Source organism: Lysobacter sp. DMC104, from assembly GCF_056313665.1.
Genome location: NZ_JBQUZW010000001.1, coordinates 114,541 through 169,928 on the forward strand (window position 1 = coordinate 114,541; position 55,388 = coordinate 169,928).

General features: G+C 69.2%; 59 protein-coding genes and 1 tRNA gene (2 of these 60 only partly in view). 37 read left to right on the plus strand and 23 right to left on the minus strand.

The genetic code is table 11. The features are described 5' to 3' along the window. The 10 genes from ACT53R_RS00520 to ACT53R_RS00565 all read left to right on the plus strand — a co-directional run. On the plus strand, positions 1–883 hold the 3' portion of the coding sequence (locus ACT53R_RS00520) for a helicase HerA-like domain-containing protein (RefSeq protein ID WP_476169880.1). Its footprint begins 641 nt before the window's first position; the window shows 883 of its 1,524 coding nt (coding positions 642–1,524); its start codon lies off the left edge, out of view; the stop codon is at positions 881–883. A gap of 10 nt (positions 884–893) precedes the next feature. Then, positions 894–1,394, plus strand: a complete 501-nt coding sequence (gene greB, locus ACT53R_RS00525) for a transcription elongation factor GreB (protein WP_476169881.1) — start codon at positions 894–896, stop codon at positions 1,392–1,394. A gap of 372 nt (positions 1,395–1,766) precedes the next feature. Next, positions 1,767–2,519: an abortive infection system antitoxin AbiGi family protein gene (locus tag ACT53R_RS00530; RefSeq protein ID WP_476169882.1), complete on the plus strand. Its 753-nt coding sequence runs from the start codon at positions 1,767–1,769 to the stop codon at positions 2,517–2,519. Between the two features lie 427 nt (positions 2,520–2,946). After that, on the plus strand, positions 2,947–3,435 hold the full coding sequence (locus tag ACT53R_RS00535) for a hypothetical protein (protein WP_476169883.1): 489 nt from the start codon (positions 2,947–2,949) through the stop codon (positions 3,433–3,435). 6 nt (positions 3,436–3,441) lie between these two features. Further along, the gene (locus tag ACT53R_RS00540; RefSeq protein WP_476169884.1) at positions 3,442–4,095 is read left to right on the plus strand and encodes a HEAT repeat domain-containing protein; all 654 of its coding nucleotides are present in this window, start codon (positions 3,442–3,444) and stop codon (positions 4,093–4,095) included. Positions 4,096–4,102: 7 nt separating this feature from the next. Beyond that, the gene (locus ACT53R_RS00545) at positions 4,103–4,843 is read left to right on the plus strand and encodes a hypothetical protein (RefSeq protein WP_476169885.1); all 741 of its coding nucleotides are present in this window, start codon (positions 4,103–4,105) and stop codon (positions 4,841–4,843) included. 182 nt (positions 4,844–5,025) lie between these two features. Then, positions 5,026–5,325: a hypothetical protein gene (locus ACT53R_RS00550; protein ID WP_476169886.1), complete on the plus strand. Its 300-nt coding sequence runs from the start codon at positions 5,026–5,028 to the stop codon at positions 5,323–5,325. A 287-nt stretch (positions 5,326–5,612) separates the two neighbouring features. Beyond that, positions 5,613–6,767: an aromatic ring-hydroxylating oxygenase subunit alpha gene (locus ACT53R_RS00555; protein ID WP_476169887.1), complete on the plus strand. Its 1,155-nt coding sequence runs from the start codon at positions 5,613–5,615 to the stop codon at positions 6,765–6,767. A 39-nt stretch (positions 6,768–6,806) separates the two neighbouring features. After that, positions 6,807–7,652 (plus strand): class I SAM-dependent methyltransferase, encoded by an 846-nt coding sequence (locus ACT53R_RS00560; RefSeq protein WP_476169888.1) that lies wholly within the window; start codon positions 6,807–6,809, stop codon positions 7,650–7,652. Between the two features lie 26 nt (positions 7,653–7,678). Next, positions 7,679–8,101: a PaaI family thioesterase gene (locus ACT53R_RS00565; protein ID WP_476169889.1), complete on the plus strand. Its 423-nt coding sequence runs from the start codon at positions 7,679–7,681 to the stop codon at positions 8,099–8,101. A 106-nt stretch (positions 8,102–8,207) separates the two neighbouring features. Here ACT53R_RS00565 and ACT53R_RS00570 read toward each other — a convergent pair whose 3' ends face one another. The 4 genes from ACT53R_RS00570 to rimO all read right to left on the minus strand — a co-directional run bounded on the left by ACT53R_RS00570 (position 8,208) and on the right by rimO (position 11,708). Further along, positions 8,208–8,618: a hypothetical protein gene (locus tag ACT53R_RS00570; RefSeq protein WP_476169890.1), complete on the minus strand. Its 411-nt coding sequence runs from the start codon at positions 8,616–8,618 to the stop codon at positions 8,208–8,210. Then, positions 8,615–9,259, minus strand: coding sequence for a hypothetical protein (locus tag ACT53R_RS00575; RefSeq protein ID WP_476169891.1), 645 nt, complete (start codon positions 9,257–9,259; stop codon positions 8,615–8,617). Before ACT53R_RS00575 ends, ACT53R_RS00570 begins: the two co-directional genes overlap by 4 nt. Before the next feature lie 88 nt (positions 9,260–9,347). Continuing rightward, on the minus strand, positions 9,348–10,160 hold the full coding sequence (locus tag ACT53R_RS00580; RefSeq protein WP_476169892.1) for a DUF3025 domain-containing protein: 813 nt from the start codon (positions 10,158–10,160) through the stop codon (positions 9,348–9,350). Between the two features lie 186 nt (positions 10,161–10,346). Then, positions 10,347–11,708, minus strand: a complete 1,362-nt coding sequence (gene rimO / locus ACT53R_RS00585) for a 30S ribosomal protein S12 methylthiotransferase RimO (RefSeq protein ID WP_476169893.1) — start codon at positions 11,706–11,708, stop codon at positions 10,347–10,349. Positions 11,709–11,839: 131 nt separating this feature from the next. On the opposite strand from rimO, the gene ACT53R_RS00590 reads away from it, so the two are divergent. From ACT53R_RS00590 to ACT53R_RS00635, 10 genes are all read left to right on the plus strand, one after another. Next, positions 11,840–12,502, plus strand: a complete 663-nt coding sequence (locus tag ACT53R_RS00590) for a dienelactone hydrolase family protein (protein WP_476169894.1) — start codon at positions 11,840–11,842, stop codon at positions 12,500–12,502. Further along, the gene (locus tag ACT53R_RS00595; protein WP_476169895.1) at positions 12,499–12,930 is read left to right on the plus strand and encodes an HIT domain-containing protein; all 432 of its coding nucleotides are present in this window, start codon (positions 12,499–12,501) and stop codon (positions 12,928–12,930) included. The genes ACT53R_RS00590 and ACT53R_RS00595 overlap by 4 nt, the downstream gene beginning before the upstream one ends. After that, positions 12,927–13,622 (plus strand): 5-oxoprolinase subunit PxpB, encoded by a 696-nt coding sequence (gene pxpB / locus ACT53R_RS00600; protein WP_476169896.1) that lies wholly within the window; start codon positions 12,927–12,929, stop codon positions 13,620–13,622. Before ACT53R_RS00595 ends, pxpB begins: the two co-directional genes overlap by 4 nt. After that, positions 13,619–14,596, plus strand: coding sequence for a 5-oxoprolinase subunit C family protein (locus ACT53R_RS00605; RefSeq protein ID WP_476169897.1), 978 nt, complete (start codon positions 13,619–13,621; stop codon positions 14,594–14,596). The genes pxpB and ACT53R_RS00605 overlap by 4 nt, the downstream gene beginning before the upstream one ends. After that, complete coding sequence (locus ACT53R_RS00610; RefSeq protein ID WP_476169898.1) at positions 14,593–15,084, plus strand: HEAT repeat domain-containing protein; 492 nt, start codon at positions 14,593–14,595, stop codon at positions 15,082–15,084. Before ACT53R_RS00605 ends, ACT53R_RS00610 begins: the two co-directional genes overlap by 4 nt. Continuing rightward, positions 15,081–15,845 carry a 5-oxoprolinase subunit PxpA gene (locus ACT53R_RS00615; protein ID WP_476169899.1) on the plus strand — a complete coding sequence of 255 codons (765 nt, stop codon included), beginning with the start codon at positions 15,081–15,083 and terminating at the stop codon, positions 15,843–15,845. Before ACT53R_RS00610 ends, ACT53R_RS00615 begins: the two co-directional genes overlap by 4 nt. Beyond that, positions 15,842–16,561 carry a DUF969 domain-containing protein gene (locus tag ACT53R_RS00620; protein ID WP_476169900.1) on the plus strand — a complete coding sequence of 240 codons (720 nt, stop codon included), beginning with the start codon at positions 15,842–15,844 and terminating at the stop codon, positions 16,559–16,561. The genes ACT53R_RS00615 and ACT53R_RS00620 overlap by 4 nt, the downstream gene beginning before the upstream one ends. A 5-nt stretch (positions 16,562–16,566) precedes the next feature. Continuing rightward, a complete protein-coding gene (locus tag ACT53R_RS00625) occupies positions 16,567–17,514 on the plus strand; it encodes a DUF979 domain-containing protein (protein ID WP_476170299.1) in 948 nt (315 codons plus the stop codon). Between the two features lie 9 nt (positions 17,515–17,523). Further along, positions 17,524–18,180: a pyroglutamyl-peptidase I gene (pcp, locus tag ACT53R_RS00630; RefSeq protein WP_476169901.1), complete on the plus strand. Its 657-nt coding sequence runs from the start codon at positions 17,524–17,526 to the stop codon at positions 18,178–18,180. Between the two features lie 451 nt (positions 18,181–18,631). Beyond that, on the plus strand, positions 18,632–18,934 hold the full coding sequence (locus tag ACT53R_RS00635; protein ID WP_476169902.1) for a hypothetical protein: 303 nt from the start codon (positions 18,632–18,634) through the stop codon (positions 18,932–18,934). Here the strand turns inward: ACT53R_RS00635 and ACT53R_RS00640 are convergent. From ACT53R_RS00640 to apbC, 3 genes are all read right to left on the minus strand, one after another. Continuing rightward, complete coding sequence (locus ACT53R_RS00640) at positions 18,915–20,678, minus strand: tetratricopeptide repeat-containing sulfotransferase family protein (RefSeq protein ID WP_476169903.1); 1,764 nt, start codon at positions 20,676–20,678, stop codon at positions 18,915–18,917. The genes ACT53R_RS00635 and ACT53R_RS00640 overlap by 20 nt on opposite strands. Positions 20,679–20,715: 37 nt before the next feature. After that, entirely contained in the window at positions 20,716–21,285 is a 570-nt protein-coding gene (gene dcd, locus ACT53R_RS00645) for a dCTP deaminase (protein WP_476169904.1), read from the minus strand. Positions 21,286–21,386: 101 nt separating this feature from the next. Further along, positions 21,387–22,253, minus strand: coding sequence for an iron-sulfur cluster carrier protein ApbC (apbC, locus tag ACT53R_RS00650; RefSeq protein ID WP_476169905.1), 867 nt, complete (start codon positions 22,251–22,253; stop codon positions 21,387–21,389). Between the two features lie 208 nt (positions 22,254–22,461). Between apbC and ACT53R_RS00655 the strand changes: the two genes are divergently transcribed. The 7 genes from ACT53R_RS00655 to ACT53R_RS00685 all read left to right on the plus strand — a co-directional run bounded on the left by ACT53R_RS00655 (position 22,462) and on the right by ACT53R_RS00685 (position 30,178). Further along, positions 22,462–25,347, plus strand: coding sequence for a TonB-dependent receptor plug domain-containing protein (locus ACT53R_RS00655; protein WP_476169906.1), 2,886 nt, complete (start codon positions 22,462–22,464; stop codon positions 25,345–25,347). Between the two features lie 215 nt (positions 25,348–25,562). After that, positions 25,563–26,000: a DUF2147 domain-containing protein gene (locus ACT53R_RS00660; protein ID WP_476169907.1), complete on the plus strand. Its 438-nt coding sequence runs from the start codon at positions 25,563–25,565 to the stop codon at positions 25,998–26,000. A gap of 96 nt (positions 26,001–26,096) precedes the next feature. Next, a complete protein-coding gene (locus ACT53R_RS00665; RefSeq protein ID WP_476170300.1) occupies positions 26,097–26,552 on the plus strand; it encodes a DUF2147 domain-containing protein in 456 nt (151 codons plus the stop codon). 75 nt (positions 26,553–26,627) lie between these two features. Further along, complete coding sequence (gene metG / locus ACT53R_RS00670; protein WP_476169908.1) at positions 26,628–28,739, plus strand: methionine--tRNA ligase; 2,112 nt, start codon at positions 26,628–26,630, stop codon at positions 28,737–28,739. Positions 28,740–28,755: 16 nt separating this feature from the next. Then, entirely contained in the window at positions 28,756–29,034 is a 279-nt protein-coding gene (locus ACT53R_RS00675) for a peptidase (RefSeq protein WP_476169909.1), read from the plus strand. Next, complete coding sequence (gene rnfB / locus ACT53R_RS00680; protein WP_476169910.1) at positions 29,031–29,468, plus strand: Rnf electron transport complex subunit RnfB; 438 nt, start codon at positions 29,031–29,033, stop codon at positions 29,466–29,468. The genes ACT53R_RS00675 and rnfB overlap by 4 nt, the downstream gene beginning before the upstream one ends. Further along, positions 29,465–30,178, plus strand: coding sequence for a hypothetical protein (locus tag ACT53R_RS00685; protein WP_476169911.1), 714 nt, complete (start codon positions 29,465–29,467; stop codon positions 30,176–30,178). The genes rnfB and ACT53R_RS00685 overlap by 4 nt, the downstream gene beginning before the upstream one ends. Positions 30,179–30,210: 32 nt before the next feature. On the opposite strand, the gene ACT53R_RS00690 is transcribed toward ACT53R_RS00685, so the two are convergent. The 7 genes from ACT53R_RS00690 to ACT53R_RS00720 form a co-directional block, all read right to left on the minus strand. Next, positions 30,211–31,209, minus strand: a complete 999-nt coding sequence (locus ACT53R_RS00690) for a TraB/GumN family protein (protein WP_476169912.1) — start codon at positions 31,207–31,209, stop codon at positions 30,211–30,213. Between the two features lie 56 nt (positions 31,210–31,265). After that, positions 31,266–32,195, minus strand: a complete 930-nt coding sequence (locus ACT53R_RS00695) for a DUF1684 domain-containing protein (protein WP_476170301.1) — start codon at positions 32,193–32,195, stop codon at positions 31,266–31,268. A 128-nt stretch (positions 32,196–32,323) separates the two neighbouring features. Then, complete coding sequence (locus tag ACT53R_RS00700; RefSeq protein WP_476169913.1) at positions 32,324–33,289, minus strand: DUF1684 domain-containing protein; 966 nt, start codon at positions 33,287–33,289, stop codon at positions 32,324–32,326. Beyond that, positions 33,289–35,136, minus strand: coding sequence for a DNA mismatch repair endonuclease MutL (mutL, locus tag ACT53R_RS00705; protein WP_476169914.1), 1,848 nt, complete (start codon positions 35,134–35,136; stop codon positions 33,289–33,291). The genes ACT53R_RS00700 and mutL overlap by 1 nt, the downstream gene beginning before the upstream one ends. Before the next feature lie 88 nt (positions 35,137–35,224). Continuing rightward, positions 35,225–36,772 (minus strand): N-acetylmuramoyl-L-alanine amidase, encoded by a 1,548-nt coding sequence (locus tag ACT53R_RS00710; protein WP_476169915.1) that lies wholly within the window; start codon positions 36,770–36,772, stop codon positions 35,225–35,227. 88 nt (positions 36,773–36,860) lie between these two features. Next, positions 36,861–37,337 carry a tRNA (adenosine(37)-N6)-threonylcarbamoyltransferase complex ATPase subunit type 1 TsaE gene (gene tsaE, locus ACT53R_RS00715; RefSeq protein WP_476170302.1) on the minus strand — a complete coding sequence of 159 codons (477 nt, stop codon included), beginning with the start codon at positions 37,335–37,337 and terminating at the stop codon, positions 36,861–36,863. A 5-nt stretch (positions 37,338–37,342) separates the two neighbouring features. Then, complete coding sequence (locus ACT53R_RS00720) at positions 37,343–38,854, minus strand: NAD(P)H-hydrate dehydratase (protein WP_476169916.1); 1,512 nt, start codon at positions 38,852–38,854, stop codon at positions 37,343–37,345. Positions 38,855–38,874: 20 nt separating this feature from the next. Between ACT53R_RS00720 and queG the strand changes: the two genes are divergently transcribed. After that, the gene (queG, locus tag ACT53R_RS00725) at positions 38,875–39,960 is read left to right on the plus strand and encodes a tRNA epoxyqueuosine(34) reductase QueG (RefSeq protein WP_476170303.1); all 1,086 of its coding nucleotides are present in this window, start codon (positions 38,875–38,877) and stop codon (positions 39,958–39,960) included. A gap of 121 nt (positions 39,961–40,081) precedes the next feature. Here queG and pgi read toward each other — a convergent pair whose 3' ends face one another. The 6 genes from pgi to pcnB form a co-directional block, all read right to left on the minus strand. After that, on the minus strand, positions 40,082–41,608 hold the full coding sequence (gene pgi, locus ACT53R_RS00730; RefSeq protein WP_476169917.1) for a glucose-6-phosphate isomerase: 1,527 nt from the start codon (positions 41,606–41,608) through the stop codon (positions 40,082–40,084). A 118-nt stretch (positions 41,609–41,726) separates the two neighbouring features. Beyond that, positions 41,727–42,575 (minus strand): pantoate--beta-alanine ligase, encoded by an 849-nt coding sequence (gene panC, locus ACT53R_RS00735; protein WP_476169918.1) that lies wholly within the window; start codon positions 42,573–42,575, stop codon positions 41,727–41,729. Between the two features lie 50 nt (positions 42,576–42,625). Further along, positions 42,626–43,042: a hypothetical protein gene (locus tag ACT53R_RS00740; RefSeq protein WP_476169919.1), complete on the minus strand. Its 417-nt coding sequence runs from the start codon at positions 43,040–43,042 to the stop codon at positions 42,626–42,628. Continuing rightward, entirely contained in the window at positions 43,039–43,854 is an 816-nt protein-coding gene (panB, locus tag ACT53R_RS00745; RefSeq protein ID WP_476169920.1) for a 3-methyl-2-oxobutanoate hydroxymethyltransferase, read from the minus strand. The genes ACT53R_RS00740 and panB overlap by 4 nt, the downstream gene beginning before the upstream one ends. 103 nt (positions 43,855–43,957) lie before the next feature. Next, positions 43,958–44,470, minus strand: a complete 513-nt coding sequence (gene folK / locus ACT53R_RS00750; protein ID WP_476169921.1) for a 2-amino-4-hydroxy-6-hydroxymethyldihydropteridine diphosphokinase — start codon at positions 44,468–44,470, stop codon at positions 43,958–43,960. 20 nt (positions 44,471–44,490) lie between these two features. Further along, positions 44,491–45,837 (minus strand): polynucleotide adenylyltransferase PcnB, encoded by a 1,347-nt coding sequence (pcnB, locus tag ACT53R_RS00755; protein WP_476169922.1) that lies wholly within the window; start codon positions 45,835–45,837, stop codon positions 44,491–44,493. 150 nt (positions 45,838–45,987) lie between these two features. Here pcnB and ACT53R_RS00760 point away from each other — a divergent pair. Continuing rightward, positions 45,988–46,063, plus strand: a tRNA-Glu gene (locus ACT53R_RS00760). Between the two features lie 194 nt (positions 46,064–46,257). Further along, complete coding sequence (fdxA, locus tag ACT53R_RS00765; protein ID WP_476169923.1) at positions 46,258–46,581, plus strand: ferredoxin FdxA; 324 nt, start codon at positions 46,258–46,260, stop codon at positions 46,579–46,581. Between the two features lie 96 nt (positions 46,582–46,677). On the opposite strand, the gene ACT53R_RS00770 is transcribed toward fdxA, so the two are convergent. Beyond that, positions 46,678–47,217 carry a hypothetical protein gene (locus ACT53R_RS00770; protein ID WP_476169924.1) on the minus strand — a complete coding sequence of 180 codons (540 nt, stop codon included), beginning with the start codon at positions 47,215–47,217 and terminating at the stop codon, positions 46,678–46,680. Positions 47,218–47,252: 35 nt separating this feature from the next. Continuing rightward, on the minus strand, positions 47,253–48,173 hold the full coding sequence (gene dapA, locus ACT53R_RS00775) for a 4-hydroxy-tetrahydrodipicolinate synthase (protein ID WP_476169925.1): 921 nt from the start codon (positions 48,171–48,173) through the stop codon (positions 47,253–47,255). Between the two features lie 331 nt (positions 48,174–48,504). On the opposite strand from dapA, the gene ACT53R_RS00780 reads away from it, so the two are divergent. The 3 genes from ACT53R_RS00780 (at position 48,505) to ACT53R_RS00790 (ending at position 51,168) form a co-directional block, all read left to right on the plus strand. Next, a complete protein-coding gene (locus ACT53R_RS00780; protein ID WP_476170304.1) occupies positions 48,505–49,116 on the plus strand; it encodes a glycine cleavage system transcriptional repressor in 612 nt (203 codons plus the stop codon). A 2-nt stretch (positions 49,117–49,118) separates the two neighbouring features. Beyond that, positions 49,119–49,616, plus strand: a complete 498-nt coding sequence (locus ACT53R_RS00785; RefSeq protein WP_476169926.1) for a peroxiredoxin — start codon at positions 49,119–49,121, stop codon at positions 49,614–49,616. Between the two features lie 151 nt (positions 49,617–49,767). After that, on the plus strand, positions 49,768–51,168 hold the full coding sequence (locus ACT53R_RS00790; RefSeq protein WP_476169927.1) for a PhoH family protein: 1,401 nt from the start codon (positions 49,768–49,770) through the stop codon (positions 51,166–51,168). Positions 51,169–51,276: 108 nt separating this feature from the next. Here the strand turns inward: ACT53R_RS00790 and ACT53R_RS00795 are convergent, their stop codons facing one another. Then, the gene (locus tag ACT53R_RS00795) at positions 51,277–52,305 is read right to left on the minus strand and encodes a hypothetical protein (RefSeq protein WP_476169928.1); all 1,029 of its coding nucleotides are present in this window, start codon (positions 52,303–52,305) and stop codon (positions 51,277–51,279) included. A 334-nt stretch (positions 52,306–52,639) separates the two neighbouring features. Here ACT53R_RS00795 and ACT53R_RS00800 point away from each other — a divergent pair, with 334 nt between their 5' ends. The 4 genes from ACT53R_RS00800 to ACT53R_RS00815 form a co-directional block, all read left to right on the plus strand. Further along, the gene (locus tag ACT53R_RS00800) at positions 52,640–53,002 is read left to right on the plus strand and encodes a helix-turn-helix domain-containing protein (RefSeq protein WP_476169929.1); all 363 of its coding nucleotides are present in this window, start codon (positions 52,640–52,642) and stop codon (positions 53,000–53,002) included. A 59-nt stretch (positions 53,003–53,061) separates the two neighbouring features. Continuing rightward, positions 53,062–53,634, plus strand: a complete 573-nt coding sequence (locus ACT53R_RS00805) for a GNAT family N-acetyltransferase (protein WP_476169930.1) — start codon at positions 53,062–53,064, stop codon at positions 53,632–53,634. An 83-nt stretch (positions 53,635–53,717) separates the two neighbouring features. Then, on the plus strand, positions 53,718–53,972 hold the full coding sequence (locus ACT53R_RS00810; RefSeq protein ID WP_476169931.1) for a helix-turn-helix domain-containing protein: 255 nt from the start codon (positions 53,718–53,720) through the stop codon (positions 53,970–53,972). Further along, a protein-coding gene (locus ACT53R_RS00815) for a SulP family inorganic anion transporter (RefSeq protein WP_476169932.1) crosses the window boundary here: on the plus strand, positions 53,969–55,388 show its 5' portion. 272 nt of this gene lie beyond the right edge of the window; only the first 1,420 of its 1,692 coding nucleotides appear in the window; its start codon is at positions 53,969–53,971; its stop codon lies beyond the right edge, outside the window. The genes ACT53R_RS00810 and ACT53R_RS00815 overlap by 4 nt, the downstream gene beginning before the upstream one ends.

The window sequence follows — 55,388 nt, forward strand, 5'->3', positions numbered from 1 at the left end:
CACGACCACCGACGGCCGCGGCGTGGTCAACATCCTCGCCGCCGACCAGCTGATCCTCAAACCGAAGCTGTATTCCAGCTTCCTGCTGTGGCTGCTGTCGGAACTGTTCGAGACCCTGCCGGAAGTCGGCGACCTCGACAAACCCAAGCTCGTGTTCGTGTTCGACGAAGCGCACCTGCTGTTCGACGACGCCCCGCTGGCATTGCAGCAGCGCATCGAGCAGGTCGTGCGCATCATCCGTTCCAAGGGCGTCGGCGTGTATTTCTGCTCGCAGTTCCCCGACGACGTGCCGGACGAGATCCTCGGCCAGCTCGGCAACCGCTTCCAGCACGCCCTGCGCGCGTTCACGCCGCGCGACCAGAAGGCGGTGAAGACGGCGGCCGAAACCTTCGTCGCCAACCCCGGGCTGGACGTGGCCGCCACCATCGGCCAGCTCGGCACCGGCGAAGCGCTGGTGTCGACGTTGCAGGACAAGGGCATCCCGATGCCGGTCGAGCGCACGCTGATCGCACCGCCGCGCTGCCGCATGGGCGCGATCACCGAAGCCGAACGCGCGCAGGTCCGCGCCGGCAGCCCGGTCGGCGGCAAGTACGACACCCGCATCGATCGCGAATCCGCCGCCGAGCTGCTGGCGAAGAAGGTCGAGGCCGCGCCCGAGCAGGCCAAGGCCCCGCCCGCCCGCACCCGCGCCGACGACGACAAGGACGCCGGCAACGGCTTCGGCCAGGCGGTGAAGGACGCCGTGTTCGGCACCAACCGTCGCCAGGGCATGATCGAGACGATGGCGAAGCAGACCGCGCGCACCGTCGGCAGCCAGGTCGGCCGGCAGATCCTGCGCGGCATCCTCGGCGGCCTGTTCGGCGGCAGCGGCAGCCGCCGCTGACGGTCGCCGCATGTCGCGCTGGCGCCCGCCGGGCGAGAAGAGCACGGCCCTCATCACCCGCGAGGGCCACGACCGGCTGAAGGCCGAACTCGACGACCTCTGGCGCGTGCGCCGCCCCGAAGTGGTGAAAGCCCTCGCCGCCGCCGCGGCCGAGGGCGACCGCTCCGAAAACGCGGAATACACCTACCGCAAGAAACAGCTCGGCGAGATCGATCGCCGCGTGCGCTACATCGGCAAGCGCCTGCAACACCTGCGCGTCGTCGAGGACGCCCCCAGCGACCCCAACGCCGTCTTCTTCGGCGCCACCATCGAAGTCGAACACGCCGTCACCGGCGAGACCCGCCGCTATCGCATCGTCGGCCCCGACGAGACAGACGCGAAACTCGGCTGGATCAGCATCGACTCCCCGCTTGCACGTGCGATGCTCAAGAAACGCGTCGACGATGAGTTCGAGGCGGAATTGCCGGGGGGGATGCAGCGGTTCTACATCATCGATGTGATGTATGGGTGATGGCGACGGGCATTGTCGTTCGCTATCGAATCACGACCGCATCACGTCATCCCCGCCCCCACTATTGTCATCCCGAGCGAAGCGAGGGATCTGCTTTTAGTGCGCTCAGTTGTTCCAACGCGTTAGAAATGATGCTACAGACTCTGGCTTGGCACAGCATTACATGCCAGACAGCAATGCAGCCGATTCGTTATTCGGTATTGATATCGGGCAACACCTCAATGACTCAAGTCGGCAGCACACCGCGCAAAGCGGCAGCTCGTTGATTTCCGATGAGAACTACGCGATTGACGCCCCACGAGCCACCGACACACAATTCGCATGCCCCCACCTCGGGGGCTAATCGTAGTTAGCGCTCAATTGGAGATTGGGATGACATTGAGTTCCAGCAGCTTGTTCCACTTCACTTCTGAGAAGTCAGCATTGTTCGGCATCCTCGAGTCGAACTTTGAGGTGCATTCCTGCAAGGAAAGCATAGTCTTTGGCAAGAAGAAAAATGAAATACGCATTCCGATGGTGTCTTTCTGTGATATTCCTTTGTCACAGATTAAAGACCATATTTCCAAATATGGAAGCTACGGAATCGGACTCACTAAAGAGTGGGGAATAAAGAACGGTCTAAACCCGGTCCTTTACCTCTCGGTCGGCTCCAATGTGTCGTTGAGTTACGTGAATGCAGTGAAGTATTTCGTCAAGGGGGACAAGAACAACATTTCTAATTTCTCTGCAGAGCAAAAACTCTTGCTAGACGTCATTCGCTACGTAAAGAACTACGAAGGAAATTTGGAACGTGGCGGACAAAAAACAATTGAGGGATATCGTTATTCAGATGAGCGTGAGTGGCGCTACGTGCCACCGATTGAAGCACCTTGCGATATGCTAGTTTTCGATAGCTGGTATAAACTTAAGGATGAGAACAAGCTTCATGTTCAAGCTCAACTAAAGGGTCTTCGCCTCCATTTCGAGCCGAATGACATTAAATACATAATAATCAAAGATGACTCTGAAATATCAGAAGTAGTCAATCATTTGAGAAGAGCGAGGGGGACCAGCTATTCATATGCCGACGTTGAGCGGCTTACCACCCGAATCTTGACGTGCGAGCAGATTATGCTCGACATTTGAATAATAACAATTCATTCAAGCCGAAGCCGTTCAAGCCGAAGCCGCTTCGTGGCACTTCTTGACTCAGGTGTTAGAACTTGAACAAGCCCATGCCCATATCCACCCAAAAAACCGCCGCCCGAGCCATATCGCCGCGCGATGTTCGTCCCGACGGACGACTCACTCTGCCTCGCAGCTTTGGCGTCTATGAGTTGCCTTCGTCAGCTTCCGGAACACGACGCTACCGGATCGGAAACCATCCTGTACAACTCCAAGAGTTGGAGAGGGAATTCGGCTCATGCAAACTGCTTTTTCTGTTCCTGCAGCGCACTGACGCAGCAGCCATGGCGTCAGCACTCAATGGGCGGCAGCCCTGATCATCATTCAAACCAGGCTGTTACGCGGCTCATCCCATTTCATCCGAATTGAACAGCCCAGGCATCGCCCCATGCAAACCACCCTCGCCACACTCCTCCTGCTCGCATCCACCACCGCCTCCGCCGCCATCGTCCCCACCGACGCCCCCGGCAGCGATTGCGTCGCGGCGACCATCACCACCGAACGCACGCCGCGGAATCGCCCGTACGACGCGCGCTACTGCGCGGTGAACGAGGACCCCGCCGCCCGCGCCACGTGCCTGCGCAACGTCGAGCACCAGCAGACGATCGCGTTCTTCACCGACCGCTGCGGCGCGCCGGAGGATGGCGCCTTCGTCAGCTTCAACGGCGAAACGCACCGAGTGCTGCGGCAGTCGCGGGCTGCGCATCCGGACGTCACCTACGCGGGCACGTACCGGGGCGACGGCGTCACCGTACGCGTGCTGCCGCGCAAGCGCATCGCGCGCGCCGAGGAAGGTGCCGTCTACCGCGTCGACGTCGTGATCGAATCCGGCGGCGAACGCGCGACGATCCGGGGCACGTACGACAGTCGCCCCTGACGCGCCATGAAATCCCAAGGGAATATCCTCCTGATCAAACGCGAAGAAGCTCGCTTCCGCAGATGGGCCTCCCGCTACCCTGAGGAAGATCGATCAGGCGAGTGGGAATGCGCCTACCCCGACTGGCCATCGATCTACACGACCGTGAAGGATGTGCTGTCCCGGGAAGACGCACTGGCATATCTCGGCGACAGCGGCATCGAGTCTATCCTCTACCTGCTCGCAAGGGACAACGAATGCGAAGTCATTGCAAAGGATCTCGCGAGTAAACCGGATATCCTGATCGCCTTCGCCCATGCCGCACTGCAAACAAATGAAAGCGACGCGAAATGGCAGATCGCGAGACGTTTGCGCAATATCCAAGTACCGCCCCACGATGCAGAAGCGCTGTTGCTCAAGTTCGTGGAAGACGATGACGAATACGTCCGGCGACATGCATTGCTCGCACTGGGCGACATGAAGTCGTCTCGCACGGAAGATCTCGCATACAAGGCATGGAAGAGCGGCGACGAATACCAGCGAATCGCTGCACTCCAGGCACTGAAAGCCTGCGGGTCTCCGCTGCTTCCCGCGTTCGTCACAGCTGCCATGGAAGACGGCCGCCAGTATCTCGTACTCAATGCACGAGAGATGATAGATCACGGAAACGATGCGACTTGATCCGCACATGCGCCTCGTCCATGCAGCTCTTATCTACTTCCTGCAGGTCTTCGGCACCGGCTTCGCCCTGGCGTTCATCCGCATTCCCATTCTCGTCCCGCGCTTCGGCGTGCGCGTGGCCGAGCTGATGGAGATGCCGGTGATGCTCGCCGTCATCGCCTGGGCCTCGCATCGCCTCGCGCAGCGGCATCCCGAATTCGACCGCGGAGCGCGATTGGCCGCAGGCGTGACGGCCTTCTGCCTGCTCGTCGGCGCGGAACTCGGCATCGCGTGGGCCCTCGGCGCCCGCTTGCCCGTCGACTACATCGCCTCGCGCGATCCGGTCTCGGGCAGCGTCTATCTCGCATCGCTCGTGTTCTTCGCCGTGGCACCGGCGCTGTGGCGGGTCACGTCGCCAACGCACGTCGCGCCGCTCGCCATCAGACTGCAAGCTGACGAAGCGCACATTCTCCAGAAGATCCGCGCGGCCCTCGCTTCCCGCCCGGATGCCGACATCGTCTATCGCTCGGAATGGCTGGGCTATCTTCCCTTCGGCCTGTACCACTGGGTCGAAGTGCCGCGCGGAAACGACATCTCCCGAGACTTTCCGACGGGATGGACGCTCGGGCATCTGGAAAGCCTCGAATCCTCGGGTCACTTGCGCAGGGTGACCTCCAGGCAGGCCCCGGAGGATGCCGACGACCTGGAAATCGTCTTTGCATTGAACGGCATGGATGAAACGAGGGGGACCGACTGCAATCCACCCTGATCCGTGGGAAGCAGGCCCCTCGCCTGCGGCTCGGGATGACGCGATTCGATCGTCGTCACTGCGCTGCGGATCGAAGATGACATCAGGGACTTCGGCTACGCTGATGGCCCGGTGCGACGCCTCCCATCCACTCCGCCGCGCCTGTGCACCAGACCTGCTCGACACGAACTCCGGACACCCCCATGGCCCTCAAGGATTCCCGCCTTTTCCGCGCCACGGCCTACACGCTCTTCGGGCTGTCGATCGCAAGCTTCGTGTTCGCCATCGTCACGCGGGTGATGGGCGGCCACGGCACGGAGATCTATCACGGCGGTCGCGGACTGCCGATCCCCAACGTCGCGGCGCTGGTGACGATCATCGGAGTCGCGCTGGTGCTGTTGTTCGGGCTGGGCTTCCACGCATGGCGCAGACTGCGCGATGCGATGACCCGGAGGCGGGAGGCGCGCAAGGCCGCAGACGACATCTCGACGCCGCAGGATTGATCCTGAACGACACACTGCGCGGCTTCGCTCAGTGGATACGACGGCGACTGACAACGCACGCCAGCGGACCGGGCGCTCCGTTGGCAGCGACATGCAGGCAACCGGATCCGCCGGCGCAAGCGGTCATTCCCGCCGACATCGTGCCGTCATCGCGTCGTCATTCGCCAGGAGCATCGGCGCTTCCGTCGACGGCAGATGCGTCCGGATCGCCGTCACCTTGAAGGCAACATACGCCCGGGTATAGACTCCGGAGACATCAGGAAGCCGCACTTTCGACAGGGACAGATATGAGGCACGAGACTCAGGTCGACCTTCTGCGCAAGCTGCTCGCGCTGCGCGAGCGCGGCACGTTCGAGATGGCGGATGCATACGGCCGCATCCCGGTATCCCGCTACTTCGATGCGGGCACTTACGACAAGGAAATGGCGACGGTATTCCGCCACTTCCCGCAGCTCGCCGGACATGTCTCGCATGTGCGCGAACCCGGCACCTTCATGACCAGCGACTGGGATCATTTCCCGTACGTGATCGTGCGCGGCCAGGACGGCGTGCTCCGCGGATTCCTGAACCAGTGCCGCCATCGCGGCGCCCGGCTCGTTTCCGAAGCCACGAAGAAAAAAGAGCTCAAGACCTTCGTGTGCCCGTTCCACGGCTGGGTCTACGAGCTCGACGGCACGCTGAAGTCGGTGACGCGCGACTTCAATTTCCCCGGCCTCGACCGCTGCGATCACGGTCTGGTCGAACTGCCCGTGGTCGAGCGTGCCGGTCTGGTCTGGATCCATCCGACCCCCGGCGCCACCATCGATCTGGACGACTACCTCGGCCCCATGGCGGACGACCTCGACCACTTCGATCTCGAAGGGCTCGTCCCGTTCCGCAAGAGCAAGCTCGTGCGGGCGGCGAACTGGAAGCTCCTGATCAAGACCTACCTCGAGGGCTACCACGTCCCCTTCCTGCACCGGACCACGCTCTCCGAAGTCTTCAAGAACGGCGTGATCGATCCGTTCCTCCACGGCAAGCACATCCGCCTGACAGCCGCGCGCACGAACATCCTGGATGCCGCCGATGTCGACGAGGACAAGTGGCGCATCCTCGACTACGCATCGGTCTATTACTCCCTGTTCCCGCAGGGTTTCTTCATCATGCATCCCGACTACGTGTCGATCAACATGTTCCATCCGCTCGCGCCGGAAAGCACGTTGTGGACGCACGAAATGCTGTACCGGCCGGAGCAGTTCGTCGGCGAGAAGGGCCAGGCCGCACTGGCCAAGCGCTTCGAGTACACCAATGACACGGTCTTCGACAAGGAAGACTTCCTCGTCGCCGAGGACGTGCAGCGCGGACTGCGCCGCGGCGCGAACGAATACCACCTGATCGGCACCGAGGAAGCCCTCATCTGCCGTTTCCAGGAGAACGTCGACCAGGTGACAGGCGACTGCTGATCTCCACTTCCATCAACGCGCAACATCCAAGGACATCCCATGACCGGCGCCACCAAGGAAGACATCCAGTTCCACTACGACATCGGCGATGATTTCTACAACCTCTGGCTCGACAAGCACCGCGTCTATTCGAGCGCCCGTCCCGACGCTCCCGGCGACTCGCTGGAAGACGCACAGATCAAGAAGCTCGACCACCACCTAGACAACCTCGGCCTGACCGGCAAGGGCCGCGTGCTCGACGTGGGATGCGGTTGGGGTGCGCTGCTCAAGCGCGGCCTCGAGCGGGGACTGTTCGAGAACCCGCATGGCCTGACGCTCTCGGAAACGCAGAAGAGCGCGTGCGAGTCGTCGCTCGGGAACCAGGCGACGGTCGCACTGCAAAGCTGGGAAGACCACGAAGCCCGGCCCTATGACGGCATCATCAGCATCGGCGCGTTCGAGCACTTCGTGCGAACCGACGACTCGCGCGAAACCAAGATCGCGCGCTATCGCCAGTTCTTCTCGTTCTGCTCGGCGCACCTCGTGCCGGGCGGCGCATTGTCCCTGCAGACCATCGGCTACGGTGTGATGCCGGGCGGGCGGGCCAATCGCTTCATCGCCGAGAAGATCTTCCCCGGCAGCGACCTGCCCTATCTGTCCGAGATCGCAGAGGCGGCGCACGGCATCCTGACCATCGAACAAGTCGAGAATCGCCCCGCCGACTATGCGTGGACCTGCCGGCTGTGGGCCCAGCGCCTGGCTGCACGCCGCGCGGAAGCGGAGGAAATCGTGGGCGCGGAGAAGACGGACGAGTTCCTGAAATTCCTGGCGATGAGTGCCGCGGGCTTCGAGCGCGGCGCGCTCATGCTGTACCGGCTGCGCCTGCGCACGGTTTCGCACGGCTGAGCCGCGCTCCCCACCAAGGAACCCTCATGGACCTCCAGGCGTTTGCACACAAGGTGTTTTCGTCGCAGCCTTTCACGACGTTCATCGGCGCGCAACTCGCGGACGTCGGCCCGGGCTCGGCCACGATCGCGATCGACGTGGTGCCGCACCTGTTGCAGCAGCATGGCTTCGTGCATGGCGGCGTGCTCAGCTACCTGGCCGACAACACCATCACCTTCGCCGGCGGTCTGGCACTCGGCAAGAACGCCCTCACCTCCGAGTTCAAGATCAACTACCTGCGCCCCGCGAAAGGCGAACGCGTGATCGCGCGCGCCACGGCGAAGGGGGTCGGCAAGCGCCAGGCGGTCTGCCAGTGCGAGGTGTACGTCGAGCGCGACGGCGAAGAGATCCTGTGCGCGCTGGCCCAAGGCACCGTGGTTGCCGCGAGCGATCCCGACACGCCGGAATGACCCGGCGGTTTCGCGGCGGTTCCATTGCACGGGCGGCAGGCATGTCGCCCGCGCATGACCGGCGCGTTGCCTGACGCAGACGCCGACAACGCCGGAGCCCGTCGGCTCAGGCCAGGGGCCAATGCGAGTCGGAAGGCGGTTTGAGCCAGACGAAACAGTGCGGGCACCACGCCTCCGCCTCGGGATGCGACGTCGTCCATCCATGGCCGCTCGCCGACAGCCTGATCGGTTCGCCGCACGACGGGCACGGGGGCTTGCCGACCAGGACGTTGTTCCAGATCAGCGCGACGATGGCAGTCGCGAATGCGAACCCTGCCCCGACGACGAGCGCGGTCGGGGTATCCGGCTTGAGCACGGCCGCGAGGAGACACAGGCCGATCGCAAGCAGGATCGCCAGCTGGAACACCCTCCGCAGCCGGCGCCTCGGCACCGCATCCCGCGCGCAGACCGCGCGCCATGCCGCGATCACCTGCGGATCGACGCGCGCCTGCTTCGCCGGGGCATGCACATCGCTCATCGCACCGTCTCCAGCGTCTGCCCCGGCGTCGGCGCATCTTCCATGTAGATCGGCTTCGACGAGACCTTCGACGTCTTCGGCGGCTGTCTGACGTCGCCGCTCGGTCCGGGCGTGGCGATCTGCACGCTGCGTTCGCCGGTGAGGCGGTTCGTGCTGACGGTGGCGCTCTCGTGCGCGCCGGTGCGGCTGTGCATGCGCACGTCGTCGCCGATCAGGCGCATGCGGCCATGACCGACGGCATCGGACTGGCGCTCGAAACGGAAACGCCAGGTCGCGTCGATCGAGGTCGCGGCGGCGTCGGTATCGGTCACGATCACCACGCCGCGCAGCAGGCGCAGCGTGGTCTTCGCCAACGGCGCGTAGGCCATGCGCATCTCGCCGACCGGATCGAAGCCGTTGTCGGTCTCGCTGGTGTAGGCGGCGAACGCCTTCAGCACGCGATCGGTGTCGTTGCGGGCGACCACGACCACGTCGGTCAGGCCGTCGCCGTTGAAATCGGCGTCAAGCCGCGCTTCGACGCGTGCGCCATCAGGCAGCGACAGCCGCAAGGTCTCGTCGGTCATCACCGGCGGCACGCGGTCGCCGGCATGGGCGGCCCCGGCGATCAGCAGCATGGGCACGAGGCAGCGGGCAAACGGCATGGCGAACTCCATGGCAAGGGAAGCCGATTCGTGTCTGCGTCAACGTCGGCCGGCAGGTCGCGAGGCCATGCGCGACCCGGCCGCACGCTCACGTGGCGGCGATCGGCGCAGGATAAACGCGATCCGGGCGCACGGGACGGAAGCACGGCGCGGTCGCGTAGAAGGCCGCGTCCTGCCCCGGATGCCAGCCCGGGATGCCCGCGAGCGGCAGCGGCCGCAGTTCGAGTGGATCGGCCAGCACGTCGCCGGCGGCGATGGCGTCGGCAACGCGCGCGACACAGGCATCGCCATCGGCATCGCCCGGCACGACCAGGCATTTCGCGACCGGGAACAACGCCGGTGCCAGCGACATTTCCAGCAGGGCATGGCCGACGATGGCGGCGACCGCGATGCCGCCGCAGCGCCAGGCATCGGCATGGTCGAAACACAACGCGCGCCAGTCGTGGCGATCCCACGCGGCGAGCAGCGCGGGATCGCGCACGCGCACGATCGCGCCGGCCTCGTCGAACTGCGTCAGCGCGTACTGCGCGCGGTTGCGCACGGACGGGCCCATCGTCGCGATGTGCGCGCACTGCCGTGCGTTGAGCGCGCGCTTGAGCGCGGGATGCCGGCACCACACCATCGCGTTGAACAGGTCGTGCCAGTTGTCCGGCCGCGTGGCGATGGCGCCGCGTTCGGCGATGCGGGTTTCGTAGTGCAGGCCGTCGTCGAGCAGCGCCGCGTCCTGCGCAACGAAGCGCGGGCCGTCGGGCGGCAGCGCGGCGTTGAGCATGTCGATCGACGGCCAGTCCGTCGACACGCACCAGTCGCGATGCACCGCGTAGCCGGCGTGGATCGGATGGTCGAAGCAGGCCCGATCGACGTCTTCACGCGGCGGCGCGACGAAACGGCGCTTGGTCATGACGATCGATGACCTTCCGCAGGCATGTCATCCCGAGCGCAGCGAGGGACCTGTTTTCCGAGGATCGAGTGGGAAAGCTGCATGACCGCCGTGAGCAAAGCAGGTCCCTCGCGATGCTCGGGATGACAACGCTGGGCGGGCACGGGCGCCGGCGCGGCCGAACGGGGCTTCCCGCGCATGCCGCGATCAATCGTCGAAGATCACTTCACCGTAGAGGTCGTGCTCGTCGCTGCCCATGATCTCGACGTCGACGAACTCGCCCGCACGCAGGCCGGCTTCGCGGCTGTTCTGGATCTGCACGAGGCCGTCGATTTCCGGTGCGTCGGCCATCGAGCGCGCCAGGCCGAGGTCGCCGTCGACCATGTCGACGAGGCACCGCTGCACGCTGCCGACCTTGGCTGCCAGCTTCGCCTCGGAAATCTCCGCCTGCCGCTCCATGAAGCGGGCGAGACGGTCGTGCTTCACGCCTTCGGGCAGCGCATCCGGCAAGGCGTTGGCGGCCGCGCCCTCGACCGGCGAGTAGGCGAACGCGCCGACGCGGTCGAGCTGCGCTTCGTCGAGGAAATCCAGCAGTTCCTCGAACTCCGCCTCGGTCTCGCCGGGGAAGCCGACGATGAACGTGCTGCGGAGGGTGATGTCGGGACAGGTTTCGCGCCAGCGGCGGATGCGCTCCAGCGTCTGGTCGACCGCGCCGGGACGCTTCATCAGCTTCAGGATGCGCGGACTGGCGTGCTGGAACGGGATGTCGAGGTACGGCAGCAGCTTGCCGTCGGCCATCAGCGGCACGATCTCGTCGACGTGCGGATACGGATAGACGTAATGCAGGCGCGTCCACACGCCGAGTTCCGACAGCCCTTCGCACAGCGCCTTCATCCGCGTCTGGTAGCTGCGGCCATGCCAGGTGCGCTCCGCGTACTTCACGTCGACGCCGTAGGCGCTGGTGTCCTGCGAGATCACCAGCAGCTCCTTCACGCCGCCCATCACCAGCTTCTCGGCCTCGCGCAGCACGTCGTCGACCGGCCGCGACACCAGGTCGCCGCGCATCGACGGGATGATGCAGAAGCTGCAGCGGTGGTTGCAGCCTTCGGAAATCTTGAGGTAGGCGTAGTGCTTCGGCGTGAGCTTCACGCCGATGTCGTTCTCGGCGAGGCGGCGCGGCACGAGGTCGGTGTACGGATCGTGCGTCGGCGGCAGCGCCGCGTGCACGGCGGTCATCACGCTCTGGTAATCCTGCGGGCCGGTGATCGCCAGCACGTCCGGATGCACCTCGCGGATCTGCTCCGGGCGCTTGCCGAGGCAGCCGGTGACGATGACCTTGCCGTTCTCGGCCATGGCCTCGCCGATGGCGTCCAGCGATTCAGCCACGGCCGAGTCGATGAAGCCGCAGGTGTTGACCACCACCACGTCGGCGTCGTCGTAGGTCTGGACGATGTCGTAACCCTCGACCCGCAGCTGGGTGAGGATGCGCTCGGAATCGACCAGCGCCTTGGGGCAGCCGAGGCTGACGAAACCGACGCGGCGGCCGGTGGAGGGATCGATGGCGGACATGGCGGTGGCCTGGCGTCGGGCGGGGTCCGCGCGGATGCCCGGACAAGCCGGCAATTATAGCCCCGGGCGCGCTTTTCCCGGCCCGCACGGCGGAGGGGTACGATGCGGGTCCCGACGCTGCGAGCACTGCCATGGGCGAATGGTTGACCTTGTCCACCCCGGAAGGCCCCGTGCAGGCCTGGCTGGCACGCCCCGAGACCGCGCCGCTGGGCGCGGTGGTGGTGATCCAGGAGATCTTCGGCGTGAACGCGCACATCCGGCACGTGGCCGACCGCTTCGCCGCGGCCGGGTTCACGGCGATGGCGCCGGCGCTGTTCGACCCGGTCCAGCCGGACGTCGAGCTGCGCTACGACCAGGACGGCGTGGCCCGCGGGCGCGACTACGCGGCGTCGCTGGGCTTCGAGCGCGGACTGAAGATCGTCGGCGCGGCCTCGCGCTGGCTGCATGAATCCGGCCACGCCGTGGCCGCGGTGGGCTTCTGCTGGGGCGGCACGCTGGCGATGCTGGCCAACACCCGCCTGCACATGACCTCGGTGACCTACTACGGCGGCCGCAGCGTGCCGTTCCTCGGCGAGCCTGCGCGCGCGCCGATGCTGTTCCACTTCGGCGAGCACGACCCGATCATCCCGCCCGAGGACGTGGAGAAACATCGCCTGCACCATCCCGAGGCGACCGTGCACGTCTACCCCGCCGGGCACGGCTTCAATTGCGACGAACGCGCCGACTACGACGCCGACGCCGCGGCGCTGGCATGGACGCGCACCCTCGCCTTCCTCACCGAGCACCTGGCATGACCCGGCACGCCGACGCCCCGCCCGGCTGGCACCTGCATCCGCAGTTGGCCGACGACACCCATCCGCTGGCGCACTGGCCGCTGTGCGACGTGCAGCTGATGGACGACGCCCATCACCCATGGCTGATCCTCGTCCCGCGCATCGAAGGCGCGACCGAGCTGACCGACCTCGATCCCGCGCAGCAGGCCGCGCTCACCGCCGAGATCGACCGCGCCTGCCGCGCACTGCAGGCCGCGATGAAGCCACACAAGCTGAACGTCGCGGCCCTGGGCAACGTGGTCCCGCAACTGCACGTGCACGTGATCGCGCGCTACCGCGACGACATCGCCTGGCCGCGGCCGGTCTGGGGCAGTGCCAGCGCGCAGCCGTACTCACCCGAGGCACTGGTCGAACGCGTCGCGCTCCTCCGCAGCGCGCTGTCGGCATGAGCGATGGCGAGCGCGACGGCGTCGCCGCCGAGGCGCTCGCCGACGACGCCTGGCTTCTGCGGCTCGCACCCGGCCCCGACGCGAACTCGCGGGCACATGCGCTGGCCGCACGCCTGCGCGCCGACGCGCCCGCGTGGCTGCGCGACGTGGTGCCGGCGTGGGACAGCGTCGGCGTGTGCTTCGATCCGGCGCTGATCGATCCCGACACCGTGCTGGCCTGGCTGCAAGCGCAACGCGACGGCCGTCCGACAGATGCTCTCGCCACGCCGCGCACGATCGCGATTCCCGTGTGCTACGGCGGCAAACACGGCGTCGACCTCGACGCAGCCGCGGCCGAACTCGGGCTGACGCCCGACGCGCTGGTCGAACGCCACGCCGCGCCGCTCTACACCGTCGCGATGATCGGCTTCGCGCCGGGCTTCCCGTACCTCGACGGGCTCGATCCGGCGCTGGCGCTGCCGCGGCTGGCGACGCCGCGCAGCCGCGTGCCCGCCGGCAGCGTCGGCATCGGCGGTGCGCAGACCGGCATCTACCCGCGCGAAAGCCCCGGCGGCTGGCGCCTGCTCGGGCGCACGCCGCTGACGTTGTTCGATCCCGTGGCCGAGCCGCCATCGCGGCTGCTGCCCGGCGACCGCGTGCGCTTCGTCGCCATCGACGACGCCGCGTTCGACGCACTGGCGCGCGACGCATGAGCGCGACCGCATGGCGCGTGCTGCGCCCGGGTGCGCTGACGACCGTGCAGGACGGCGGGCGCCACGGCTGGCGGCACCTCGGCGTGGCCCGCGCGGGCGCGCTCGATCCCGACGCCGCCGCACTCGCGAACCGGCTGGTCGGCAACCCGCCGGACATCGCGGTGCTGGAGCTGACGCTCAACGGCCCGACGCTGGCGCTGCCGGCGCCGGCGCGGATCGCGCTGTGCGGGGCTGGCATGACGGCGACGCTGGAGGATGCCGACGGCAGCCGCCACGTCGTGCCGCCCGGTCGCCCGGTGGCGCTGCCAGTCGGCACGCTGCGCCTCGGCACCGCCCGCGGCGGGCTGCGCAGCTGGCTCGCCGTCGCCGGCGGCTTCGATGTGCAGCACGTGCTCGGCAGCCGCAGCACCGACCTGCGCGGCGGCTTCGGCGGGCTCGACGGTCGCGCACTGCGGGCGGGCGACCGGCTGTCGATCGGCGAAAGCGCGGTAGCCGACCTCGACGCGCCAGTCGCGCCCGGCTGGTGGATCGACCTCGATGCCGATGTCCCGCACGACGCACCGATCCGCTACGTGCCGTCGGCGCTGCCGATCGCCGCCGAACTGGCGTCGCACGACTGGACGGTCGATCCGCGCAGCGATCGCCAGGGCCTGCGCTGCGCCGGCGATGCGCTTGCCGCCGAGCTGCCGGAACAGGTCTCGGCCGCGGTCGCGCCGGGCACCGTGCAACTGCCGCCGGACGGCCATCCGATCGTGCTGCTGGCCGACGCGCAGACCGTCGGCGGCTATCCGCGCCTCGGCCACGTGATCGCCGCTGACCTGCCGCGGCTGGCGCAGCGTCGCGCCGGCGATGCGCTGCGTTTCGTCGCGGTGTCGCGGGACGAAGCGCGGGCGGCATGGGCGCAGCGGGCGGCGCGGATCGCGCGACTAGAATGGGCCATCGACCTCGCCATCGCCCGGGAGACCGCGCCATGACCCTGCTCCGACCGGCCACCGCCTCGCTCGCGCTCGCCGCCCTGCTGTTCGCCGCCGTCGATGCGCGCGCCGACGACGTCGACTACCGCACCGGCGGCAAGCGCTTCGCGAAGGTGTGGCACGCGTTCTACGACCTGTCCGACCACGAACCCGAGATCGACGACCCGCTGATCGCCGCCGGTCGTCCGATGGTGCCCGCGATCTGCGAGGCCGTCTCGCACCAGGACATGAAATACCGTCGCTACGCGATCGGCGCGCTGGGCTACATCGGCGACCGCAAGGCAGTGCCGACGCTGGTCGGCCTGCTCGAGAATGCCGGCGAAAAAGCCTATTTCCGCAGCGACGTGCTGCTCGCGATCTACCAGATCGACCGCGCCCTCGGCACACGCTACGCGCGGCAATACCGTCACGCCGACGCGGACATCGCGCGCATCGCCGAAGCGATCCTGCGCGGCGATCGCTGGCTGCTGGAACCCACCGAAGAATGAGCACCCTGCCCGTCATCGACCTCAACTGCGATCTCGGCGAAGGCTGCGGCCACGACGCCGACCTCGTGCCACTGATCTCCTCCGCCAACATTTCCTGCGGCGCGCATGCCGGCGACGCGGACACGATCCGCGCGACGCTGCGCCTGTGCGCCACGCACGGCGTCGCCGCGGGCGCGCATCCGGGCTATGCCGACCGGGAACACTTCGGCCGGCGCGAGACCGGTGACGATCCCGAGGCCATCGCGGGCAGCGTCGCGGCGCAACTGGCGACGTTCGCCGCGCTCGCGAAGGCATGCGGCGTGGCGGTCACCCACGTCAAGCTGCACGGCGCGTTGTACAACCGCGCCGCCGAGGACATCGACGTCGCGGCCGCGATCGTGAAGACGGTGCAGGCGTTCGATCCCGCGCTGCCGCTGGTCGGGCTGTCGGGCTCGGTGCTGCTGGCAATCGCCGCGGACGCCGGGTTGCCGGTCGTGCACGAGGTCTTCCCCGATCGCGGTTACGACACCAAGGGCCGCCTGCTGCCACGCAGCCAACCCGGTGCGGTGATCGACGCGCCCGGCGATGTCGCCGACCGTGCGTTCCTGCTCGCCGCGATGGGTCTCGCGAAGGACGAACGCGGACGGCCGCTGCTGCTGCGCAGCGACACGCTGTGCCTGCACGGCGATCGCGACGATGCGGTCGCGATCGCGCAGGCCGTGCGCGCTCGATTGCTGGACGCGGGCGTACGCATCGCCGCGCGCGCGGGTCTCGCCGCGTGACCGCGGAGGTCGTCAACTACTGGCCGCTGATCGGCGTGCTGGCAGTCGTCGCCGGCTTCGCATTGCGGCTGAACCCCGCGCTGGTGGTGGTCGGCGCCGGCTTCATCACCGGCTTCGCCGCGAAGCTGTCGCCACTGGACGTGCTGGACCTCATCGGCAAGGCGTTCACCGAGAAACGCTACCTGCTGCTGTTCCTGATCACGCTGCCGGTGATCGGGCTGCTCGAACGCCACGGCCTGAAGGAACGCGCGCAGGCGTGGATCGCCGGACTGCGCGGCGCGACGACGGGCCGTCTGCTCACCGCCTACCTGCTGCTTCGGCAGGCGCTGTCGGCGATCGGCCTGACCAGCGTCGGCGGCCATCCGCAGACGGTACGGCCGCTGGTCGCGCCGATGGCCGAAGGCGCTGCCGAAACCACGCACGGCGCGCTCACCGATGCCGAACGCGAGCGCATCCGCGCGATGGCCGCGGCCACCGACAACGTCGGCCTGTTCTTCGGCGAGGACATCTTCATCGCGTTCGGCGCGGTGCTGCTGATCCAGGGCTTCTTCGCCGACCACGGCCGTGCGCTGGAGCCGTTGCAGATCGCGGTGTGGGGCATCCCGACTGCGGTGTGTGCGTTCCTGATCCACGCCTGGCGCCTGCGAAGGCTAGACCGCGCCCTCGCCCGCGCGCGTGCACACGACGCGACGACGACGAAGGAGGACGGCGCGTGATCGGCATGACGCCGGTCCACTGGCTGCTCGGCGCGTATTTCGCGGCGCTGGCGTGGCGCGGGGTGCGCGACGTCGGCAATCCGCGACGCCTCACGACGGCGACGTTCTGGGCGCTGCTGGCCGCACTGCTGTTCGCCGCCGAACGCCTGCCGGTGCGCGTCGTCGGCGCCTGCGTGGTGGTGGTGGTGCTGATCGCCGGTTTCGGCGGCCTGCGCAGCGGCCGTTACGCCGAAAGCAGCGCCGACGAGAAGCGCAGCGAAGCCGCGCGCCTCGGCAACCGGCTGTTCCTGCCGGCGCTGTTGATTCCGCTGCTGACCGTCGCCGGCACGCTCGCGGCGAAGCATCTCGTCGCCGGTGGCAAACCGCTGTTCGACACCGCGAACACCGGCACGCTGACCGCGCTCGCCCTCGCGTGCCTCCTCGCACTGGCCGCGGCCTGCGCGCTGACGCGGCAATCGCCCGGCGTCGCGATCGAACAGTCGCGGCGGCTGGTCGATGCCATCGGCTGGGCCGCGCTGCTGCCGCTGCTGCTGGCGACGCTGGGCAGCGTGTTCGAGGCCGCGGGCGTGGGCCAGGCCGTCGCCGGCGTGGTCCGCGGCGTGATCCCGGTCGACAACGCCTTCCTCGTGGTCGTCGCCTACGCGCTGGGCATGGCGCTGTTCACCGCGATCATGGGCAACGCCTTCGCCGCGTTCCCGGTGATGACCGCCGGCATCGGCCTGCCGCTGCTGGTCGACCTGCATGGCGCCGACGCGGCCGCGCTGGGCGCGATCGGCATGCTCTCCGGCTACTGCGGCACGCTGATGACGCCGATGGCCGCGAACTTCAACCTCGTGCCGGCCGCCTTGCTGGAACTGAAGGACCCGTACGGCGTGATCCGCGCGCAGTGGCGCACCGGCGCGCTGCTGCTGGCGTGCAACGTCGTGCTGATGTACTTCATCATCTTCCGCTGAGCACATCGCATGCACGCATCGCCCGTCGTCCTGCTCACCGGTTTCGATCCCTTCGGCGGCGATGCCGTCAACCCGAGCTGGGAAGCCGTGCGCCGAATGCATGGCGAAACACTGCACGGGCATCGGATCGAAGCGGTGCAGTTGCCGACCGCCTTCGGCCGCGGCGCGACGGCGCTGCTCGACGCGCTCGATCGCCATCGCCCGGCGCTGACGCTGTGCACCGGCCTCGCGGCGAATCGCGGCGCGCTGTCGCTGGAGCGCGTGTCGGTGAACCTGATCGACGCGCGCATCCCCGACAATGACGGCGCGCAGCCGGTGGACGTGCCGTGCATCGCCGGCGCACCCGACGCGTATTTCACGACGCTGCCGGTGAAGGCAGCGCTGCGCGAGCTGGAGGCCGCAGACATTCCCGCCGAGCTGTCGCTGACCGCCGGCAGCTTCGTCTGCAACCACGTCTTCCACGTGCTGATGCACGCACTGGCCGGCGATCCCGCACGGCCGCGCGGTGGCTTCGTCCACGTGCCGCCGCTGCCCGGCATGCCGCTGCGTTCACCGCAGGCGGGCGCGATGCCGCTGGAGACGATGGTCGATGGCCTGCGCCTGATCATCGACGTCGCGCTGCGCACGCACGACGACGCGCATTTTGCCGCCGGCACCGTCCACTGAGATCGCCGATCCGGCAGGGTTCCGCATCCAGGAATCCGGATGCTGGATCGATGCTGTCTGCCACAGCCCACCCCATCCCCACCCAAACCCTCCCCTTGAAGGGGAGGGCTTCAAGGCGTGGGCCCGTCTTGCGTTGTGCTTCAGGGACCGGAATGGCTCGCATCGCAGCGCACTTCGCACCAGCGCGGATTCGATCTCGTGACGCAGCATGCAGATCAACGCGCATCCGGCCTGTCATTCGGAGAGAGGCGCTGCGCGGCACCCGCACTTCGGAAAAGGGGGCTTCGATACACCGTTTTTTCCATCGAGCGAAGCACTGCAAAGTGCCGCGCTCTGCTCCCTCCCCTTCAAGGGGAGGGGCGGGGTGGGGATGGGGTTGACCACAGTCAAACACTCGCGACGACCCGCTCTGCGGCTAAAGTTCGATGCATCCCCGCACCGGAGTTCCGCCATGCGCTTCGCATCCGCCCTTTGCACCGCCCTGCTCGCCCTCGCCTTCCTCGCGCCGTCCGCGCAGGCGGGCGTATTCGCGAAGAAGCCCGAAACCGTCGCCGAGGAAGCACAGGCGGCCAACCTGCCCGCGGTCACGCTCTGGGTCGAAGCATCCTGGGGCATGCGCAACCAGGGCGCGGCGAACAGCCTCACGAAGGCGCACAGCGCGTTCGCGAAATACGGTTACAAGGTGGTCAGCGTGCAGCCGTACATCGAGAACGGCGACCTGCAGGGCTTCTTCGTCACGTACCAGAAGCCGTGACGTCGTCGCCGCCGAACCACTGCGGATAGCGGCGCCAGCGTCCGACCGAGCGCGCATGCACCGGCTGGCGCACCTGCCAGCGACTCAGCGTCTGCACCGAGCGGCCGCTGGCGTGGAAGGCCAGGCAGCGGTCATCCCACGGCATGCCGGCGAAGTCGATCAGGCGGCGGATCTGCGCGTCGGTGTCGGCGACCACGTCCTCGTAGCGCAGTTCGAGGATCGGCAGCGGCGACACCGCCTGCCAATGGCGCATCAGACGTTCCTGTTCCGCGATCATGAACGCGATGTCGTCGAGGTCGGTCGCGTAGGTCGACAGCGGCGAGAAACTCTCGCTGAAGATCGACAGCGCGATGTCGCGCGGATCGCGCCGGCACCAGACGATGCGCGCATCGGCGAACAGCATCGCGATCAGGCCGACGTGCAGGAAGTTGTAGGGCTGCTTGTCGACGAGACGTTGCGCGTCCTTCGCCGCCTCGCCGGCACCGGCGAGATAGGCCTCGGCGCGGCTGCGCAGCCAGTCCGGCGGGATGTCCTCCAGCCGCTGCATCCAGCCCGCGCCGCGCTCGTCCGACAGGGTTTGCGTGATCGCGACGATGCCGGTGCGCTCGCCGCAGCCGTGCACCGCGGGATGCGCGGCGAGGATCTGCTCCGCCAGCGTGGTGCCGCTGCGCGGCATGCCGAGCACGAACATCGGACGCGGATCGTGCAGCGCCTCGCGCTGGCGCGCGGCCAGACGTTCTGGCGTGAACGCGGCGATCGCGGCGTCGACCTTGGCGGTGAGGTCGGCACGATCGAAGCCACCGTCGCTCTCGCGGCGAAGGCGGTTGGCTTCGGCCCAGTGGGTCGCGGCGGCGGCGTATTCGCCACGCGCGTCCTCGCGCTTGCCGAGCACGTGATGCAGGTAGGCGCGCTGCGGACCCGGCACGGCGGCATCGGCACTCATCGCCTCGGCCCTGCGCACGAGGTCCTCGGATGCAGCTGCGCGCGCCAGCGCGATCGCCGAGCCCAGCGGATCGCCCCAGTCGGGCGCCAGCGCATGGGCGCGCGCGTAGGCCGCCTGCGCTTCGTCGGCGTCGCCGAGGTCTTCCTGCACCCAGCCCAGTTCCAGCCACAGCGGCGCCTGGTCGGGGAAACGTGCGACGCCCTCGCGCACCGTCGCCAGTGCACGCTCGGGCGTGCCGAGGTGGCGCTGGCACTGCGAGCGGCGCAGCGGCACGCCGGGATCGCTGCCCTGCCCGGCCGCGGCGATGCGGTCGAACAGCGCGAGCGCCTCGGCATGGTGTTCGACCGCGTACTCGGCTTCCGCCAGCGCGCGCAGGATCTGCGGCTGCTCCGGCGCCAGCGCGTTCGCGCGACGCAGTGCGGACAGCGCCTCGCCATCGCGCTTCGCGCCGTACAGGGTCATGCCGAGCAGGTACCAGCCGCCGACCAGTCCGGGTTGCCGTTCGACCGCTGTGTTGAACGCGGCGATCGCCTCGTCCACGCGATCGACACCGGCCAGCACCTGGCCCAGATCAAGCTGCAGTGACGCCTCGCCCGGCGCCAGCGACACCGCGAGCCGCATCGCTTCGATCGCGGCGTCGTGGCGGCCGGCCATCTGCTGCAGCGTCGCCAGCACGCGGAACACCGCCGGCTGTTGCGGGAACTCGCGCAGCAGCGGCTGGATCGCCTGCTCGGCTTCAAGCAGGCGGGATTGCTGCAGCAGGCCGTAAACCTGCTGGAGGCGAAGCGGGAGATCGGTCATCGCCGTGCGTCCGTGGCAACGAAAGGACAGGCGTGGATCACGTCCGCGGCAGCGTCACGCCGGTCTGGCCCTGGTACTTGCCGCCGCGGTCGCGGTACGAGGTCTCGCAGACTTCGTCGGACTGGAAGAACAGCATCTGCGCCACGCCTTCGTTGGCGTAGATGCGCGCCGGCAGCGGCGTGGTGTTGCTGAATTCGAGGGTGACGTGGCCTTCCCATTCCGGTTCCAGCGGCGTCACGTTGACGATGATGCCGCAGCGCGCGTAGGTGCTCTTGCCGAGGCACACCACCAGCACGTCGCGCGGGATGCGGAAGTATTCGACGGTACGCGCCAGCGCGAAGGAATTCGGCGGGATGATGCAGACGTCGGAGACGACGTCGACGAAGCTGCTGGGATCGAACGCCTTCGGATCGACGATCGTGGAGTTGATGTTGGTGAAGATCTTGAACTCGCGCGAGCAGCGCACGTCGTAGCCGTAGCTGGACGTGCCGTAACTGACGATGCGCTGGCCGTCCGCGGCATGCTTGACCTGACCGGGCTCGAAGGGCTCGATCATGCCCTGCGTCTCGGCCATGCGGCGGATCCAGCGGTCGCTCTTGATGCTCATGCGGTGTTCCCGGCCCGGGGGCCCTGAAGTGATGCGGAAAGAAGGGGGATTCTACGGGACCGATGCCGTCGACCCGCGGATGGGCGCGACGGCGTAGCCGGTCAGACCAGGCTCGCGCCGATGCCCGCGCGCACCCGCGGACGCTCCGCGAGGACCTCCAGCACACGTGCGGCGAGCGCGCGATACGCCGCGGCCGCAGCGCCGTCGGGCTTCGCCCGGACGACCGGCGTGCCGGCGTCGCCCTGCTCGCGGATGTCGATCTCCAGCGGCAGCGCGCCCAGCAGCGGCACGCCGTACTGCGCCGCCATGCGTTCGCCGCCGCCGTGGCCGAACAGGTGTTCGACATGGCCGCAGTTCGAGCAGACGTGCTGGGCCATGTTCTCGACCAGCCCCAGCACCGGCACGTTGACCTTCTCGAACATCTTCAGCGCCTTGCGCGCGTCGAGCGTGGCCACGTCCTGCGGGGTGGTGACGATGACCGCGCCGGCCACCGGGATCTTCTGCGCCAGCGTCAGCTGGATGTCGCCGGTGCCCGGCGGCAGGTCCACGACCAGCACGTCGAGACCTTCGTCGCCGGGTTCGCCCCAGCGGGTGTCGTTCAGGAGCTGGGTCAGGGCCGAGGTGGCCATCGGCCCGCGCCAGATCATCGGCGTGTCCTGCTCGACGAGGAAGCCGATCGACATCGTTTCCACGCCGTGAGCGCGCATCGGCACGATGGACTTGCCGTCCGGGCTGTCCGGCCGGCCCTCGAGGCCGAGCATGGTCGGGATGCTGGGGCCGTAGATGTCGGCATCGAGCACGCCGACCCGGTAGCCCAGACCGGCCAGGGCCACGGCCAGATTCACGGCGGTGGTGGACTTGCCCACCCCGCCCTTGCCGGAACCGACGGCGATGAGGTTGCGGACCCGCGGCAGCGGGGCGAGGCCGGGCTGGACGGCGTGGGCGGGCAAACGGGAGGCGGTGGTCATGCCGCCATTGTCGCCGGCCGCGGGGAAGCCCGCCAATCGGGCTGTCTGGAACCGTGCGGATCGCCCTCGGAAATCCCCCCGGATTGCCGGGATTGGCCGCTTCCACGGCCACATGACATGACCGTTAACATCATGTTAAGTTCAGGAGACAGGGGGTGGGGAAAAACCCTCTGGACCGCAATCTTTTCATCGACATACCGGGGAACCCATGAATCCGAACGACCCGCGCCGCCTGCGGCGCCTCCCGCTCACCAGCGCCATCATCGCCGGCCTCCTGTTCTCTGGCGCCGCCCTCGCGCAGGACGCCGCCGGCGACGACCAGAAGCCGCAGCCCGCCGCCCGGCAGGATGGCGAGGCCCAGCAGACCCTCGACAAGATCGAAGTCGTCGGCAGCCGCATCAAGCGCGCCGAAGTCGAAGGCCCGTCGCCGGTGACGGTGATCAGCGCCGCCCAGATCGAAAAGGAAGGCTTCAACACTGTCTTCGACGCGCTGCAGACGCTCAGCCAGAACACCGGTTTCGGCCAGAACGACTTCAACGCCGCGGGCGGCTTCACGCCGAACGCCAGCGTGATCAACCTGCGCGGCCTCGGCCCGGGCTTCACGCTGCTGCTCATCAACGGTCGCCGCGCGAACGACTATCCGTTCCCGTACAACGGCCGCAGCAACTTCCAGAACTTCAACAGCATTCCGGCCGCCGCGGTCGAGCGCATCGAAATCCTCGCCGGCGGCGCTTCCGCCATCTACGGTTCCGACGCCGTCGCGGGCGTGGTGAACGTGATCCTGAAGCGGAATTTCGAAGGCAACCTGCTGAAGCTCAAGGGCCAGACCAGCACCCAGGGCGGCCGCGACATCGGCGACCTGCAGTGGGTCGGCGGCAAGACCGGCGACAACTGGAGCGTGGTCTACGCCCTCGAGTCCTTCAACGCCGAACCGCTGTGGGGCTATCAGCGCGACTTCATGGATTCGGCCGAGGACAATCCGGCGCCTCCGGGCGTGAACGGCACCCCGGGCCTGGGCGGCTACCAGCCGCCGATCGGCATCCAGATCCGTCGCCTGAGTTCTTCGGGTGGCACCTTGGGCTACGTGCAGCCGGCCGGCCGCACCTGCAGCGGCAGCAGCTTCTACCGCCCGCATACCTACACCAGCACCGTGACCGGCGCGACGCTGGGCCCGGGCTGCGGCTATGACCGTTACCCCGCCGAGCAGACCGTGCTCAACGGCAACAACGACCTGTCGGGCTACGTCTACGGCAACTACCAGTTCAACGACAATCTGGAAGCCTGGGCGACCGCGATGGTGTTCCATTCGCGCTCGCGCCTGAGCGGCGGCGTCGAGCAGTGGTTCGGCGGTCCGCAGCCGAACGCCTCGTTCTACGACCCCAACCTCGGCCTGCGCATCCTGCCGATCCGCGCGCTGACGCCCGAAAGCTACGGCGGCAGCGAAGGCACGTTCCAGAAATTCGAGGAGAACTCGTACGATCTGGGGTTCGGCCTGCGCGGCACCATCGCCGACCGCTTCGATTGGGAGTGGACCATCGGCGGTGCCAAGTACGACGCCAAGCGCGAGCGTCCGCGCCTGACCGTCAGCGGTGCGACGGCCTACTTCCTCGGTTCGCGCCTGGGGACCACCAGTGGTATCCCCGGCGTGCCCAACGGCCTGCCGATCTACCGCCTGAACCTCGACCGTTTCTACGGCCCGATCTCGGCCGCCGACTACGCGTCGATGTCGACGATGGTCAAGTACCACGGCACCTCGGACAACGCCGCGACCAGCTTCGTGCTGACCGGCGACCTGTTCGAACTGCCGGCCGGCCCCGTGGGCTTCGCGGCCGTGCTGGAAGCCAGCCGCCAGTCCTATGACCTCAAGGCCGACGCCCGGATCTTCCCGTCGGTGCGCGAGATCTACAATCTCACCGGCACCGGCGGCGGCGGCAAGCGCTCGAAGTACGCGGCCGGCGCGGAACTGCGCGTCCCCGTGATCAGCTCGCTGGAACTGAGCCTCGCCGCGCGTTACGACCGCTACGACGACATCACCGACGTGAACGGCGCCGCGACGTGGGCTGCGGGCTTCGAGTACCGTCCGGTCGAGGGTCTGCTGATCCGCGGCAACTACGCCACGAGCTTCAAGGCGCCGGACATGCACTACATCTTCTCCGAGCGCAGCGGCAGCTTCGGTGCGATCACGGACTACTACCGCTGTTTCCAGGCCAGCATCCCGGCGGGTGTCTGCTCGGGCGCCGGTGCCACCTACAACTACTCGGCGTTCACCACGTCCGAAGGCCAGCCCGGCCTGCGCGAGCAGACCGGCAAGTCGTGGACGGCCGGCGTGGTGTGGGACATCACCGATTCGCTGTCGGTGTCGGCGGACTACTACAGCATCCAGTTGGAGGACGTGGTGACGGTGCAGTCCGGCACGTCGATCCTCAACGCGGAATACGGCTGCCTGTCGGGCACCGGCAAGTACCCGAACGGTTCGAACTTCCCGTTCGCTCCGGGCTCCGCGTTCTGTGCCGAGACGCTCTCGCGCATCTCGCGTGATCCGAACACCAACGCGATCACCGAAATCCGCAGCGGGCCGATCAACCTCGCTGAGCAAGGCACCAAGGGCATCGACGCCACGGTGAACTACCGCCTCGATACCGAGCGTTTCGGCAAGTTCACGACCTCGCTCAACTGGTCGCACACGCTGGAGCAGACCCAGCGCGCGTCCGTGGGTGATCCGCTGATCAGCTACCGCGACCTCAACTCGACCAGCGACTACCGCAGCCGAGTCCGCTGGTCGACCAACTGGTCGAAGGGCGACTGGGACGCCACGGTGTTCATGAACCGCACCGGCAGCTTCCCGATCTGGAACCCGAACAACACCAACTTCACCACCGGCCGCATCGGCAGCCGCACGGGTCCGAACATCACCTGGAACATGACGGTGGGCAAGAAGATCACGGACAAGCTCTACGTCCGCGGCAACATCAACAACATCTTCGACCACATCCACCCGAACGACGGCACGTTCAATTCCTATCCGTACTTCTGGCAGGACTACAGCCCGGTCGGTCGCGAGATCGGCCTGGAACTGAGCTACAAGATCAACTGATCCCGCACTGCCACGCGTCACTGGAAGAGCCCGGCATCCGCCGGGCTCTTTCCTTTCCGGGCATTCACCTTGCCCAATCGACCCGAAATCAGGCCGGACCGCCGCTTCCCACCCCCGCCGGATACGGTATAAAGAACCGCTCCGGCCCGGGCGCCGCGCCCGGTTCCGCCGACGCAAGACACGACAACGAGATCCAACGCCCTGGGAGGGGAACCATGCGCATCAAATCCATCCTCATGCCGCTCGCGCTGACGCTGCTCGCCGCGTCCTTCACGGCGTCGGCGGAATCGCCGTCGCCGATCGGCCGCTGGAAGACGCTCGACGACGAGACCGGCAAGCCGATGACGATCTCCGAGATCTACAAGACCCAGAACGGCACGCTCGCGGCGAAGATCGTCGAGAACCTCGGCCTGCCGCCGACCTGCGCCGACTGCAGCGGCTCGTACAAGGGCAAGCCGATCGTCGGCATCGTCACCCTGTGGAACCTGAAGCCGATCGCCGGCGGCTGGGGCGGCGGCAACGGCTACAAGCCTTCCGAGGACCGCAGCTTCAAGGTCAAGTCGGTCAAGCTCAGCGCCGACGGCAACAAGCTGGAAGTCACCGGCTGCGTGATGGTGTTCTGCAAGACGGGGACCTGGGTCCGCGTCCCCTGATCGGCTGCACACGCACCGCATCGATCGACACGGCCCGGCCGCGCAGGCGTCCGGGCCGTTTCCTTGCCTGTCTCCGGAACCCGTCCCATGCCCCGCATCGCCCGCATCCTCGTCGCCGTCGCCGTCGCCGTCGCCGTCGCCTTCGCCTGCCTGCTGCCCGCGCTCGCCTTCGCCCAGTCGTCGCCGCTCGGCCGCTGGCGCAGCATCGACGACGCCACCGGCAAGCCCAAGGCGGTGATCGAGATCGCCGACGCCGGCAACGGCACGCTGTCGGCCAGAATCGTGCGCATCCTCGACCTCAAGGACGGGCCGAACCCGGTCTGCAAGGCATGCAAGGGCCAGCGCCACAACCAGCCCATGGTCGGCATGACCATCGCCTGGGGGCTGAAGCCCGACGACGGCGTCTGGGGCGACGGCCACATCCTCGACCCGGAGAACGGCAAGGAGTATTCAGTGAAGATGACGCCGATCGACGGCGGCCGGAAACTGGAGGTCCGCGGTTTCCTCGGCTTCTCGCTGCTGGGCCGCACGCAGGTGTGGCAACGCGAGTGACCCGCGCCGGGGGCGGGGCGGCCGCGGGGGGCGTGCGATAATCGCCGACCGTTTCCCCCGGAGTGCGACCCGCCCATGTCTCCCGCGTCCGACCGACCGCAGGTGCTCGTCACCAACGCCCTGCCCTACGCCAACGGCCAGATCCACCTCGGCCATCTGGTGGGCTACATCCAGGCCGACATCTGGGTGCGCGCGCGTCGAATGTCCGGGGACACGGTGCACTTCGTCTGCGCCGACGACACCCACGGCACGCCGATCATGCTGGCGGCCGAAAAGGCCGGCGTCACGCCGGAAACCTTCATCGCCGACGTGCAGGTCGCCCACGAGCGCGACTTCGCCGCGTTCGGCGTCGCGTTCGACCATTTCGATTCGACGAACTCGGCCGGCAACCGCGCGATCACCGAGGCGATCTACCTGAAGCTGGAAGCCAACGGCCACATCGGCCGCAAGTCCGTGCAGCAGTTCTACGACCCGGCCAAGGGCATGTTCCTGCCCGATCGCTACGTGAAGGGCATCTGCCCGAACTGCAACAGCGCCGACCAGTACGGCGACAACTGCGAGGTCTGCGGCGCCACCTACGCGCCGACCGACCTCAAGGACCCGCGCTCGGTCATCAGCGGTGCCACGCCAGAGCTGCGCGCGTCGGAGCATTTCTTCTTCGAGCTGGGCCAGTTCCAGGACTTCCTGCGCGAGTGGCTGTCCGGCGACGTCGCCGTCTCCGGCGTGAAGGCCAAGCTGCAGGAATGGCTGGACGCCGAGGGCGGCCTGCGCCCGTGGGACATCTCGCGCGACGCGCCCTACTTCGGCTTCGAGATCCCCGGCCAGCCGGGCAAGTACTTCTACGTCTGGCTGGACGCGCCGATCGGCTACCTCAGCAGCTTCAAGGCGCTGTGCGACGCGAAGGGCCACGACTTCGACGCCTTCACCCGCGCCGGCAGCACCGCCGAGATGCACCACTTCATCGGCAAGGACATCGTCAACTTCCATGGCCTGTTCTGGCCGGCGGTACTGAAGGGCAGCGGCTTCCGCACGCCGACGAAGCTGCACGTCAACGGCTACCTGACCGTCGACGGCGCCAAGATGTCGAAGTCGCGCGGCACGTTCGTGATGGCGAAGACCTACCTCGACGCCGGCCTGCCGCCAGAGGCGCTGCGTTACTACTTCGCGACCAAGACCAGCGGCGGCGTCGACGATCTCGATCTCAACCTCGGCGATTTCGTCGCGCGCATCAACAGCGACGTCGTCGGCAAGTTCGTCAACATCGCCAGCCGCTGCGCGGGGTTCATCGCGAAGCAGTTCGACGGGCGTCTCGGCACCGCGCTCGAAGCCGGCCGCGGCGCGGAACTGTACGCAACGACACTCGCGCGCCGCGAGGCCATCGTCGACGCCTACGCCGCGAACAACGCCGCCGCGGCGCTGCGCACGATCATGGAAGCCTGCGACGAAGCCAACGCCTACGTCGCCGACAGCGCGCCGTGGGCGATCGCGAAGCAGACCGAGGTCGCCGGCAGCAGCGAACGCCTGCACGCCGTGTGCACGACCGCGCTCAACCTGTTCCGCCTGATCGCGACCTACCTCAAGCCGGTGCTGCCGAACATCGCGGCACAGGCCGAAGCCTTCCTCGCGTCGCCGGTCTCGCAGTGGTCGGACCTCGACGCGCCGCTGCTCAGTCACGCCATCCAGCCCTACACCCCGCTCTTCACCCGAATCGACCCGAAACAGATCGACGCCATGACCGAAGCCTCCAAGGAATCGCTGCAGCCCGCCGCCCCCGCCGCACCGGCGAAGAAGCCCGAAGCCGCCGCGGCCAAGCCCGCCGAAAAGTCCGTTGACCCGGCCAAAACCGACGCGCCGGCGTACATCGGCATCGACGATTTCGCGAAGCTCGATCTGCGCATCGGCAAGGTGCTGGCCTGCGAGTTCGTCGAGGGTTCGGACAAGCTGCTGCGCTTCGAGCTGGACGCCGGCGAACTCGGCAAGCGCCAGATCTTCTCCGGCATCCGCGGCAGCTACGGCGAGCCGGAGAAGCTCGTCGGCCGCAACGTGGTGTTCATCGCCAACCTCGCGCCGCGCAAGATGCGCTTCGGCCTGAGCGAGGGGATGATCCTCTCCGCCGGCTTCGACGGTGGCGCGCTCGCGCTGCTGGATGCCGATGCCGGCGCGCAGCCCGGCATGCCCGTCCGTTGATCGAGGAGATGCTCAGATGACGTCGATTCGCGTGCTGTCCGCCCTCGCCTGCCTCGCGCTCGCCGCCTGCGCGGGCACGTCGCACGACACGCCCGCGGCGCCTGCCGACGCGCCGCGCCCGATCGGCGGCGACCGCGATGCGCACGGCTGCCTGCCCGCCGCCGGCTACGCCTGGTGCGCGCGCGAGCAGCAGTGCGTGCGGCCGTGGGAGCTGGCGAAGGACAAGGGCTTCGACAACACGCCCGCCGGCTACGACGCCTGGTGCAACGCGAAGGACGCGCCGGCCACGCCGTGACCGTCGATCTCGTCGAACGCCTCGACCGGCTGTTGCCGCAGACGCAGTGCGGCCAGTGCGGCTTCGCCGGCTGCCGGCCCTACGCCGAGGCGATGGCGCGCGGCGAGGCGGACATCGACCGCTGCCCGCCCGGCGGCGACGCCGGCGCCCGCGCGCTGGCGCGCGTGCTGGGCGTGCCCGCGCGCCCGTACGACCGCACGCGCGGCACGCACAAGCCGCCGCAGGTGGCGCTCGTGGTCGAGGACGACTGCATCGGCTGCACCAAATGCATCCAGGCCTGCCCGGTCGACGCCATCATCGGCGCGGCCAAGCACATGCACGTGGTGATCGAACCGCTGTGCACCGGCTGCGAGCTGTGCATCCCGGCCTGCCCGGTCGACTGCATCGTGCTGGTCGCGGCAACTGTCGCGGCGACGGACACCGCGTCGGCGTGAGTTACCGCGCGCTCGATCCGCAGGCGATCATCGCCACCGCCGCGCGGCTCAGCGCCCGCATCCGCGAACGTTTCCCCGAATCCGGGCTGTCGAAGGTCGCCGGCGAAGTGCTGGCGGTGGCCGAGGAAACCAGCGCGAAGATCGAGGCGATCCGCCGGCCGCGCCCCGCGCAGCGGCTGTGGATCTGGGCCGTGCTCGCGCTCGGCGCGGCGATGCTGGTCGCAATGGTCGTCACGATGCCGGCCACGTCGTCGCGACTCGAGCTGTTCCCGCTGCTGCAGATCGTCGAGTCGGCGGTGAACGACGTCGTGTTCCTCGGCATCGCCGTGGTGTTCCTGTTCTCGCTGGAGGCACGCAAGCAGCGCGCTGCGGCCCTGCGCGCGCTGCACCAGCTGCGCAGCCTGGCGCACGTGATCGACATGCACCAGTTGACCAAGGATCCGGAACATCTTCTTTCGCCCGAGGCCGCGACGGCCTCGTCGCCGCGGCACGACCTCGACGCCTTCGGGCTGTCGCGCTACCTCGACTACTGCAGCGAACTGCTGTCGATCCTCAGCAAGATCGCCGCGCTGTATGCGCAGGATCTCGACGACAGCGAGGTGCTCGCCGCGGTCAACGACATCCAGGGCCTGGCCACCGGACTGTCGTCGAAGATCTGGCAGAAGATCGTCATCCTCGACAACCTGCGCGAACGCAGCGGTCGCGGCTGAGCCGCGACCGCCGCCGCAGCACGGTCAGCGCCTCACTTCGCCGACAGGTCGGTGCAGGCCGAGCAGATGCGCTCGACCTTGTAGCCCTTCGCGCGCAGTTTCTCGACGACGCCGTCGCTGCCGAGCAGGTGCAGACTGCCGACCACCACCAGCGTGTCCTTGCCGTGCGCGTCATCGAGCATGCGCTGGAGCTTCGGCACCCAGGCGTCGTTGCGCGCGACGTTAATGCGCTTGTAGAGCGCCGGGTACTTCGCGCGCATGTCCGCCGCCATACCGTTCCACAGCGCCTTGGCATCGCCGCGGCGCCAGTCGGCGTGCAGCGTCTCGATCTCCTTGCGCGCGCCTTCGGCATCACCCAGCGATTCCTGCAGGAACTGCACCTGCTGGTCGGGTTCCATGCCGTCGAACAGCGCGATCTGGTCGCTGCCCAGCTCCAGCCCCGTCGCCGGCTTCGACGCGCCGGCCGCGCGCTGGATCATGCGCATGTCGAGGCCGTTGGCGGGATCGAGCCCGAACTTGCCCATCTCGGTGAGCGACACGATCATGCCGGCGAACCACGGCTCGAACATCTGCAGCGCCGGGCCGGGGATGCCGCTCTTCATCAGCGCGTCGCCGTTCGCGGCCACCCAGGCATCGAACTGCTTCGCGGTTTCCGGCGGCAGCGTGTCACCCAGCCGCTTGCCGTCGGTACGCAGCGCCGCCTTGGCCATCGCCATGCCGAGCTGCGGCGAGGTCATTTCCTCCGGCGCGATCTCGAACGCCAGCGCCTCGGCGTCGTCGAACGCAGTGTCGATGTCCTTCGACAGCGGGTAGTCGTCGGCCTTCAGCACGTGGAACGAGCCGAGCAGGTAGATCGTGTTGTCCGCGTCGGACACCTTCCACAGCAGCGGCACCGGCGGCGTGGCCGTCGACGCGGACGCGGACGCGGCGGCCGGCTTGCCGGCGGCGCCGGCGAGCGCCGGCAGCAGCGCCACGGCGAGCAGCGCGGGCGCGAAGGTGCGGATCATTCGGGACGACGGGAACAGGCGCATGGAAATCCTTGTGCGGGAGGGGGCATCGCCGGGGGACGGTGCGATCGGAGGAGTGGTCACTGGCGCGGGCCGCCGTAGCGCTTCTCGCCGGCGGTGATCGACAGGTCGATCCGGTTCTGGTTCGGCGGCAGCGCGCAGGTCGAGAACAGCGTGAAGGCCGCGGGCGGGTTGTAGGCGCGGTTGAAGTCGATCACCACCTGGCCGCTGGTGTCGGGACGCAGCACGTCGATGCGCCGCCCCTGGCCGTAAGTCTCGTGACCGCTGGTGTTGTCGGCGAAGATCACCGACAGCGTCTCGTCGCCTTCGTCGATCGTCTCGAGCTGGAAGGTGCGGCCGTCGCGCTGGAATTCGAGCGCGCCGGGGTTCGGCAGCGTCTCGGTCATGCCGGCCATGTCGACCACGTCCAGCGTGGTGCCGGCCGGATGCGGAATGAACTTCGCCGTGATCCGCCAGTCGCGCTGCGGCGGCCAGTACTCGAGCCCCTTGAACTGCGTGCGGGTGAGCGCGTCGGCGTGCTTGATCCGCAGCGCGAGGTTGCCGGCGCGATCGATCACCGTCATCTGGCCACGGCCGTCGTCGAAGCCGATCACGCTGGCCGGACCGTCGCGATCGGTGCGCAGCTCCACCCGCGAGGCGGTCAGCGGCTGGCCGTCGAGCGTGAGCACCAGACCGCGTTCGGGCGTGAACGTCACCGCCCCGTTGTTGCGGGTGACCATGCCCAGCGCCACGGGGCCTGCCGCAAGGCGGATGCCGCTGCGCTCGCCGCTGCCGATGTAGTGCGACTTCAGCGTGAGCCAGTGCAGGCCGACCAGCGTGGTCCAGCCATCGGGCGTGATCAGCGCCTCGCGGCGCTGCGTGCGCCACAGCTGTTCGCCGGCGATGTACTGCTGCTCCTCGGCGCTGGGCGCGGCGGCCTTCTGGCCGGCCTTGTCGCCGCAGCCGGCGAGCGCGACGAGCAGCAGCGTCGCGACGACGACGGCCTGCATCGGCCGGAACGGAACGCGGGATGCGGGGAATGGCATGGCAGTGCTCGCGGACATCGTGTGGCGCCCTCCGTTGGCGCAGGATGTGGTGGACAGCGATGCGATGGACATCGTCATCGTCGGCGCAGCGCTCAGTGTGCGCCGCCGGGATATTTCTTCTCGCCGGCGGTCACCGCGAGGTCCAGGCGGTTCGACGGCGGCGGCAGCGGACAGGTCGCGAACGCGGTGAACGCACACGGCGGGTTGTAGGCGCGGTTGAAGTCGAGCACGTAGCGGCCCTGCGCATCCGGGCCCTGCGGGTCGATGAAGCGCCCGGCGCCGTAGCTTTCGCGACCATTGGTGCGATCGGCGAACACGCCCGACAGCTCGGACAGCTTCTCGCCGGTCACTTCCATGCGGAAGGTCTTGCCGTCGCGCGTGAACACCAGCGCACCGGGGTTCGGCACCTGATTGCGATCGCCGATCACGTTGACGATCTCGATCGTGGTGCCCACCGGGTGGGGCTCGAACGTCGCCTCGACGCGCCACGACGGATCGACCGGCCAGTACGCCTGCGGCACCACGGCCTTCAGCGCCGGGGCGTCCTGGTGACGTTCGCGCAGGCCGTAGCGGCCCGAGCGCTCGATCACCCACAGCGTGCCCTTGCCGCCGTCGTAGGACAGACGCGTCGGTGCGCCGGACTTGTCGTCCTGCAACGCGATGCGACCGACGACCGGCTTGCCGTCCACGGTCACGTCGACCGCCGGGGCCGGCGTGAAATGCAGTTGCTTGCCGTCCAGGTTCACGATGCCCAGACGGGCCGGCCCCAGCGCGAGACGCAGGTCCTGGCCTTCGGCGCTGCCGACGGTGCGGGTCTGCGGCGTCACCCAGTGCAGGCCGACCACGGTCAACCAACTGTTTTCGGGATCGCGCAGCGCGGCGTCCTGTTCGCGCCGCCACGCGTCTTCGCCAGCGGCATAGTCGGCCGGGACCGATGCGGCTGCGGCAGGCGTCGGCGCGGGCGCCGTCGAGGCCGCGGGCGGCGCCGGCGCGCGGTCGCAGCCGGTCATCGCGATCAGGCCCGCCAGCATCGCGCCGGCCACGTGTTTGATCTTCATCAGCGTCCTCTCAGGAACCAGCGATCGATCTCGCCCAAGGTGAAGGCCGCCCAGGTCGGACGGCCATGATTGCATTGTCCGGAACGCTCGGTGGCTTCCATCTCGCGCAGCAGTGCGTTCATCTCCGGCAGCGTGAGTCGGCGGTTGGCGCGCACCGCGCCGTGGCAGGCCATCGTCGCCAGCAGTTCGTCGCGCGCACCGGCGACGCGGCGCGAGGCGCCGTGTTCGACCAGATCGGCGACCACGTCGCGCAGCAGCGCCTCGATGTCGCCGTCGGCCAGCAGTGCCGGCACGCCGCGCAGCGTCAGCGTCTGCGGGCCGCTGCGGGTGACTTCGAAGCCCAGCGACGCCAGCGTCTCCGCCTCGCGCTCCGCGGCCTCGGCCTCGCGCTCGGACACCGCCAGCGTCTGCGGCACCAGCAGCGGCTGCACGCGCACGCCGACGCCGTCGTGCGCGGCCTTCAGCTTCTCGTAGCCGATGCGCTCGTGCGCAGCATGCATGTCGACCACGACCAGGCCGTCCGCGGTCTCGCTGAGGATATAGATGCCGTGCAGTTGCGCGACCGCGTAGCCCAGCGGCGGCACTTCGCCGTCGGCAGTGTCCGGCAGCGGCCGCACCGCGGGCTGCGGCGAGGACGACGGCGGCCCGGCGTACAGCGCCGCGTACGCCGCGCGGGCGTCGTCCACGCGCAGGCCGAGGCCGGTCTGCGGCATCGGCCGGTTCCAGGTCATCGGCGATGGCGCACCGGCATTCGGGTCGGCGGACGTCGACGGCGCCGCGCCGAACGTGGGCAGCGCTTCCGCCGGCATCGCGCCTGCCGATGCGCCGGCGCGGGTCTCGGCCAGCGCCGCCTGCAGCGTGCGGTAGACGAAATCGTGGATGGCGCGCGCATCGCGGAAGCGCACTTCGTGCTTGGCCGGATGCACGTTCACGTCGACCCGGCGCGGATCGACGTCGAGGAACAGCACGTACGCCGGCTGCCGGCCGTGGAACAGCACGTCGGCGTAGGCCTGCTTCACCGCATGCGCCACGCTGCGGTCGCGCACCGCACGGCCATTGACGAACAGGTACTGCTGGTCGGTGCCGGCGCGCGAATACGCCGGCTGCGCGATCCAGCCGCGCAGGCGGATCGCGCTGCGGCTGTCGGTGGACAGCGGTGCCTCGTGGTCGATCAGCAGCGCGTGCTTCAGGAATTCGTCGCCCAGCGTGTCGGCGAGGCGATCACCGCAGAACAGCGCATCGCCATCGCCCTTGTACCGGCGCAGCGGCTTGCCGTTGTGGCTCACGCGCAGCTCGACGTCGGGTCGCGCCAGCGCCAGCTGCCGCAGCCATTCCTCGATGTGACCCAGCTCGGTGCGCTCGGCGCGCAGGAACTTGCGTCGTGCCGGCACGTTGTAGAACAGATCGCGCACCTCGACGGTGGTGCCGGTCGGCTGCTGCTTCGGGATCGGGTCGCCGACCTTGCCGCCGTCGACGTTCAGCGCGGTGCCGCGCCCGTCGTCGGCGCGGCGCGAGGCGATCAGGAACCGGCTCACCGACGCGATCGACGGCAGCGCCTCGCCGCGGAAACCGAGCGTGGACACGCCTTCGAGATCGTCCAGCGACGCGATCTTGCTGGTCGCGTGCCGCTGCACCGCGAGCGCCAGTTCGTCCGGCGCGATGCCGCCGCCATCGTCGCGGATGCGGATCAGCCGCACGCCGCCTTCCTCCAGGTCGATGTCGATGCGACGCGCGCCGGCGTCGATCGCGTTCTCGACCAGTTCCTTCACCACCGACGCCGGGCGTTCGATGACCTCGCCGGCGGCGATCTGGTTGACGAGGGTGTCGGGCAGCGGGCGGATGGTCACGTCGGGCGCGGTCGCCGGGAGGCGTCGGGTGGGAGTCCCGGGATGATACCGGCCCGCCCGCGAAGGCGGACCGGGCGCATCGCGACGATCAGGGGCTGCCGCCGCCCGCGGTCAGGCCACCGGCACTGGCCACGACGGTGGCCTCGGACGCACGGGCACGGACCGCGTACAGCGTGCCCGGCGGCGGCTGCCGCGTGAAATACGTGTCCACGCCCTGCAGCACGGCCTTCGCGATCGTGCGCTGGTAGGCGGGATCGGTCAGGCGGCTCTCTTCGTCCGGGTTCGAGATGAACGCGGTCTCGACCAGCATCGCCGGCATGTCCGAGGTGCGCAGCACCGCGAAATTCGCGCGCTCGATCGCCGGCTTGTGGTTGTTGCCGATCGCCTTGAGCCCGGACAGCACGTGGCCGGCCGCGTCTTCGGACGCCTTCATCTGGCCGCTCTGGGTCAGGTCGATCAGCACCGACGCCAGCGTGTTGTCCGCGCGCGGCAGCACGCCGCCGCCGATCATGTCCGCGGCGTTTTCCTTGTCGGCCAGCCAGCGCGCGCGCTGCGAGGACGCACCGCGCAGCGACAGCACGAACACCGACGAGCCCTTGGCGGCGCGGTTCTCGGCCGCGTCGGCGTGGATCGAGATGAACATGTCGGCCTTCGCCTGCCGCGCGAGCTGGGTGCGGCGCGGCAGCGGCAGGAACACGTCGGTGTCGCGGGTGAGGTAGGCCTTCAGCCCCGGCGTGGCGTTGACCTGACGGGCCAGTTCGCGGGCGATGGCGAGGGTGACGTCCTTCTCGCGCTTGCCGGTCGGGCCGTGCGCACCCGGATCCTGACCGCCGTGGCCGGCGTCGATGGCGATGATCAGCGGCCGCGTGCCGGGGCGCAGGTCGCGCAGCGGCTTGCCGGGCGGCGGCAGCGGATCGGCGGCCGGCGCGGGCTTGTCGGCCGGCTTGTCGGCGGGCGGCGCAGCGGCGAGCGGCGGCGCCTGCACGGCCGGCGGCAGCGACGCGGAGGCTGGCGGAGTCGTCGGCATCGCCGGGCGCACGCCCGGGGCGGCCGGCGTCATCGGACGGTTGGTCGCGGGCGCGGTGTTCGTCGGCGACGCCGAGACCGGCGCGGACGCGACCGGGCCGGCGGGCGGGGATGCGCTCGGCGCCGACGGCTGCGGCGCGGAAGGCGTCGGTGCGCCCGGAACCGGCACCGTCGAAGCGGGTGCGGGCGGCGTCGCGGCGAGCTTGCCGTCGCCGGGCCACTCCAGCACCAGACGGACACTGCCGTCGCCGGCACGCTCGACGTGCGGCTTCAGCGGCACGACCGGCTGGGCGAGATCGAAGACGATGCGGGTGGTGCCCGGCGCGGGCTGGCCGCTGCGCACCGCGCGGATCACGCCGGCCGGCGCGGGCAGGCGCAGGCGGGCGGCCGTGGTGTCGGGCAGATCGACGACGAAGCGTTCGGGATTCGACAGCCGCAGCGTGCGATAGGCGGCGTCGGCGCGCAGGTGAAGCTCGGCACGGGTGCCGGTGGGGCCCTCGGTCACCTGCAACTGGCTGATTTCATTCGCGTGGGCAAGGTTCCAGCACAGGGCCGCCAGCAAGGCGAGGCCCAGGATGATCTGCTGAACAGTGATCCCCTTCACGCGCATGGGCGGTAGTCAACCACCAGCCCGGGGATTTTTCAAGCGGTTTTCCCTTGATAATCCGTGACCTGACGGAACTTCCTTTCGCTCAGGGTCAGGTTGGTGCGGCAAGCGACTGGTCGGTGGACAACCGTGCCAGCCATGCCGCCCCGGTCGGACCGGCCGGGGCGAGCGTCGCACGCCGCCCCTCGGCCTCCATCGCCAGCGCGATCCGCAGGTCGGCCGGCGGCAGCGCGTCCCCGCCCCGCTCCGGCCATTCGACCAGCCACAACGCTGCGTCGACGTCGTCCAGACCGAGGAATTCCAGCTCGGCACCGTCGCCGATGCGGTACAGGTCCAGATGCAGGGCCTCGCCGCCGCCCGCCAGCGGATAGCGCTCGACGAGCGTGTATGTCGGGCTGCGGATCGCCCCGGTCACGCCCAGCGCGCGCAACCAGGCGCGGGCCAGCGTGGATTTCCCGGCTCCGAGGTCGCCATGGAGCAGCACGACCGCCGGCCGCGGCGCGGTCTGCGCCAGCGCCCGGGCCAGACACTCGGTGGCGTCGGCATCGGGGAGGAAGAAACCGACCACATCGCTCACGCGGAGGCGCCCGGATTCGCCAGCCGGCGCAGGTGCGGGAACAGGTCCGACGGCAGCAGCCCGCGTTCGCCTCCCTCGCGCGCCGCTGCGTCGCCGGCCGCGGCATGCAGCAGCGCGCCGCAGACCGCGGCCTCCCGCGACGGCATCCCCTGCGCGATCAGGCCGGCGATCGTGCCGGTCAGCACGTCGCCCATGCCGCCCGCGGCCATGCCCGGGTTGCCGGCATCGATGATCACCGGCAGCGCGCCGGGCGCGGCGACGACGGTGCCGGCGCCCTTCCAGACCACCGCGCCGCCGGTGCGCTCTGCCAGCAGGCCCGCGGCAGCGACGCGATCGGCTTCGAGTTCGGACACCGTGCGCCCGAGCAGGCGCGCCGCCTCGCCCGGATGCGGCGTGAACACCGCCAGAGGATGCCCCGCCAGGCGTTCCGGCGTCGCCGCGAGCAGGTTGAGGGCATCGGCATCGACCACGGTCGGACGTCCCGCGGCGAGCGCGGCGTCGAGCAGCATCCGACCCCACGCCTCGTGCCCGAGCCCCGGGCCGACGGCGATCACCGTGCAGCGATCCAGCAGCGGCCACAGCGCGTCGGTGGTGTCGACGGCGCGCGCCATGGTTTCGGGCCGGCGCCCCAGCAGTACCGGCACGTGTTCGGCGCGGGTCGCCGCGCTCACCAGCCCGGCGCCGACGCGGTGCACGGCTTCGGCGCACAGCGCGATCGCGCCGCCGTAGCCGTGATCGCCGCCGATGCACAGCACCGTGCCGAAATGGCCCTTGTGCGCGTCGCGGGCGCGCGGCGCGAACCCGTGCGCGAGCGCCGGCGTCCGCGCGAGCAGCGCTGCGGGTTCGAGATCGTCGAACACGTGGTCGGCCAGTCCGAGCGGATCGATCACCACCTCGCCCGACGCGGCACGGCCGCGACCGGTGAACAGACCCGGCTTGCCGGCGATGAACGCCAGCGTGATCGTGGCGCGGACGGACAGGCCGTGGTCGTCGCCGGTGTCGGCATCGACGCCGGACGGCACGTCGAGGGCGAGGATCGGCGCGTCGTGGTTCAACGCGTGGACGAGGTCGGCGGCCGCGCCGTCCAGCGCGCGGTGCAGGCCGATGCCGAACAGCGCGTCGACCCAGACGTCGGCCGATGGCAGCGCGCCGTCGTGGCGGTACGTCGCCACCTCGCCGCCCGCCTGCACGTAAGCCTCGGCCGCGCGCTGCGCGGCGCCGGGCTTCACCGTGTCGTCCAGGCGCACCACGAACACGTGGCGGCCGGAGGCGCGGGCCAGTTCGGCCAGCACGTAGCCGTCGCCGCCGTTGTTGCCCGGTCCGCAGGCGACGCCGATGCGATGCGCCTGCGGCCAGCGCTCCAGCAGCAGGCGCCAGGCCGCGAGGCCGGCGCGCGCCATCAGGTCGTCCTCGTCGAGGTCGAAACGCGCCATCGCGACCTGCTCGGCGGTGCGGACCGCACCGCTGCGGTAGAGCCTCGGCAGATCGTGGAGCGGAAACGGGCGCATGCCGGGATTCTATACTCCGCATCGTGACCACGAACCCGGACATCGATCTCAGCACGCTCGCCGGGCGGATCAAGGCGCTGGCGGCCGAACTCGGCTTCCGCCGCTGCGGCATCGCCGACGTCGCATTGCACGAGGACGAAACGCATCTGCGCGACTGGCTATCGCAAGGGCTGCATGGATCGATGCGCTGGATGGCCGAACACGGCGACAAGCGCAGCCGGCCGGCGGAACTCGTGCCGGGCACGCTGCGCGTGGTCTCGGTCGGCCTCGACTACGGCCGCGATCCAGACGAAGCCTGGGCGACGCTGGACGACGGCGAGCGCGCCTACGTCGCGCGCTACGCGCTGGGCCGCGACTACCACAAGCTCATGCGCATGCGCCTGCAGAAGCTGGCCGAACGCGTCACCGCGGAGATCGGCCCGTTCGGGCATCGCGTGTTCGTCGACTCGGCGCCGGTGCTGGAGCGTGCCCTCGCCCGCAACGCCGGGCTCGGCTGGATCGGCAAGCACACCTGCCTGATCGATCGCGACGGCGGCTCGTGGTTCTTCCTCGGCGAACTCTACGTCGACCTGCCGCTGCCGGTCGATCCGCCGGCGACCGCGCACTGCGGCACCTGCACGCGCTGCATCGACGTGTGCCCGACGCAGGCGATCGTCGCGCCGTATCGGCTCGACGCGCGCCGCTGCATCGCCTACCTCACCATCGAACACGAAGGCGCGATCGACGAGGACCTGCGCCCGCTGATCGGCAACCGCATCTTCGGCTGCGACGACTGCCAGCTCGTGTGCCCCTGGAACAAGTTCGCGCAGCGCACCGACGAACCGGACTTCCGCGTCCGCAATGATCTCGACAAGGCGTCGCTGGTCGATCTGTTCGCGTGGACGGAAGACGAATTCCTGCAGCGCACCGAAGGCTCGCCGATCCGCCGCAGCGGCTACGCCCGCTGGCTGCGCAACCTCGCGATCGCGCTGGGCAATGCCCCGACGACGCCCGAGGTGGTCGCCGCGCTCGAAGCGCGTCGCGACCTCAATGCCACGACCTTCGACAGTGCGATGGTCCGCGAGCACGTCGCATGGGCGCTGGCGCGACACGGCATCGCCGCGTAGAGCGCAACGCAGTTCCGCTGTGCTGCGCTTCTGGTAGAGCGGCCTTCAGGCCGCTGCTCTTGCCTCTTTCAGAAACGCCGTTTTGACAGCAGCGGCCTGAAGGCCGCTCTACCGGAAAAGATCAGGAGCGCGCGCGAATCTCCGCCAGCAGCGCCTGCGTCACCGGATCCGCGGCTTCGCCTTCGCCGCGCAGCGCCGGCAGCAGGGCGTTCGCGACTTCCTTGCCGAGTTCGACGCCGAACTGGTCGAAGGCGTTGATGCCCCACAGCACCGACTGCAGATAGACGCTGTGCTCGTACAGCGCGATCAGCGCACCCAGCGATTCGGGCGTGAGCGCGTCGAGCAGCAGCAGCGTGCTCGGGCGATCGCCGGCGTAGGCGCGATGCGGGTCGTCGCTGGCGCGTCCGTTGGCAAAGGCTTCGGTCTGGGCCAGCAGGTTGGCGAGCAGCGCGGCGTGGTTCGCTTCGTGTGCGTGGTCGGCACGGATCACGCCGATGAAGTCGGCCGGCACGATCTGCGTGCCCTGGTGCAGCGCCTGGAAGAAGCTGTGCTGGGTGTCGGTGCCCGCCCCGCCCCACCACACCGGCACGGTGTCGTTGGTCAGCAGGTCGCCGTCGAGGCGCACCGACTTGCCGAGGCTCTCCATCACCAGTTGTTGCAGGTAGTTCGGCAGCAGGCGCAGGCGTTCGTCGTAGGGCAGCACGGCCTGCGAGGAAAGGCGTTCGGCGTTGCGGTTCCAGACTGCGGTGAGCGCATGCCACACCGCGAGGTTCTCGCGCAGCGGCGCCGCGTGGACGTGCGCATCCATCAGCGCGGCACCGGCGAGCAACCGCTCGAAGCCATCCATGCCGATCGCCAGCGCGATCGGGAAACCCACCGCCGACCACAACGAGTAGCGGCCACCGACCCAGTCCCACATCGGCAGGATGCGATCCGCATCGATGCCGAACGCGGCGGCGCGGTCGACGTTCGCGCTGACGGCGTAGACGCGGCGGTCGTCGCCCAGCCAATCGCGCACCACGCGACCGTTGAGCAGCGTTTCCTGTGTGCCGAAGGTCTTGGAGATCAGCACCGCCGCGGTCTTCGCGGGATCGAGCAGCGCGAGCACGCGACGTACCGCGTTGCCGTCGACGTTGGACACGAAGTGAACGCGCAGCCCGGCGGCGCCATCGACCGCATCGTGCAGCGCATCGACGACCAGTCGCGGACCGAGGTCGGAACCGCCGATGCCGACGCTGACCACGTCGGTCACGCCGGACGCGCGCACCTGCGCGACCAGCGCGGCCATGCGCGCACGTGCTTCGCGCGCCTGCGCGGACGCCTCGCGGGCGTGGACGGTGTCGGAGAGTTCGCTGCGCAGCGACGTGTGCAGCGCGGCGCGACCTTCGGTGGCGTTGACCGGATGGCCGTCGAACAGGCGACGGATCGCGGACGACAGGTCCGCGGCCTCGGCCAGCGTGAACAGGACGTCGACCGCCTCGCGATCGACATGCTGGCGCGCGAAGTTCGCGTACAGCGGACCGACACGCAGCGCGAAATCGCGGGGCCGCGTCGGGTCGTCGGCGATCAGGCGCGCGATGGACGTGGCGTCCAGGCGCCGGGCGTGCGGCAGCAGCGCGGTGGACAGAGCCTCGGACGGCAGGGACATGACGACCTCGAAAGCGTGCGCGAGGCCCTCATCTTGCCAGATCACGCCGCGACGGGACGCGCACGCCGTCGCTGCATACGAATCCAGCACGGCGACGTCCGGCCGCGCTGTCGGACCCTCAGTCGAGGACGAATTCGAGGTTGTCGATCAATCGCGTGCGACCGAGGCGCGCCGCGATCAGCGCCACGCGCGGGCCGCTGCCGTCGGCAGGCTCGGACAGGTCCGGCGCACGGATCGCGGCATAGTCGACGAGATAACCGGCGCGCACCAGGCGCAGCGTCGCTTCGGCCTCGACTTCGGCGCGTGGCGCACCACCCTCCAGGCGCTCGCGCATGAAGTGCAGCGTGCGATTGATCTCCGACGCGGTGACGCGCTCGGCGGGCGACAGGTACTGGTTGCGCGAACTCATCGCCAGGCCGTCGGCCTCGCGGACGATGTCGCCGCGCAGGAGCGTCAGCGGATACGCGAGGTCGGTGACCATCTGCTGGATCACCGCGAGCTGCTGGTAGTCCTTCTTGCCGAACGCGGCCACGTCCGGCTGCACCTGGTTGAACAGGCGCGCGACCACGGTGCAGACGCCGTCGAAATGCCCCGGGCGATGCGCGCCTTCCAGCACGTCGGCGACGCCGGGCACGCGCATGCGCACGGCCAGGTCGACGCCGAACGGATACATCGATTCCACCGTCGGCAGCCACAGCGCATCGCAGCCGGCGGCTTCCAGCCCGCTGGTGTCGGCCTCGGGCGTGCGCGGGTAGCGGGTGAAGTCCTCGTTCGGCCCGAACTGGGTCGGGTTCACGAACACGCTGGAAATGATGCGGTCCGCGTGCCGGCGCGTCAGCGCGACCAGCGAATAGTGTCCCGCATGCAGGTTGCCCATCGTCGGCACGAAGCCGATGCGCAGCCCCTCGCGGCGCCAGCCGAGGATGCGTTCGCGCAGGCGCGACAGGTCGGTGATGGTTTCGATCATGGTCTTCCGAAGCGTTGTGCGGAGTGCCGGGATGGGCGGTGTCGGCAAGATTAGCCGGCGAGGAATTCGACCCACTTGCCATGGACCCAGCCCCAGGCGCAGGGGCCGCGGTAGGCGACGGGCTTCGGCAGCGACGTGGAGACGCCGCAATCGCCGGCGTCCTGTCCCTTGCGCGGATAGACGATGGCCAGCCACTTGTTGTCGCGCGAGTAGCTGCAGACGAAGAATTCGTCGCCCTCGCGCAGGCGATCGCGCAGCGCGTAGGTCGATCCCGGCCCGCCGCGCACGGCGAGGAACGCGTCGCCCTTCGGATCGACGCCCTTGACCTTCGCCCAACTGCCGCAGGCGTCGAGTTCGGCCTCTTCGCCCACCACGACCGGCACATCGCGCGGCGCGGCGACCGCGAGCGTCGAGGCGAGCAGCGCGACCGCGACGGCGGCCGGGAACAGCGGCATCAGTCGATTCATTGGTAGGCGTGCTCCGCATCGGGGAACGTGCCGCCACGAACGGCCGCGCAATAGGCCTGCACCGCGCCGGCGACCGAGCCGCCGTCGGCGAGGAAATCCTTCACGAACTTCGGGCGGCGATGGCCGCCGTCGAGGCCGAGCAGGTCGTGCAGCACCAGCACCTGGCCGTCGCAGTGCGGGCCAGCGCCGATGCCGATGGTCGGGATCGGGCTGGCGGCGGTGATCGCCTGCGCCAGCGGGGTCGGCACGCATTCCAGCACCAGCAGCGCGGCGCCGGCGTCGGCGACGGCCTGCGCGTCCTCGCGCAGCTTCGCGGCGGCGCGTTCCTCGCGTCCCTGCACCTTGAAACCACCGAAGCGCAGCACCGACTGCGGGGTCAGGCCGAGGTGCGCGGACACCGGGATCTCGCGTTCGACGAGGAAGCGGATGACCTCGAGCTTGTGCGGCCCGGCGCCTTCGAGCTTGACCATCTGCGCGCCGGCCTGCAGCAGCCGGGTCGCGGCGTCGAGCGCACGTTCGGGCGTGGCGTCGGCCTGGAACGGCAGGTCGGCGACCAGCAGCGCGCGCTTGAGGTGCGAGGCCACGGCGGCAGTGTGGTAGGCGATGGCGTCGACCGTCACCGGCAGGGTCGAATCGTGGCCCTGCACCACCATGCCCAGCGAATCGCCGACGAGGATCAGGTCGGTGCCGTTGCGATCGAGCACGCGCGCGAACACGGCGTCGTAGGCGGTGAGCATCGCCAGCCGGCGGCCGTCGCGCTTGGCGTCGGCGAGCGCGGGCACGGTCCAGGGCTTGTCGTCGGGAAGGGCCATGTCGCTCCTAGGGTCACCGCGGACTCGCGGCACCGCGGACCGGCCGCGGGGCGTAAAGGGTAACAGTTCGGGGGAATTGGCCGGCACTGCCGGCCGCCGCGCCTCAGCGTTCCGGCAGCGGGGCGATTCCGGCGCGGCCAAGCCGCTCCAGCGCGGCTCGGGCGCTGCCCTGCCCCGGGATGACCAGGTCGTCGACCAGGTCCAGCAGCGGCACCAGCACGAAGGCGCGCTCGTGCAGGTACGGATGCGGCACGCGCAGGCCGGCGGTCTCGACCACCTCGTTGCCGTACAGCAGCAGGTCGAGATCGAGGCTGCGCGGCCCCCAGCGACGTCCCGGCACGCGGCGGCGGCCGAAATCGCGCTCGATGCGCAGCAGTTCGTCCAGCAATGGTCGCGGCGGCAGCGCGGTTTCCAGCGCGACCGCGGCATTGATGAAATCGGCCTGGTCTTCGAGCCCCCAGGCCGGGGTGCGGTAGAAGCGCGACGCGCCGAGGTAGCGACTGCGCGGCACGGTCATCAGGCGGTGCACCGCGGCGCGCAGCGTGCCCAGGCTGTCGCCGACGTTGCCGCCCAGACCGACGTAGGCGACCACCGGGTCGCGACGTTGCGCCACCACGTCGTCTCCCCTGCCTCGACTCAGTGGCCGACGGTGGTCGGGCGACGGCGACGACGACGGCGCGGCGTCCGCGCGGTGTCGCCTTCGCTGCCACCCTCGTCGTCTTCGGACGGCGCCGTGCGCAGGGCCGCGACCGCGAGGGCATGGTCGGGATCGCGCTGCGCCTCGGCCCAGAAGGCGATGTCGGCGGCATGATCGGGCGACGCGGCCTGCCGCAGCAGCAGGAAATCGTAGGCCGCCCGGAACCGCGGCTGGGCCAGCAGGCGCACCACGCGCTTGCGCTGCCGCAGCGGGAAGCGCGACTGCAGCAGCCAGATCTCCTGCATCGGCAGCGAGAACCGGCGCGGCAGCGCGACCGTCTCCACCTGGTGCAGGGTCACGCGATCGGCGGCGCGGCGCTCGGCTTCGGCAGGATGCACACCCTGCGCCTGCAGCATCGCCAGCGTGCGGCAGTAGGCCGGCCACAGCAGCACCGCGAACAGGAACGCCGGCGACACCGGCTCGTCGGCGGCGATGCGGGTGTCGGTGGCCTTCAGGCCCGCCAGCAGCATCCGCCGCAGCGCGCCGCTGCGGTTGGCGGCCAGCGCCTTCGCGGTCTCCGGCAGCAGTGCCGGCAGCAGGCCGTGCGCCTCCAGCCCGAGGAAACTGGCCTCGGCATTCCCGGACAGGAACAGCTTCAGGCATTCCTCGAACAGGCGCGCCGAGGCCGCTTCCTGCAACAGCGGCGCCAGCACCGGCAGCGGCGCCGCGGTGGCAGGATCGATGGTGAAGCGCAGCTTGGCGGCGAGGCGCACCGCGCGCAGCATGCGCACCGGGTCTTCGCGGTAACGGGTCTCGGGATCGCCGATCAGCTTCAGCACGCGCTGCTGCACGTCCTCGAAGCCGCCGACGTCGTCGCGCACCGAGAAATCGGCGATCGCGTAATACAGCGCGTTGGCGGTGAAGTCGCGGCGGACGGCGTCGTCCTCGATCGTGCCGTAGACGTTGTCGCGCAGCACGCGGCCGTCCTCGTCGGTCTCGCGGTCGCCGCTGCCGTCGTCGCTGTTGGCGCGGAAGGTCGCGACCTCGATGATCTCGCGCCCGTACACCACGTGTGCGAGACGGAAACGGCGACCGATCAACCGGCAGTTGCGGAACAGATGCTTGACCTGCTCGGGCGTGGCGTTGGTGGCCACGTCGAAATCCTTGGGATGCTCGCCCAGCAGCAGGTCGCGGACCGCGCCGCCGACCAGGTAGGCGGCATAGCCGCTCTCGTGCAGGCGATACAGCACGCGCAGTGCGCTCGGACTGATGTCCTTGCGCGAGATGGCGTGCTGGTCCCGGGGAATCGTCCTGGAGGCGGCCGGCGGAAGTGTGGGTTCGGTCATCAAACGGTGATCGCTGGCTCGAATGGAACGGGAGGCTGGTCAACGCCGGGGGACCCGCTATACTAGCAGGCCTGTCGACACTGACTGTTCGGTCCAGCCTTCCCGGCCCGGCCCTACAAGTCAGGTACCGACCACGGAGTCCAGTTTCATGCTCCCTTCGTCTAGAGGCCCAGGACGTGGCCCTCTCAAGGCTAAAACACGGGTTCGAATCCCGTAGGGAGCGCCAATCCTGAAAACCCGCGTCGCAAGGCGCGGGTTTTACTTTGCGCGACGGCAGGGATCGAACCCGGGTTCGACGGGTTCGCCCGGAGCGAACCGGCAGCCCGCGGCACACGACCGCCAGCCGGGCATCATCGCGGCTTCGCCCGGACGCGCGCACGGCTTACACTATCCCGCCCTGCGTCCGAACCGACCGATCCCATGCCTTTCGTCGTCACCGAAAACTGCATCAAGTGCAAATTCACCGACTGCGTCGAAGTCTGTCCGGTCGACTGCTTCCACGAAGGCCCCAACTTCCTCGTGATCGATCCGGACGAGTGCATCGACTGCACGCTCTGCGAGCCGGAGTGCCCGATCAACGCGATCTACCCCGAGGACGACGTCCCCGCCGGGCAGGAAGCGTTCGTCGCGCTCAACAAGGAACTGTCCGAGCGCTGGCCGGTGATCACCGCGCGCAAGGACCCGCTGCCCGACGCCAAGGAGTGGGACGGCAAGCCCGGCAAGCTGTCGATGCTGGAACGCTGATCGAATCCCCCCTCGCCGCCCGGGCCCCGGCCCGCGGCGACGCAACGAAGAACGGGCGCCGAGGCGCCCGTTTTCGTGTCCGCCGACGGCAGGCGCTTACTGCCCGCCGAGCGTCTTCTTCAGCGAAGCGATGAGCTTGGCCGCGGCCTGGCCACCGGCCGGCAGACCACGCGGATCCACCGCGGCGACGAGGCTGCGGCCGCCGTCGAGATCGGTGATGCGCAGCAGGAACTTCTCGCCGCCGTAGTCCACGTCGAAGGCGCCCAGCAGCTGCGCGCGGTTGACGACGGTGAGGTCCGGCGTCGCCGCCAGCGCCTCGCCGACCTTCGCGAACGCCGAGGCGCGATCGCCGGCGATGGCGAAGCTGGACGCCTGCACCGCCGGCGAGTCGCCGCCACCCGGCAGCGAGGAACGGGTCACCGGCCCGGTCGGCTGCGAGGCGCGTTCGGCCTCGGCGGCATTGAACACCGGCGGGAATTCCAGCGGACGCTTGGTCTCGTCGGCGTTGTAGTAGTCGTGCTTGCGGAACCAGTGACAGCCCGAGGCGCCGAGCAGCGCGGCGGACATCGCGACGAGGGTCGCGACCCGCAGGGCGCGGGACGGGGCGAGGCGGAGATTCGGGCGGTTCGGGGACATGCGGACTCCTGGAGGAAAACGGTGCGGTCGCGGGCTCAGCCCGCGGCGGCGAAACGGGGGCCGGCGCCGGCGGCATCGCGTTCGAGCGCTTCGACCTGCGCGGCGACCGCGTCCGCGGCGGCAGCGTGCCCGGCCGACAGCACGGTCAGCGGCAGGCGCAGGCCATGGCCGATGCCCTGGCGGGCGAGGACCGCCTTGACCGGGATCGGGTTGGGCTCGACGCCCATGAAATCGAAGATCGGGGCCAGTGACGCGTCGAGCGCGGTCGCGGCGGCGCGATCGCCCGCACGGGCGAGGTCGCAGAGCCGGCGCATCGCGGCGGGAATGACGTTCGAGGCGACGGAGATCACCCCGTCCGCGCCGGCGAGCATCGCCCGGGCGGCGGTCGGATCGTCGCCGGAGAGCACGGCGAAGTGCGGCGAGGCCAGCGCCAGCAGCGCGTCCATCCGCTCGGCTTCGACCCGGGCCTCCTTGATGCCGACGATGCCCGGATGCGGCGCCAGTTCGGCCACCGTCGCCGGCAGCAGGTCGCAGCCGGTGCGGCCGGGGACGTTGTAAAGCACGACCGGCAGGCCACCCTGCTCCGCCACGGCGAGGAAGTGCGCGACCAGACCGGCCTGGGTCGGGCGCACGTACGGCGGCGTGACCACCAGCGCGGCGTCGGCGCCGCAATCGGCGGCACGACGGGTCAGGGCGATGGTCTTGGCCGTGTTGGGCAGGCCGGTGCCGGCAAGGACCGGGATCCGGCCCCCGACCACGGCCACGGCCCGGCGCAGCAGCGCGTCGTACTCGGCATCGTCGAGGGCATTGGCTTCGCCGGTCGACCCGGCCACCACCACGGCCTGCGTGCCGGCGGCGACCTGCGCCTCCAGCAGCCGGTCCCAGGCGTCGAAATCGAGGGCGCCGGACGCCGTGAACGGCGTGGCCAGCGCGGTGATGCTGCCGGAGAGGTGCACGCGGATGCCCTGGGAATGCCTGACGGAAAGGAAGAGGGAGCAGATGAGTAAGCGCGGGACCGGGCGCCGCACGCAGGCGACGACGGTGCGGCGATGTTACTTGGGAAGGTCTGAACAGGCCATCCCATGCAATGCGTCCCCGGCCCGTGGCGGACGGCGGCAAGGCGCCCCGGCACGAACGGCCGCCCGGGGCCTGCCGGGCATGCAGGGGCGTCGGGAATCAAGCACTTGGCACGCATCGACGGCCCGATCCGGCGAACTTTGCCTTGCGGCCCGAATCCATGGACCAGTATGCTGACGCGGTGTCCCCGGCGCTGCGCGCACGACGGACCTGCGCACCATCCTCTTCGCAACATTTCCCGCCGCGGACGCCACCTTGACCGAGTCTTCCACCGCTGCCCGGCCTGCGCCGAACGAGAACTACCTGCTGATCAACGCCTACACGACGCATCCGCAGTCGCCGCTGTTGTCGGTGACCCGGCGGATCTCGGACAGCGGCTGCAACCTCGTCGACGCCCGCCTGTCCACCGTCGGCCGCGACGTGTCCGTCACGGCGCTCGCGGTCGGCCCGTGGGACGCGATCGCCAAGCTCGAGGCCATGCTGACCCGGCTGGAGCGCGAGGAAGGTTTCAAGCTGATCTGGTACCGCACCGGCCCCAAGCCGCCGCAGTCCAACCTGCTGCCGTACGTGGTCGAAGTGGTGGCCGCGGACAAGCCCGGCATCCTCTACCAGCTGGCGGACTTCTTCGACCGCCAGGGCATCACCATCGAGAGCCTGCACTGCGCCCGCTACCGCGCGATGCAGACCGGCGCCGACATGTTCTCGGCGCAGGTCACCATCGGCGTGCCGGCGGACATGCACATCGCGGCGCTGCGCGACGATTTCCTCGAGTTCTGCGACCACCTGAACCTCGACGCCATCATGGACCCGATGAAGTTCTGACGATGACCGACGCGACCCTTCCCGTCCTCGGCAAAGCGCTTCCCAAATCCACCCTCGCCCTGCCGCTGGCGCTGTCCGACGGCACGACGACGACGCTCTCGGCCCGTGCCGACCGCTGGCTGGCGCTGTACTTCTACCCGAAGGATTCCACGCCCGGCTGCACCACCGAGGGTCTGGACTTCAACGCGCTGCTGCCGGAGTTCGCGAAACTCGGCTGCGACGTGCTGGGCGTGTCGCGCGATTCGATCAAGTCGCACCAGAACTTCTGCACGAAGCAGGGATTCAGGTTTCCGCTCGTCAGCGACGGCGACGAAGCGCTGTGCAACGCGTTCGGCGTGATCGGCGAGAAGAACATGTACGGCAAGAAGGTGCTCGGCGTGGTCCGCAGCACGTTCCTGATCGCCCCCAAGGGCAAGCTCGCCGCCGAATGGCGCGGCGTGAAGGTGCCGGGCCACGCCCGCGCCGTGCTCGACGCGCTCCAGGCCGCACAACCGCAGTGACCGACGCTCTTTTCAGGCTTCGCCGACGCCCCGCCCCGCGGGTCGCGGCGGCCTCGTCGCGCGCGCGTCATGCGGCCCTGCTTCCATTCCTGCTCCCGTTCCCGCCTTCCCCCACGTTCCCGCCCCCGGGCCGAGGCCCCGCATCCGCATGATGACCAAAGGCAAGCGTACCTACGTCCTCGACACCAACGTGCTGATGCACGATCCCACCGCGCTGTTCAAGTTCGAGGAGCACGACGTCTTCCTGCCGATGCAGGTCATCGAGGAACTGGACAACGCGAAGAAGGGCACGTCCGAAGCCAGCCGCAACGCGCGCCAGGTCAGCCGCTTCATCAACGAACTGATCGAAGCGCACGGCACCGACAAGCTCGTCACCGGCATCCCGCTGACCCGGCCGAAGGGCCTGCAGCTGCGCGCGGCCGAGAGCATCGGCAAGCTGCGCTTCCAGACCGGCAGTTTCGATTCGGCCAAGCGCTTCGGCGCGGTGATGCCGGACAACCAGATCCTCGGCGCGATCCTGGTGCTGCAGGAAACGTCGGCCGAAACGCCGGTGGTGTTCGTCTCCAAGGACATCAACCTGCGGATCAAGGCGTCGATCGCCGGCATCGCCTCGGAGGACTACGAGAACGACCGCGCGCTGGACGACTTCAGCCTGCTCTACACCGGCGTGTCGCCGCTGCCGGAGGATTTCTGGCAGCGCCACGGCGCGAATTTGCGCTCGTGGACCGAGAAGAGCCGCACCTTCTACGAATTCACCCGCGACGGCGACGAGGAGTGGTTCCCGAACCAGTTCCTCTATCTGCCCGGTGACGAGGAAGCCGAGATGCGCGTGGCGCGCGTCGACGGCGACCGCATCACGGTGCAGATCGTCGACGACTACCGCAGCCACCAACACGCGGTGTGGGGCATCGCCGCGCGCAACCGCGAGCAGAACTTCGCGCTCAACGCACTGATGGACCCGGACATCGACTTCGTGACGCTGCTCGGCACCGCCGGCACCGGCAAGACGCTGCTGGCGCTGGCCGCGGGCCTCGCACAGACGATGGACCAGCAGCGCTACCGCGAGATCATCATGACCCGCGCCACGGTGAGCGTGGGCGAGGACATCGGCTTCCTGCCCGGCACCGAGGAAGAGAAGATGACGCCGTGGATGGGCGCGCTGACCGACAACCTCGAAGTGCTGATGCCCAACAACGCCGAGGGCGGCAGCTGGGGCCGGGCGGCGACCAACGACCTGCTGGCCTCGCGCATCAAGATCCGTTCGCTGAACTTCATGCGCGGCCGCACCTTCCTCAGCCGCTGGCTGATCCTGGACGAAGCGCAGAACCTCACGCCCAAGCAGATGAAGACGCTGATCACGCGCGCCGGCCCGGGCACGAAGATCGTCTGCCTGGGCAACGTCGAGCAGATCGACACGCCCTACCTCACCGAGACCACCTCCGGCCTGACTTACGCCGTCGACCGCTTCAAGGGCTGGGCGCACAGCGCGCACATCACCCTGCGTCGCGGCGAGCGTTCGCGGCTGGCGGATTACGCGTCGGAAGTGCTCTGACGGCGTTCGCGTTGCCGACGAAAACGCCCGCCGATCGGCGGGCGTTTTCGTTGCGCGTCCCTGCGCGAAGGCGCTCCCCCGGAACGGACCCGCATGCCGCGCGGCGACTCAACGTCCCGCGGTGCGGCAGCAGGTCGCGCTGACCTGGTAGCTGAGCGCCGACAGCAGCGATCCGACCAGGTCGCAGCGCCAGCCGGTGGGCTGCCCGGACGTGATCACCGGCTGCGAGTTGCTGATGCCGATGCCCAGCGGTCCGCCGCAACCGCCGCTGGTGGCGGCATAGCCGACCGGGCAATTCACCGAACGCGTCTGCAGGCCGCCGAGCAGATCGAGGCTGCCGGTCTGCTGCGCCACCGTGCAGTCCAGCGCCGATGCCACCGGCTCCATGTAGTAGCCGACGACGTCGATCACCGCATCGCTCTGCGCGTAGGTGAACAGCGTGAACTGCGTGGCGCAGCCCGGACGGCACAGCGAGACGATCTCGCCGTTGGACGTGTCCTTGCCGGCGAGGTAGTTGAGCGAGGACACCAGCGGCCGTGCGACATCGGACGCATACGCCGTGAAGTAGCCGTCCAGGATGGGACGCGACGCGGTGAGCTTCACCTGCAGCGCGGAAGCGTTCTGCGGGATGCCGCAGTTGCCGGGATCGCCGCCCTGCGACGCGAAGCCCGACGCGCTGTACGCGATGAAGCTGCGTGCGCCACTGTTCCCGATCGGCCCGCCGGCGACGCGGGTGTCGACGATGCGGCACGGCGTCAGCGGCGTGTAGACCAGATCGGCACCGGCCGCGCCCAGCTTGGTCGGTGCACCGGCGCGCCTGGCGGTGGACGCGCCGAGCAGCGCGGCCTGCATGCCGTCGAGGGTCGGCTCGCCCGCGGCGCGTTCGAGGTTCGCCATGTCGACTTGGCGCAAGGTCGGCGCCATGCGCGCGGACCAGGTCTGGGGCGACACGCCATGCCGCGCGGCGGCGTCCGTGGACCACGTCTTCACGATGTCCGCGGCGAGTTCGCCACGCATCGCTTCCGGCGCGCGTCCGTCGCGGGTGATCGTCGACGACCACCACGAAACGCCGGCCACGGCGGCCGGCGCGATGCACGCGGCGGCGATGAGGATCGACTTCCTGAGGATCGAACGCATGTCAAACCCCTTGTCCTGAAGCGGGTACGGGCCCGCGCTCCGAATCTCGACGATCGCGATGCGGCCGACAATGTCCGAAGCGGCGCACATGGCGCGATATCGCGCAGGAAACGCGCAGGCCGGCGGATCGGGCGACGCGCGATCATCGATGCCATCGATGCGACCACGCCGGAGATGCGACCGTGCGCAAGATCGATGCGCGTGGCGCGGCGGCGCGATCGAATCGATCGATCGCGCGCGTCGTGCAGGCTGCATTCCGGTTGCGGAGGAAAGCGTTTTGATACAACTTCGGGAGGTGCAGGTCGCGTTGTCCCCGTCCATGGAGGGCCGCACGATGCCGATGTTGAACGAACGGATCCGCCGCGCACGCAGCCTCTGCGGCCTGAGCCAGAGCGGACTGGCCGCGCGCCTCGGCGTGCAGCGCGGCGCGGTGACGCGCTGGGAACATCCCGCGGGCAACGCGCCGAGCACGCGCCACCTCATCGCGATCGCGCGCTGCACCGGCACGCGGATGGAATGGCTGGCGCTGGGACACGGTTCGCCGCGAGCGGAGGATGCTGCGGCGTTCGCGCCCGACGACGAACCGTCCGCGTGCGCCGAGAGCGACCTCGAACTCGACTGCCTGCGCTGCCTGCGGCGCATGCCCAATCGCCAGCGCGAACAGGTCGTCGCGCTGATGCGCAGCATGGTGCGCTGACGCGCGGCCACGCGACCGGGGCGCTACCATCGTCGACATCGCCGTCCCCCGGAACCGCCATGACCGATGCCGCCTTCCGCCCCGTCATCCGCCCGTGGCGTCCCGACGATGCCGGCATGCTGCACGCGGCGGTGCGCGCGTCGCTGCCGTCGCTGTCGCCGTGGCTGCCGTGGGCGACGCCCGCCTACGACCTCGCCCAGGCCGAGGGCTGGATCGCGTTCTGCACGCGGATGCGCGAGGGCGATGCGGAGCACCACTTCGGCGTGTTCGACGCCGCCACCGGCGCCCTGCTCGGCAGCGTCGGGCTGAACCAGCGGATTCCCGCGCACCGCGGCGCGAACCTCGGCTACTGGGTCGTCGAGACCGTGCGCGGGCACGGCATCGCGGTGGAGGCGGCGCGGCAGGCCGTGCGCTTCGGCTTCGACACCCTCGGGCTGCGCCGGATCACGATCCAGGTGGTGCCCGAGAACCGCGCCAGCCTGCGCGTGGCGATGAAGCTCGGCGCGGTCTGCGAGGGCATCGCCCGCAACGGGCTGCTGGTGGGCGAGACCTCGGTGGAGAGCGTGGTCCACTCGCTGATCCCGGACGACATGGCGCTGTGGGAAGACCCACCAGTGCGCTCGGTCGAATGATGTTTCATACATCACTTCGACCATCTGATACTTGATCCAAGCGATCTGGGACATGGATACTGCGGGGCTCCGATGGAGTCCGCATGATCACCTCAGCCCAGATGCGCGCCGCCCGCGCCCTGCTCGGCATCGACCAGCGCCGGCTGGCCGAACTGTCGGGCGTGTCCCTGCCCACCATCCAGCGCATGGAGGCCAGCCAGGGCCACGTGCGCGGCATGGTCGCCACCCTCACCCGCATCGTCGACGCGCTGGACGCGGCCGGCGTCGAACTCATCGGCAACGGCCAGCCCAGCCAGGGCCAGGGCCGCGGCGTGCGCCTGAAGGAGACCGCCATATGAGCCCCGCGAACTGGCGCAGCGGCTTCACGCCCAAGGCGCTCACCGTGCTGCGCGGCGGCTACCGGCTGGCCGACCTGCGCGCCGACGCCATCGCCGGCCTGACCGTCGCCATCGTCGCGCTGCCGCTGGCGATGGCGCTGGCGATCGCCAGCGGCACCACGCCGGAGAAGGGCCTGCACACGGCGATCATCGCCGGCTTCCTGATCTCCTTCCTCGGCGGCTCGAAGGTGCAGATCGGCGGGCCGACCGCAGCCTTCATCCCGGTAGTGTTCGCGATCATCCAGAAGTTCGGCTACGGCGGACTGATCCTGTGCACGCTGATGGCCGGGCTGATGCTGATCGCCGCCGGCCTGCTGCGGCTGGGCACGCTGATGAAGTACATGCCGCAACCGGTGGTCACCGGCTTCACCGCCGGCATCGCGGTCAGCATCTTCTCCAGCCAGGTGAAGGACGCCCTGGGCCTGCGCATGGGCCAGGTGCCGGCCGAGTTCCTGCCGCGCTGGGAGGCCTACGCCGCGCACCTCGGCAGCGCGCAGCCGGCGACGATCGCGCTGACCGTGCTGGGACTGGTGGCGATCCTCGGGCTGCGGCGCTGGCGCCCCGCGTGGCCGGGCTTCCTGATCGCGCTGCTGCTGTGCACGCTGGCCGCGGCCGGCGCCGCGCTGCCGGTGGAAACCATCGGCAGCAAATTCGGCGGCCTGCCCTCGGCGCTGCCGACCTTCGACCTCCCCCGCATCCCGTTCGACCAGATGCGCGAGCTGCTGCCGAGCGCGTTCACCATCGCCTTCCTCGCCGGCGTGGAGTCGCTGCTGTCGGCGGTGGTCGCCGACGGCATGACCGGCGGTCGCCATCGCTCGAACATGGAACTGGTCGCGCAGGGCGTGGCCAACACCGCCTCGGCGCTGTTCGGCGGCCTGCCGGCCACCGGCGCGATCGCGCGCACCGCCACCAACATCCGCGCCGGCGGCCGCACCCCGTTCGCGGGCATGCTGCACGCGGCGTTCCTGCTGCTGTTCATGCTGCTGCTGGCACCGCTGATGCGCTACGTGCCGCTGGCCGGGCTGGCGGCGATCCTGCTGATCGTGGCCTGGAACATCAGCGAGGTGGAAGCCTTCCGCCACACGCTGTCGGCGCCCAAGGGCGATCGCGTGGTGCTGCTGGCGACGTTCCTGCTGACGGTGTTCTTCGACCTGACCGTGGCGATCGAGGTCGGTGTGGTGCTGGCGGCGTTCGTCTTCATGTTCCGCATGGCCGAGGCGGTGGAGATCCAGTCCGGCGCGGGCGGCGACGAGGACGACGGCGCCGATCCGACCCAGCGCGAGCGCCTGCCGGCGGGCGTGGAGGCGTTCCAGATCAGCGGGCCGCTGTTCTTCGGCGCCGCCAACCGTCTGGACGACCTGCTCGACCAGTTCCGGG

Coding starts and splice junctions, on each gene's coding strand:
- ACT53R_RS00570 (WP_476169890.1), bottom strand. CDS start 8,618: ATGAGCGATGTGCATGCCCCGGCGAAGCAGGCGCGCGTCGATCCGCAG.
- ACT53R_RS00590 (WP_476169894.1), top strand. CDS start 11,840: ATGGGCGAATGGTTGACCTTGTCCACCCCGGAAGGCCCCGTGCAGGCC.
- ACT53R_RS00800 (WP_476169929.1), top strand. CDS start 52,640: ATGCCGATGTTGAACGAACGGATCCGCCGCGCACGCAGCCTCTGCGGC.
- ACT53R_RS00545 (WP_476169885.1), top strand. CDS start 4,103: ATGCGCCTCGTCCATGCAGCTCTTATCTACTTCCTGCAGGTCTTCGGC.
- ACT53R_RS00770 (WP_476169924.1), bottom strand. CDS start 47,217: ATGTCCCCGAACCGCCCGAATCTCCGCCTCGCCCCGTCCCGCGCCCTG.
- ACT53R_RS00740 (WP_476169919.1), bottom strand. CDS start 43,042: ATGAATCGACTGATGCCGCTGTTCCCGGCCGCCGTCGCGGTCGCGCTG.
- pcp (WP_476169901.1), top strand. CDS start 17,524: ATGCACGCATCGCCCGTCGTCCTGCTCACCGGTTTCGATCCCTTCGGC.
- ACT53R_RS00625 (WP_476170299.1), top strand. CDS start 16,567: ATGACGCCGGTCCACTGGCTGCTCGGCGCGTATTTCGCGGCGCTGGCG.
- ACT53R_RS00610 (WP_476169898.1), top strand. CDS start 14,593: ATGACCCTGCTCCGACCGGCCACCGCCTCGCTCGCGCTCGCCGCCCTG.
- rimO (WP_476169893.1), bottom strand. CDS start 11,708: ATGTCCGCCATCGATCCCTCCACCGGCCGCCGCGTCGGTTTCGTCAGC.
- ACT53R_RS00540 (WP_476169884.1), top strand. CDS start 3,442: ATGAAATCCCAAGGGAATATCCTCCTGATCAAACGCGAAGAAGCTCGC.
- ACT53R_RS00575 (WP_476169891.1), bottom strand. CDS start 9,259: ATGCCGTTTGCCCGCTGCCTCGTGCCCATGCTGCTGATCGCCGGGGCC.
- panB (WP_476169920.1), bottom strand. CDS start 43,854: ATGGCCCTTCCCGACGACAAGCCCTGGACCGTGCCCGCGCTCGCCGAC.
- ACT53R_RS00660 (WP_476169907.1), top strand. CDS start 25,563: ATGCGCATCAAATCCATCCTCATGCCGCTCGCGCTGACGCTGCTCGCC.
- pxpB (WP_476169896.1), top strand. CDS start 12,927: ATGAGCGATGGCGAGCGCGACGGCGTCGCCGCCGAGGCGCTCGCCGAC.
- ACT53R_RS00615 (WP_476169899.1), top strand. CDS start 15,081: ATGAGCACCCTGCCCGTCATCGACCTCAACTGCGATCTCGGCGAAGGC.
- ACT53R_RS00555 (WP_476169887.1), top strand. CDS start 5,613: ATGAGGCACGAGACTCAGGTCGACCTTCTGCGCAAGCTGCTCGCGCTG.
- panC (WP_476169918.1), bottom strand. CDS start 42,575: ATGATCGAAACCATCACCGACCTGTCGCGCCTGCGCGAACGCATCCTC.
- ACT53R_RS00565 (WP_476169889.1), top strand. CDS start 7,679: ATGGACCTCCAGGCGTTTGCACACAAGGTGTTTTCGTCGCAGCCTTTC.
- ACT53R_RS00805 (WP_476169930.1), top strand. CDS start 53,062: ATGACCGATGCCGCCTTCCGCCCCGTCATCCGCCCGTGGCGTCCCGAC.
- ACT53R_RS00690 (WP_476169912.1), bottom strand. CDS start 31,209: ATGCGCCTGTTCCCGTCGTCCCGAATGATCCGCACCTTCGCGCCCGCG.
- ACT53R_RS00720 (WP_476169916.1), bottom strand. CDS start 38,854: ATGCGCCCGTTTCCGCTCCACGATCTGCCGAGGCTCTACCGCAGCGGT.
- ACT53R_RS00695 (WP_476170301.1), bottom strand. CDS start 32,195: ATGCAGGCCGTCGTCGTCGCGACGCTGCTGCTCGTCGCGCTCGCCGGC.
- pgi (WP_476169917.1), bottom strand. CDS start 41,608: ATGTCCCTGCCGTCCGAGGCTCTGTCCACCGCGCTGCTGCCGCACGCC.
- ACT53R_RS00675 (WP_476169909.1), top strand. CDS start 28,756: ATGACGTCGATTCGCGTGCTGTCCGCCCTCGCCTGCCTCGCGCTCGCC.
- ACT53R_RS00790 (WP_476169927.1), top strand. CDS start 49,768: ATGACCAAAGGCAAGCGTACCTACGTCCTCGACACCAACGTGCTGATG.
- ACT53R_RS00640 (WP_476169903.1), bottom strand. CDS start 20,678: ATGACCGATCTCCCGCTTCGCCTCCAGCAGGTTTACGGCCTGCTGCAG.
- metG (WP_476169908.1), top strand. CDS start 26,628: ATGTCTCCCGCGTCCGACCGACCGCAGGTGCTCGTCACCAACGCCCTG.
- ACT53R_RS00550 (WP_476169886.1), top strand. CDS start 5,026: ATGGCCCTCAAGGATTCCCGCCTTTTCCGCGCCACGGCCTACACGCTC.
- ACT53R_RS00700 (WP_476169913.1), bottom strand. CDS start 33,289: ATGAAGATCAAACACGTGGCCGGCGCGATGCTGGCGGGCCTGATCGCG.
- ACT53R_RS00560 (WP_476169888.1), top strand. CDS start 6,807: ATGACCGGCGCCACCAAGGAAGACATCCAGTTCCACTACGACATCGGC.
- apbC (WP_476169905.1), bottom strand. CDS start 22,253: ATGACCACCGCCTCCCGTTTGCCCGCCCACGCCGTCCAGCCCGGCCTC.
- ACT53R_RS00655 (WP_476169906.1), top strand. CDS start 22,462: ATGAATCCGAACGACCCGCGCCGCCTGCGGCGCCTCCCGCTCACCAGC.
- dcd (WP_476169904.1), bottom strand. CDS start 21,285: ATGAGCATCAAGAGCGACCGCTGGATCCGCCGCATGGCCGAGACGCAG.
- greB (WP_476169881.1), top strand. CDS start 894: ATGTCGCGCTGGCGCCCGCCGGGCGAGAAGAGCACGGCCCTCATCACC.
- fdxA (WP_476169923.1), top strand. CDS start 46,258: ATGCCTTTCGTCGTCACCGAAAACTGCATCAAGTGCAAATTCACCGAC.
- ACT53R_RS00795 (WP_476169928.1), bottom strand. CDS start 52,305: ATGCGTTCGATCCTCAGGAAGTCGATCCTCATCGCCGCCGCGTGCATC.
- ACT53R_RS00710 (WP_476169915.1), bottom strand. CDS start 36,772: ATGCGCGTGAAGGGGATCACTGTTCAGCAGATCATCCTGGGCCTCGCC.
- ACT53R_RS00635 (WP_476169902.1), top strand. CDS start 18,632: ATGCGCTTCGCATCCGCCCTTTGCACCGCCCTGCTCGCCCTCGCCTTC.
- ACT53R_RS00605 (WP_476169897.1), top strand. CDS start 13,619: ATGAGCGCGACCGCATGGCGCGTGCTGCGCCCGGGTGCGCTGACGACC.
- ACT53R_RS00530 (WP_476169882.1), top strand. CDS start 1,767: ATGACATTGAGTTCCAGCAGCTTGTTCCACTTCACTTCTGAGAAGTCA.
- ACT53R_RS00810 (WP_476169931.1), top strand. CDS start 53,718: ATGATCACCTCAGCCCAGATGCGCGCCGCCCGCGCCCTGCTCGGCATC.
- ACT53R_RS00595 (WP_476169895.1), top strand. CDS start 12,499: ATGACCCGGCACGCCGACGCCCCGCCCGGCTGGCACCTGCATCCGCAG.
- ACT53R_RS00580 (WP_476169892.1), bottom strand. CDS start 10,160: ATGACCAAGCGCCGTTTCGTCGCGCCGCCGCGTGAAGACGTCGATCGG.
- ACT53R_RS00535 (WP_476169883.1), top strand. CDS start 2,947: ATGCAAACCACCCTCGCCACACTCCTCCTGCTCGCATCCACCACCGCC.
- ACT53R_RS00785 (WP_476169926.1), top strand. CDS start 49,119: ATGACCGACGCGACCCTTCCCGTCCTCGGCAAAGCGCTTCCCAAATCC.
- pcnB (WP_476169922.1), bottom strand. CDS start 45,837: ATGACCGAACCCACACTTCCGCCGGCCGCCTCCAGGACGATTCCCCGG.